Source organism: Streptomyces sp. TAA040 (assembly GCF_000424845.1).
The window spans coordinates 55492-113162 of record NZ_AUKR01000005.1 but is presented as its reverse complement, the minus strand read 5'-3'; the positions used below and the strand labels follow the sequence as shown (position 1 = coordinate 113162).

Genomic DNA, 57671 nt, shown 5'->3' with positions numbered 1-57671 from the left:
ACGTGGGCTTCAGCACGCTGGACATCGTCGGTGTCGTCGTCCAGCCGCCTCGCGAGGACCCCCGGGACACCGTGCTGCCCGACCCGCCCAAGGCGGAGCCCACCCCGACGGTCACGGTCACCGAGACCCCGGGCGCCGAGGGCACCGGGGTCGCCGCGCAGGGCGACGCCGAGGAACTGCCCGCGGCCCCCGAACCGACGGAACCCGAACCGACGGACTCCGACCCCGCGGACGAACAGGGCCGAACGGCCCGCGAGCAGGGGGACTGACCCATGCGAGTGAACCGCACACTGCTCTCCACCACACTGATCATCGTCGCGCTCGTCGTCCAGGTGACCATCCTGGCCCGGTTGCAGCTCCCCGGCGCCACCCCCGACCTGCTGCTGCTCACCGTTGTCGCGCTGGCCCTGGTGTACGGCCACACCGGCGGCGCCGTGATCGGCTTCGGGGCCGGCCTGCTCGCCGACCTCGCTCCGCCCGCCGACCATGCGGTCGGCAGATACGCCCTGGTGCTCTGCGTCATCGGCTACGCGGCAGGACTCACCAAGCCGGAGAGCGGACGCCTGCGCAGCGCCACCGTCCCGATGCTCGTCGTCGCCGCGGCGGCGCTCTCCTCCACCCTCCTGTACGCGGGGGTCGGCGCGCTCGTCGGGGACTCCGCCGGTCGGCACGTCGGACTCGGCGGACTCCTGCTGACGGCGACGCTGTACGACCTGCTCCTCGCCCCTTTCACCGTTCCGCTGCTGATGGCACTCGCCAGACGCGCGGAGAACGACCCACTCGCCGAGTCGGCCCCGGCCGGCAGCGCCGTCGGCCGACCGGGGAGCGCCTACGGCCTGCTCACCGGCAGCAGCGGACGACTGCTCGGCCGCGGCGGACGGGCCCGCGGCAGTGCGAAACTCGGCGGCTCCCGGCGCGGCGCCCTCCTGGGCCGCTCGGCCGGCGGCCGTGCCGGCCGGATCAAGAGAGTGAAACGACTGTGACCAAGGGGGCGTTGTGAGCAACATTCCGGAGACCGGACGCACGACGCGGGTCACGATCCGCCTCGTCGCCATCCAGATACTGGTCTTCTCGCTGCTGCTGACACTGGGCGGCCGGCTCTGGTACCTCCAGATCCGCAACGGCGACGAATTCCAGAAGGAAGCCGCGGGCAACCACGTCCAGCAGGTCGTCGAGCCCGCCACCCGCGGCAGCGTCCTGGACGCCCGCGGGGTGCCGATCGCCGACAACGAGACCCGGCTGGTGGTCTCCGCGAGCCGCACCGACCTCATGAAGATGAAGGACGAGGGCAAAGCGGTCCTCACCCGGCTCGCCGAGGTGCTCGACACGTCGTACGAGGACATCGCCGACAAGGTGCGCCTGTGCAACGCGGAGACGCCCCAGCCCTGCTGGAACGGTTCGCCCTACCAGCCGATCCCCCTCACCGACGAGGCCACCACCCAACAGGCCCTCCAGATCCGGGAACGCGCCGAGGACTTCCCCGGCATCACGGCCGAACCCACCGCGGTCCGCCGCTACCCGGCCCCCTACGAGGCCGGCACCTCCCAGGTGCTCGGCTACCTTTCCCCGGTCACCGACGACGAGGTCGCCAAGGCCCAGGACACCGACTCCCCGCTGCTGCGCTCCGACCAGATCGGACGCTCCGGCCTGGAACGCACCTACGACGCCATGCTCCGCGGAAGCTCCGGCGTCACCCGCTACGAGGTGGACAACCTCGGCCGCGTCATCGGTGAGGCCGACAGTGACGGGGCCACGGCCGGCTCGTCCGTCGTGACCAGTATCGACTCCCGTGTGCAGGCCATAACGGAACACCAGCTCCAGCAGGCCATGAAGGTCGCCCGGCAGGAGACCGACAGGATCACCGGCCGGAAGTACGAGGCCGACTCCGGCGCCGCCGTCGTCATGGAGAACAAGACCGGCCGCATCGTCGCCATGGCCTCCAACCCCGACTACGACCCCAACGCCTGGGTCGGCGGCATCTCCGGCGACACCTACGCCGAACTCACCGGCAAGGACTCCAACTACCCCCTGCTGAACCGCGCCATCCAGGGGCAGTCGCCCCCCGGCTCGATCTTCAAGGTGATCTCGACCGCGGGCGCCGTCAACGCCGGCTACCCCTTCGACAACAACTACAACTGCAGCAGCTCCTACAGCCTCGGCGGGCAGACCTTCAAGAACTTCGAGTCCACCGGCTACGGCCCCATCAGCCTCGGACGCGCCCTCGAGGTCTCCTGCAACACCGTCTTCTACGCCCTTGGCCACCGCGAATGGCAGAAGGACGGCGGCCTGAACCCCGAGAACCCCGACGAACACCTCTACAAGGCGGCCAAGAGCTTCGGACTCGGCAAGGAGACCGGGATCGACCTGCCCAACGAGGTCAGCGGGCGCATCCCGGACCGCGAGTGGAAGCAGGAGTACTGGGAGGCGAACAAGGACGCCTGGTGCAAGCAGGCCAAGTCCGACTCCACCGACTACGTCACCCGCCTCGCCAAGGAGAACTGCGTCGAGGGTATGAACCTCCGCGCCGGCGACAGCATCATCTACGCCATCGGACAGGGCGACACGCTCGTCACCCCGATCCAGATGGCCACCGCCTACAGCGCCATCGCCAACGGCGGCACCCTCTACGACCCCACCGTCGGAAAGGCCGTCATCAGCCCGGACGGACGGACCGTCGAGGAGATCGAGCCCGAGACACACGGCAAACTGCCCGCCTCCAAGGCCACGCTGGAGAAGATGGACGATGCACTGCGCGGCGTCGCCACCCGCGGCACCGCGTCCTGGCGGTTCACCACCTGGCCGCACGACGACATCCCGATGCGCGCCAAGACCGGTACCGCCCAGGTGCAGGGCAAGCAGACCACCTCCTGGCTCGCCACCTACACCGACGACTACACCATCGTCATGACCATCTCCCAGGCGGGCACCGGCTCCGGCGCCTCCGGACCCGCCGTCCGCAACATCTACAACGCTCTGTACGGCGTCCAGGACGACGGCTCCGTCGACAAGAAGAAGGCGCTGCTCCCCACCCCGCAGAAGGCACTCCCGAAGATCACCGACGACGGCAACATCCAGGCCCAGCGGAGCAAGAAGTCGCTGGTCGCCGAATGGCGGGACAAGGAATTCACGCAATGAGCACCCACTCCTTCGACTCCAGCCGCCTCGCTGCGGACCGGAGCGCGTGGGCCAAGCTCACCGCACGCGACTCCCTGGCCCGCAGACTCGACTGGACGCTGCTCCTCGCCGCCTTCGGGCTGTGCGCGATCGGCGCGCTCCTCGTGTGGTCGGCAACCCGCAACCGCACCGACCTGACCGGCGGCGATCCCAACCAGTTCCTGTTCAAGCACACCCTGAACGCCGCCATCGGCATCACACTCGCCGTCGCCGTGGTCTGGATCGGCCACCGCCGCATGCGGTCCCTGATGCCGGTCCTCTACGGTCTCGCCGTTGTCCTGGCCGCCCTCGTCTACACGCCCCTCGGCGCCACCATCAACGGCGAACGCGCCTGGCTCAACCTCGGCGGTCTCCAGCTCCAGCCCTCGGAGTTCACCAAGGTCGCCGTCATCCTCGCGATGGCGGTGGTGCTCTCCGCCAAGGTCGACGCCGGCGACCGGACCTATCCCGACAGCCGCACCGTGCTGCACGCCCTCGGCCTCGGCGCCCTGCCCATCCTGGTGGTGGCCGACCTCGGGCAGGTCATGGTGCTCTCCGTGGTCGTCGTCGGGGTCCTCCTCGCTTCCGGCGCCTCCAACCGGTGGATCATCGGCCTGGTCACCGCCGCAGTGGCGGGCGCCGTCTCGGTGTGGCTGCTCGAACTCCTCGACGAGTACCAGCTCAACCGCTTCGCCGCCTTCGCCAACCCGGCCCTCGACCCGGCTGGCGTCGGCTACAACACCAACCAGGCACGCATCGCCATCGGCTCCGGCGGCCTCACCGGCAAGGGTCTCTTCGAAGGCACCCAGACCACCGGCCAGTTCGTCCCCGAGCAGCAGACCGACTTCATCTTCACCGTGGCCGGCGAGGAACTCGGCTTCCTCGGCGGCGGTCTCATCATCGTGCTGCTCGGCATCGTGCTCTGGCGCGCCTGCAAGATCGCCCTCGGCGCCACCGACCTCTACAGCACCATCCTCGCCGCCGGCATCATCGCCTGGTTCGCCTTCCAGTCCTTCGAGAACATCGGGATGGCCCTCGGCATCATGCCCGTCGCCGGGCTCCCGCTGCCCTTCGTCTCCTACGGCGGCACCGCCATGTTCGCCGTCTGGATCGCGGTCGGGCTGCTCCAGTCCGTGCAGATACAGCGCCCGATGTCCGCGTCCGGCCGCCCCGCGAAGGCCGTGGGGCTCCAGGTCTGACGGTCCCCGAGCCCGCGGAGGTACCCCGGCCCACGGCCCCCGGGGCCCCGCATCCGGCCCGCCCGGGCCGACGGGCCCGGCATCCCCGTACGCTCTCGTGCCGGGGGCACGGCGCCCGGGAGTGAGGCGTGGCCCTTGCGACGCCCGGAAAGCCCCACTACGTTCCCTCCATCGTGGCCGTCACGCGGGCGATCGAACGCACGTACCGCCCCGCCCCGGAGCACACGACCGGCACGGGCGGGGCGCCGGATCTCCCCGACCTGACCGGGGTCCCGGACGTCGCCACCGTCACGGACGAGGGCGTGCACCTGCTGGACGACCTCTTCTACGACACCGCCGCACTCACCCCGGCCGCCGACCGGATCACCCTCCGGCGGCGCAGCGGCGGCCCGGACGCCGGCTGGCACCTCACACTGCCCGTCGTTCCCGGTGTGCGCGACGAGATCCACGCCCCCGACCAGCCGGAAATCCCCGCGACGCTCGCCGGACTCGTCCGCTCGCGAGTACGCGGCGACCGGCTCGACCCCGTCGTGCGACTGCGCTCCGAACGCCGCGTCCACCGGCTCCGCGACCGGGACGGAGACCCGCTGGCCGAGGTCGTCATCGACCGGATTGACGCCGAGCGCCTGCCCGAGGGCGGCACCACGCATTGGACCGAACTCGAGGTGGAGCTCGCGCCCGGCGGCGATCCCGCACTCCTCGACCGCGTCGGCGCACGCCTGGCCGAAGCAGGCATCCACCCCTCCGGACCACCGTCCAAACTCCACGAGGCCCTCGACGCCACCGGAGGCGGTCCCGCCACCGCCCGTCCCTCCGGGACGCCGGTAGGCGCACTCCCCGAGGAGACCGTAGAGGCCGGCGTCGCGGACACCGTGCTCGCCTACGTCCGCACCCAGGTACGTCACCTCGTGGTCCTCGGCCCGGCCGTCCGTCGCGAAGTCCCCGAGTCCGTCCACCGAATGCGCGTCGCCACCCGCCGACTGCGCAGCTGCCTCCGCATCTTCACCCAGGTCTTCGACCCGGACGCCACCGCCCCCCTATGCCAGGAACTCCGGCACCTCGCGGCGGAACTCGGAGTGGACCGCGACCGCGAGGTCCTGCTCGACCGCCTCCGCATCGGCATCGCCGCCCTGCCGAACGAGTTGCGCGCCGGACCGCTGGTCGGTCGGCTGCGCAGCTTCGACCGTGCTCACCGCGCCGGCGCCCGCCGACGGCTGCTCGCCGTGCTCGACAGCGAGCGCCACACCGTCCTGCTGAATGCTGCCGATTCCCTGCTCGCCGAGCCCCACTGCGGCCGAAGGCCGGACGGCCCGCCGAGCGAGTGCTGCCGAAGGCGGTCCACCGGGACTTCGACCGGCTCGCCACGCGCATCGGGGCCGTGCTCGACGCCGGTCCGGACGCGGCCATCGACGAAGCCGTGCACGGAGCCCGCAGAGCCGCCAAGAGGCTGCGCTACGCTCTGGAGGCCCCGGCCCGTCTTCGGCAAGCCGACCAAGCGCCGGGCCGGGCAGCTTGCCGGCCTCCAGGCGCTCCTCGGGGAGTACCAGGACAGCGTCCTCGCCCGGGACGCGCTGCGTGACCTCGCCGCCCTCGCGCACCAGGCGGGAGAGCCGTCCTTCAGCTACGGCGTGCTCCACGAGCGGGAGGCCGCCGAGCACGGCTGTACCGGCCGCCTCGGTCGCCTCGCCCCTCCCGGCTGAGACCCTTCCCTGCTGAGCCTCCTCGTCCGGCCGGGCTCAGCCGGGGAGGGCCGAAGGAGTTACGCTGAATGGCCACCCGTGCACGTCGCCCCCATCCGAGGACATCCCATGCCAGTCGAGTCGGTCTTCCCGCGCCTGGAGGCCCTCCTCCCGCACGTACAGAAGCCGATCCAGTACGTCGGCGGAGAGCTCAACTCCACCGTGAAGGAGTGGGACGCCTGCGACGTCCGCTGGGCGCTGATGTATCCGGACGCCTACGAGGTCGGGTTGCCCAACCAGGGCGTCATGATCCTCTACGAGGTGCTGAACGAGAAGGAAGGCGTCCTCGCCGAACGCACCTACAGCGTGTGGCCCGACCTGGAGGCGCTGATGCGGGAGCACCGGCTCCCGCAGTTCACCGTGGACGCGCACCGCCCGGTCGGTGCCTTCGACGTCCTCGGCGTCTCCTTCTCCACCGAGCTGGGGTACACCAACCTGCTCACGGCCCTGGAGCTCTCCGACATCCCGATGGAGGCCAAGGACCGCACCGTCGACCACCCGATCGTGATGGCCGGCGGGCACGCCGCCTTCAACCCCGAGCCGATTGCGGACTTCATCGACTGTGCGGTGATCGGCGACGGCGAGCAGGCCGTCCTGGAGGTCACCGAGCTGATCCGCGCCTGGAAGGCCGAGGGGCGCCCCGGCGGCCGCGAGGAACTGCTCTTCCGGCTCGCCCGCACGGGCGGGGTCTACGTGCCCGGTTTCTACGATGTCGAGTACCTGCCGGACGGCCGCATCGGCCGGGTGGTGCCGAACCGCTCGGGCGTGCCGTGGCGGGTCTCCAAGCACACCGTGATGGACCTCGACGAGTGGCCGTACCCGAAGCAGCCGCTGGTTCCGCTGGCCGAGACGGTGCACGAGCGGATGTCCGTGGAGATCTTCCGCGGCTGCACCCGCGGCTGCCGGTTCTGCCAGGCGGGCATGATCACCCGCCCGGTGCGCGAGCGCTCGATCACCGGCATCGGCGACATGGTGGAGAAGGGGCTGAAGAACACCGGCTTCGAGGAGGTCGGGCTGCTCTCGCTCTCTTCCGCCGACCACAGCGAGATCGCCGACGTGGCCAAGGGCCTCGCGGACCGCTACGAAGAGGACAAGATCGGCCTCTCCCTGCCGTCCACCCGGGTCGACGCCTTCAACGTCGACCTCGCCAACGAGCTGACCCGCAACGGGCGGCGCTCCGGCCTTACCTTCGCCCCCGAGGGCGGCAGCGAGCGGATTCGGAAGGTCATCAACAAGATGGTCTCCGAGGAGGACCTGATCCGCACGGTGGCCACCGCGTTCGGCAACGGCTGGCGCCAGGTCAAGCTGTACTTCATGTGCGGCCTTCCGACCGAGACCGACGAGGACGTGCTCCAGATCGCCGACATGGCGACCCGGGTGATCGCCAAGGGCCGGGAGGTCTCCGGCTCCAACGACATCCGCTGCACCGTCTCGATCGGCGGGTTCGTCCCCAAGCCGCACACCCCCTTCCAGTGGGCGCCGCAGCTCAGCTCGGCCGACACCGACGCGCGGCTGGCCAAGCTCCGCGACCGTATCCGCGCGGACAAGAAGTACGGCCGTTCGATCGGCTTCCGATACCACGACGGCAAGCCCGGCATCGTCGAGGGTCTGCTCTCCCGCGGCGACCGCCGGCTCGGAGACGTCATCCGCGCGGTCCACGCCGCGGGCGGGCGCTTCGACGGCTGGCGCGAGTACTTCAGCTACGACCTGTGGAGGGAGTGCGCCGCCCGGGAACTGCCCGCCCACGGCGTGGACGCCGACTGGTACACCACCCGGGAGCGCGGCTACGAGGAGGTCCTGCCCTGGGACCACCTCGACTCCGGCCTGGACAAGGACTGGCTCTGGGAGGACTGGCAGGACTCCCTGGACGAGACCGAGGTCGAGGACTGCCGCTGGACCCCCTGCTTCGACTGCGGGGTGTGTCCCCAACTCGATACATGGCCACAAACAGGACCGACGGGCAAGAAGCTGCTCCCGCTTGAGGTCAAGAAGTAGCCGTGACCAGCGGCGATGCCGTCCAGAGGATGGCTGAGACGCTCGCTGGCATGAGCGAGGCGGAGCGTACCGAGATCCTTCGTGGGCTCGGGGTGAAGAAGCGGGAGCAAGCTTCCCGCCCTGTGTACCGTTCCGGTTTCGGTGGAGTCTTCAGCTTGTGGTTGTGACCTGGGGTTTCGTGGCCGTGAAGTAGTAGTGGGTCTCGTGTTCGGCGGTGGGATGTGCCCTATTTCACCGTGGAGCCGGCGGTGGCAGTACCAGTCGACCCATTCCGCGGTGGCCGGCTCGACCGGGGAGAGCGTCCTCCGGGGTCGTCCCGGTTTGATCAGCTCGGTCTTGAACAGGCCGATCGTGGACTCCATGAGGGCGTTGTCGTAGGCGTCGCCGACGGAGCCGATCGAGGCTGCGATGCCGGCGGCGTCCAGGTGCTCGGCGAGTCGGAAACTCGTGTGTTGCGAACCTTCGACAGGGCGGCGGACCAGCCGACGATCCGGCGGGAGAAGGTGTCCACGAGGAAGGCGACGTAGACCACTCCCGACCAGGTGCTGACGTGAGTGAAGTCGGCTACCCAGCAGCGGTTGGGGGCCGGCGCGACGACGTTGCGGTCCAGCAGGTCCGGTGCCCGCTCGACGCTGCCGTCCGGGATCGTGGTGATGACCTCCTTCCCACGGACGGCACCGGCGACGCCCGACTCGCGCATCAGGCGTTCGACGGTGCACCGGGCCACGAGGTGACCCTGGCGGTGCAGCTCACGCCAGACCTTCCTGGCCGCGTAGACACGGTAGTCGACCTCGAAGATCTGCTGGATGAGCGGCTTCAGCTCCGTGTCGCGGACGGTGCGGGCCGCCGGGGCCTGGAGGCGTTCGTGGTGGGCGTAGTCGGTGGAAGGGGCGATCTCGCAGTCGTGCTCGATGAGCACGCGGCAGATCGGCTCGACACCGCCGAAGCGGGCCCGGTGCTCGTCGATGAACGCTACGAGCGTGTGTGTGGCCGGTCGAGTTCGGCCGCGAAGAAACTCGCCGCAGCCTTCAAGATGTCGTTCGCCCGCTTCAGCTCGGCGATCTCCTTCTTCATCGCCTTGGTCTGCGCGGACTCCTCCGTGGTCGTCCCCGGCCGTTGCCCGGAGTCGACCTCGTCCCGCTGCACCCAGTTCCGCAGGGTCTCGGCCGACCCGATCCCGAGCTTCTGGGCGACCGTCCTCAAGGCGGCCGACTCGTTCGGATAGTCACCACGGACCTCGGCGACCATACGGACCCCTCGCTTGCGCAGCTCAGAGGGATAGAAGGAAGGGCGTGCCATGACTCAATCCTTCCACGGAATCGAGTCTCTACCGAACCCGGAACGGTTCAGCTCGGCCCTCCCGGGCCGAGCTGCCCCGCCGGGCAGTCGGCGGGGCAGCCCGGCAGGGGTGACATGCTGGGCCGATGCCCCAGCTCGTCGCACCCGTGGTCCGTGTCCGCACCTCGTTCGTCGTCGCGATGGCGGAGTTCGCGGCAGAGGGCCGGGGCGGCCCGGGGGACGTGTCCATGATCGGGTCGGACATCCGCCGGTACGGCGGCCGGTGGCACCGCCTCCCGGTGTTCGAGGAGTACGTCACCCGTACCCGGGCCGACGCGGACGAGGCCTCGCCGCGCCCGGCCGGCCACGTGCCCTCCACCACGCTCTGGTACGTCGAGGGGGACAGCTTCCTGGGCCGGATCTGCGTCCGTCACCGGCTGAACCCCGCGCTGCTGGAGTGGGGCGGCCTGGTCGGTTACGACATGCGCCCCACCGCGCGTCGCCGGGGCCACGCCACCGCCATGCTGCGGGCGGTGCTGCCGGTCGCCGCCGGGCTCGGACTGGAATCCGTGCTGGTCACCTGCGACCACGACAACACCGCCTCCCGCAAGGTCATCGAGGCCGGCGGAGGTGTATTCGAGGACCGCCGGGGGAAGAAGCTGCGGTACTGGATCGACGCCACCGCGGCGGGCCGCGGCCGGACCGGCGAGTAGTCTGGGTCGCAGGCCGGTCTCGCGCCGTCCGTCGTGCCGCACACGCCGCTCTCCCGCCGTTCGGCGGACCGGATCCGAGCGGGACGCGGGGCGCGGTTGGGGACCCCACCGACGCGCCCGCCCGCGGCCGCGGGTGGTGCGACCGGCCGCCGACATCCCCCGGGGGCGGGCGCAGACGCGGTCTCCGCTCCCCGAGCCAAGGAGAAGATCCCTGGGCAAGCGACAGCCCGAAGGCCCGCCGCCCGCGCCCGCGGTGCAGCGCATCCGACTGCGCTACACCAAGCGCGGCCGCCTTCGGTTCACCAGCCACCGCGATTTCCAGCGCGCTTTCGAGCGGGCGCTGCGCCGGGCCGCGGTCCCGATGGCGTACTCCGCCGGATTCACCCCGCACCCCAAGGTGTCCTACGCGAACGCCGCTCCGACCGGGACGGCCAGTGAGGCCGAGTACCTGGAGATCGCCGTCGCACGCAGGCAGGATCCGGAGCGGTTGCGCGCGGCCCTCGACGCGTCGATGCCGGACGGGCTCGACATCGTCGACGCCGTCGAGGCGACGACCGGGCAGTTCGCCGACCGGCTGACCGCTTCTGCCTGGGAGCTGCGGCTGCCCGGGGTGGACGTGGTCGCGGCCCGGACGGCGGTGGGCGCCTTCCTGGACGCGGAGTCCGTCGAGGTGCAGCGGCAGACGAAGAAGGGGCTGCGGACCTTCGACGCCCGTTCGGCGGTCGCCTCGCTCGACGTCCTCCCGGACCAGGACCCCCGGGGGTCGGCCGGGTCTGATGGGCCCGATGCGGTTCCCTGTGCGATACTGCGCCTGGTAGTGCGGCACCTGACACCTGCCGTACGACCCGACGACGTCCTGTCCGGCCTCCGAGCTGCGGCCGACCTGGCGCCGCCGGTCATCCCAGGGGTGACCAGGCTGGCGCAGGGGCCGCTCGATGAGGAGACCGGCACGGTGACCGATCCGCTGGCGCTCGACCGCGACGCAACCCTCGTCGCGACGGCACCCGGGTCCACCGCGTAGGGCCGGCGTCGCAGCGCCGCCGACGTGCCAGGCACCAGGGAGCCACCCGGGTACCGCCGTACGGCAGGCGTGTCGACCAGGAGACTTTTGCCGTAGCCGGGCCGGATGCCACGGAACCGGCGAGTGAGACAACAGCTCCCGTGCGGCGTCCGCGCCCCCTGGACTGCGGGACCGCGCACATGACGCGGCCTGCGGGTCGCAGGCGGGGACGGGGCGCCGAACCGGGAGCGTGACGGGAGAACCACCCGCATGCCCGAGCAGACTGACTCCGCAGCCGCGGAGAGCAACGACAACAGCAGTCCCAGCGGCAACCTGCCGCCGCGCCGTCGGCGGCGGGTGGCGTCCCGCCCGGCGGGGCCCCCCGCCGCAGGCGCGGCGGAGGCTTCCGAGGCGGTCACCGTCCAGGAGAGCGGGCCCGCCGCACCGGTGGACGAGCGGCCCGGGGGCGCCGAGGCCGCCGACGAGCCGTCGGCGGCGCCGGAGCGTCCGGCGCGCAGCCGTCGTCGCGCGACCCGCAGGACCGCTGCCCCGGCGCCTGCCGAGGCCGAGCCCGCCGCGGCCGCGCCTGCCGAGGTCGCGCAGGAGAGCGCCGCCGGGGCCGAGCCCCCGCAGCCGGCCGCCGAAGAGCCCGGAACGGAGGAGCCGCAGGCCGCGCCGGCCCGGTCCCGCCGCCGTGCCACCCGAGGTACGGGCGCTCCGGCGGACTCGCCGGTGGCGCCGCCGGTGGCTGTTTTCCAGGCCCCGGTGTTCACCGAGCCGATGTTCCAGACCCCGCAGAGCGCTGCCGCGGCGGCTGCCCGCCCGGTCGAGGCGGACGACGCGGACGAGGACGGCGGCGCCGAGGATACCGGCTTCGCCGGCACCGGCGGTTCGGCCGGGGGCGAGGACGACGAGTACGGCCGCGAGGCGGCCCGGCCGCGCCGCCGCAGGCGCCGCAAGGCGCAGGACGCCGGCTTCGGCGAGGAGGCGGATCGGGACGCCGAGGACGCCGACCGGGACAGTGCCGACGAGGGCGGCTACGCCGACGACCGCTCCGTTGCGGACGAGGAGGACGGCGACGGAGAGGACGGCCGCCCGTCCCGTCGCCGTCGGCGGGGCGGACGGCGCCGCCGCAGGGGCGAGAGCGCTGAGGACGGCGAGCAGAACGGCAGCGTGCCGCAGGACGCGGACCGCCGCGGAGACGAGGGCGAGCAGATCGAGGACGCGGCCGACGAGCGTTCCGGGGAGTCCGAGGACGCTGCGGAGCAGTCCTCCGGCTCGGGCGAGCAGCGGCGCGAGGAGGAGGGTGACGCGGAGGAGCCGGGCCACTCCTCCGCCAGTTCCCGGCGCCGGCGGCGCCGCCGCAGGCGCGGTGCGGACGGAGACGCCCCCGTCACGCGGAACGGCGGCACCGAGGACCCCGAGCGCACCGTGGTCAAGGTGCGCGAGCCGCGGAAGAAGAAGGACGAGCAGCCCTCCGACGAGGTGCAGTCCATCAAGGGCTCGACCCGCCTGGAGGCGAAGAAGCAGCGCCGCCGGGAAGGCCGGGAGCAGGGCCGTCGCCGGGTGCCGATCATCACCGAGGCCGAGTTCCTGGCCCGCCGGGAGGCGGTCAAGCGGGAGATGATTGTCCGGCAGAGCGGCGAGCGCACCCAGATCGGGGTGCTGGAGGACGATGTCCTCGTCGAGCACTTCGTCAACAAGGAGCAGGCGACCAGCTACGTCGGCAACGTCTACCTGGGCAAGGTGCAGAACGTCCTCCCGTCGATGGAGGCCGCCTTCGTGGACATCGGCAAGGGGCGCAACGCGGTGCTCTACGCCGGCGAGGTCAACTTCGACGCGCTCGGCCACTCCGGTGGTCCGCGGCGGATCGAGACGGCGCTGAAGTCCGGCCAGTCGGTCCTGGTGCAGGTCACGAAGGACCCGATCGGCCACAAGGGCGCCCGGCTCACCAGCCAGGTGTCGCTGCCGGGCCGGTACCTGGTCTACGTGCCCGAGGGGTCGATGACGGGAATCAGCCGCAAGCTGCCCGACACCGAACGGGCGCGGCTGAAGCAGATCCTGAAGAAGATCGTTCCCGAGGACGCGGGCGTCATCGTGCGGACCGCCGCGGAGGGCGCCAGCGAGGACGAGCTGGCCCGGGACGTCCAGCGGCTCCAGGCCCAGTGGGAGGACATCACCCGCAAGGCGCAGAAGGGCAACGCTCCGACGCTGCTGTACGGGGAGCCGGACATGACCGTCCGGGTGGTCCGCGACATCTTCAACGAGGACTTCACCAAGGTCGTGGTCAGCGGTGACGAGGCGTGGAGCACCATCCACGGCTATGTCGAGCACGTGGCCCCCGACCTGGCCGACCGGCTGACGAAGTGGACGTCCGACGTGGACGTGTTCGCCACCTACCGGATCGATGAGCAGCTGATGAAGGCGCTGGACCGCAAGGTCTGGCTGCCGAGCGGCGGCTCGCTGGTGATCGACCGGACCGAGGCGATGGTCGTGGTCGACGTCAACACCGGGAAGTTCACCGGTCAGGGCGGAAACCTGGAGGAGACGGTCACCAGGAACAACCTGGAGGCGGCCGAGGAGATCGTGCGCCAACTGCGGTTGCGCGACCTGGGCGGCATCATCGTGATCGACTTCATCGACATGGTGCTGGAGTCCAACCGGGACCTGGTCCTCCGGCGGCTGCTGGAGTGCCTGGGACGGGACCGGACCAAGCACCAGGTCGCCGAGGTCACTTCGCTGGGTCTGGTCCAGATGACCCGCAAGCGGGTCGGCCAGGGGCTGTTGGAGTCGTTCTCCGAGCCCTGCGTGCACTGCAACGGGCGTGGCCTGACGGTGCACATGGAGCAGGCGCACGCCAACGGCAGCGCCGGCAAGCGCGGCAAGAAGAAGGGCCGGGGCGGTCAGGGCGACGGTCCGGTCGAGCAGCAGCCGGATCCGGTCGAGGAGACCTCCGAGGTGGAGACGGCGGCGGAGGTGCAGGCCGGGGCGGCTGCACCGAAGGCGCTTCCGGAGCCGTCGTTCGTCCCGGACGAGGAGCTGTACAGCACGGCTGCCGAGGCCGAGGACGCCGCTCGTCGCGGTGGGCGGCGCCGCCGGGGCGGTCGCAAGGCCGGCTCGGCGGCGGGCCCGCCGCGGTCCGGCCAGGAGCCGGTCTCCGAGCCAGTAGCGGAGGAGCCGGCGGAACCGGTGGTCCGGGAGGCGGCGCAGGAGTCGGTTCCGGCGGAGCCCCGGACCGCTGTTCCGGCGGAGTCCGGGCAGCAGGCCGCCGCGGAGGTGGAGGTGCCGCCGGAGGCGGTTCCGGCCGCACCCGCACGGCGTCGCCGGGTGAGCCGCAAGGCCTCGGCCCCCGCGGGCCCGCCGAAGGCACCGGAGCAGGACGAGGCGGCGGTGACGGTGGTGGCCGCCGACCCGGTCGGCACCTCCGTGCCGGACGCAGCGGACGCGTCTGCGGCAGTGCCCGCGGGGCAGGCCTCTCCGGCCGGAGAGGCCTCCGCGCCGCAGGCCCCGGCACTGGAAGCCCCCGCGTCGGCGTCCGCACTGGCGGACGCCGGGTCCGCGGCTCCGGCCAGGAAGCGTCGGACCACGCGCAAGGCCTCGGCGCCGGCCGGTCCGCCCAAGGTCGCCGAGCAGGACGAGGCGGCGGTCACGGTGGTGGCGGCCGGTGAGCAGCCGGCGCAGGAGCCGCCCGCCGCCCCGGCGGAGGCGGCTGCGGCGCAGGAGCCCGTTGACGAGGCCGCCCCGCCGGCCCGTACGCGTCGGCGGGCGACGCGCCGGGTGTCGGCACCGGTGTCCTCGCCGAACGACGCCGAGCCGGCGGACATCGTCCTGCCGGCGGCGTCGGCGGACGCCCCTGCGCAGCAGTCCGACGGACCGGCCGACACCGCCGCCGACGTGCCGGACGCTGTCGGGGACGCCCCGGCGGAGGAGTCCGCACCGGCCAGGAAGACGGCCCGGAAGTCGGCGCGGAAGGCGACCGGGGAGCCGGCCGTCAAGGCGCCGGCGAAGAAGACGGCACCGGCGAAGAAGGCGGCGAAGAAGGCGCCGGCGAAGAAGACGGCCAAGGAGCCGGCATCGAAGGCGGCGAAGACGGCGAAGGCTGCCAAGGGCGCTGCCTCGGTGGTGAAGAAGTCGGCGAGGACCTCGGCTGCCGAACAGCCGGGCTCGCCGGGCGTCTCCGCTGCAACCGACGAGTGAGTCGGCGGCCCGCCGGACGGTTGTCCGGCGGGCCGCCCCGGTTTGACCCCCAGGTCAAGGCCGTCGTAATCTTTACCGTCGGCGTGTCATCGGGCACGCCGCGCTCCTGAGCACCTCCCTCCGGGCTCTCGCCGGGAGAGGCCGCTCAATCCCCTCGGATCGCCGCGGCGGTGTGATCGCTTCATCGCACCGTTTCGCGCTGGACGGCTGGCATCAGGAGCTCCGGACACAAGTGAGGGAGTGTTGTCGCGTGTACGCGATCGTGCGCACCGGCGGACGCCAGCAGAAGGTTGCTGTCGGCGACGTCATCGAGGTTGACCGTATTTCCACCAGCAAGGTCGGCGACACCGTCGCACTCTCGACTGTGCTGGTCGTGGACGGCGAAGCCGTCACCAGCGACCCGTGGGTGCTGGCCGGAGTGAAGGTCCAGGCCGAGGTCGTGGACCATCACAAGGGTGTCAAGATCGACATCCAGAAGTACAAGAACAAGACCGGTTACAAGAAGCGCATCGGTCACCGTCAGCTGCACACCGCGCTGAAGATCACCGGCATCGACTCCGCGGCGAAGTAAGGGACTGAGACATGGCACACAAGAAGGGCGCGTCGTCCACTCGGAACGGTCGCGATTCCAACGCCCAGCGGCTCGGCGTGAAGCGCTTCGGCGGTCAGCTCGTCAACGCCGGTGAGATCATCATCCGGCAGCGCGGCACCCACTTCCACCCGGGCTCGGGCGTCGGCCGCGGCGGCGACGACACCCTGTTCGCGCTGGACGCCGGTGCGGTGCAGTTCGGCACCCACCGCGGCCGCAAGGTCGTGAACATCGTCCCCGCAGGCGAGTAGTCAGCTTCGGGACCGACGCGGCATCTTTCCGAGGGCGGACCGCTTTCCCCGGGTGGGGAAGCAGGTTCCGCCCTCGGCGCGTTGTACCAGAGACACACCCATGCACCAGCCGGGAGGCGCCCGTCATGACCACCTTCGTGGACCGCGTCGAGCTGCACATCGCCGCGGGTAGCGGAGGCCACGGCTGCGCCTCCGTGCACCGGGAGAAGTTCAAGCCGCTGGGAGGTCCCGACGGCGGGAACGGCGGCCGGGGCGGCGACGTCGTCCTCGTCGTCGACCGCGACGTCACCACGCTCCTCGACTACCACCACAGCCCGCACCGCAGGGCGACCAACGGCAAGCCCGGCGAGGGCGGCAACCGGGTGGGCGCGGCCGGGCAGGACCTCGTCCTGCCCGTTCCGGACGGAACGGTCGTGCTGGACCGGGAGGGCGAGGTGCTCGCCGACCTGGTCGGCCAGGGCACCACCTTCGTCGCCGGCCAGGGCGGCCGGGGCGGGCTGGGCAACGCCGCGCTGGCCTCGGCACGCCGCAAGGCGCCCGGTTTCGCCCTGCTGGGCGAGCCCGGGAGCTCCCGCGACGTCGTGCTGGAGCTGAAGACCGTCGCCGACGTGGCGCTTGTCGGCTACCCCTCGGCGGGCAAGTCCTCGCTCATCTCGGTGCTCTCCGCTGCGAAGCCGAAGATCGCCGACTACCCCTTCACCACTCTCGTCCCCAACCTCGGTGTGGTGACAGCGGGTTCGACGGTGTTCACCATCGCCGACGTTCCCGGGCTGATTCCCGGCGCGAGCGACGGCAAGGGCCTGGGCCTGGAGTTCCTTCGGCACGTGGAACGCTGCTCGGTGCTCGTCCACGTGCTGGACTGCGCCACCCTGGAGTCCGACCGCGACCCCGTGTCCGACCTGGAGACCATCGAGGCCGAGCTCGCCCAGTACGGCGGTCTGGAGGACCGGCCGCGACTGGTCGCGCTCAACAAGGTGGACATTCCGGACGGCGAGGAGCTGGCCGAGATGGTCCGCGGCGACCTGGAGAGCCGCGGCTACCAGGTCTTCGAGCTGTCCGCGCTCTCCCGCCGGGGCCTCAAGGAGTTCTCCTTCGCCCTGGCCGCGATCGTCGCCGAGGCACGGGCGGCCAAGCCCGCCGAGGAGGCCACCCGTATCGTCATCCGGCCGCGTGCGGTGGACGACACCGGGTTCACCGTCACCCGGGAGGAGGAGAGCCTCTTCCGGGTGCGCGGCGAGAAGCCCGAGCGCTGGGTGCAGCAGACCGACTTCAACAACGACGAGGCGGTGGGCTACCTCGCCGACCGCCTCAACCGCCTCGGAGTCGAGGACGCGCTGATGAAGGCCGGCGCCCGGGAGGGCGACGGGGTGGCGATCGGCGCCGAGGAGAACGCGGTGGTCTTCGACTGGGAGCCCACCATGGCCGCCGGCGCGGAGATGCTCGGCCGCCGCGGTGAGGACCACCGGATGGAGGCACCGCGCCCGGCGGCCCAGCGCCGTCGCGACCGCGAGGCCGAGCGGACGGACGACTACCAGGCGGAGTACGAGAAGTTCGACCCGTTCGAGTGACGGCCGCCGCGAGCCGTCCCTGAGCGCGGGGAGCGGCTCGGGGAGACCCGCCGCAGCGCGGAGGCCCCCGCCTCGTCCGAGCCCGGAATCGGCTCTGACGAGGCGGGGGCCTCGGCCGTGTCCCCTGCGTCAGCGGGGCCCGGACGTCACCGGGTCAGCGAGTCCTCGGCCCGTTCCGACTCCTCGCCCTCCTCCTCGCGGAGGTCCTGCTGTCGCGTCTGGTCCTCCTCCCGCTGCACCGGCATCTCCTCGAACCGCTCGGCCACCCGCGCGTTGCGCGCATCGGCCTTCTCGCCGAGCGCGGCCACGGCCCGGCTGAACCGGGTGAGGGACGGCGGGTCGCTCGGACCGAGCAGCCGGCCCTTCAGCTCCGCGCGGTCGCCGACCCGGGTGTCCAGGGCGGGATCGCGCACCGAGCGCAGCATGTCCGCTACCCCTTCGCCCGTGGGGGCGAGGATGGTGGCCGCGCTCACCGTCGGAAAGCCCGCCCGGAACTCCTGCTCCGGCAGCCCGCTGGTGTTGGCCACCGCGTACGGCTTCTGGCTGATGAGGTAGTCGGAGACCACGCTGGAGACATCGCTGATCAGCAGGTCGGACCGGTTGAAGCAGGAGTAGATGCCGGGCCTCGGGCCTGTGACGACCTGGTGTTCCCACTCGGGTAGCGAGGCCCAGAACGCCGCGTCCCACTCGGCCTGCGCGGCGGCCACCGCGGCGGCCCGCCCCTCCTCGGGGGCGGTCTGGAGCATCATGCGCTCGGCCTCGTCGGCGCTGGCCCGGAATGAGCTGCTCACCATGGCGTCCAGAGCCCGCGCTCGGTCGGCCAGTTCGGCTGCGGCGGCCGAATCGGGCCGGACCCGCCCGGGCTCGGCCGCCCGGCGACCGTTGGCCTCGGCGATCATCGCCTGGATGCGCCGGTCCGCGGTCCCGGCCCGGGGATCGACCGAACCGGTCATCGGGTGCGGCTTGTACAACAGCCGTACCCCGGGGTCGGCCAGCAGCTCGCGGACGAGGTTCTCACCGGCCAGGATCACCGAGGTGTTGCCGGGGTCGCTGGTCCAGCCCTCCCAGGTCGGCGCGTAGAGCACGGTGGTGAACTCGCCCTCGGGGGGACCGGAGTAGAACTCGATCGGTGCCAGCTGCGGCCGTCCGACCTCGACCACGTCGTGGTCGTCGACCCCGATGTCCGCCAGCTGGTACCGCTCGCGGGCCGCCGCGCCGGCGACCCACACCTCGTCGTAGGCCTTGGCGTACGGGTTGCAGCTCGAGAGCTTGTCGCTCTCCCCGTGGTTGATGAACGTGTGCTTGATGGTCGGGATCCGCAGCACCTGGGAGGTCTTGCCCGAGTTGGCCGGGTGCAGCATCACCTTGAGCGCGGAATGCTCCAGCGACATCAGGTTCGCCACCTTGGGGATGCACACGACCGGGACGTCCGTCGCGTCGATCTTCTGCATCATGAACCGCTCGCGCAGCACGATCAGCGGCTTGTCCTCCAGCTCCGCCAGCGTGGAGAGCCACATGTTCGCCTGGTAGGCCGAACTGGCGCCACCGGAGAAGTACATCGCCGCGGTCGGCCGGTACTCGGCCAGCCACTCGTTCAACCAGGCGAGCACCCGCTGCTCGTCGGCCAGCCGCTTGCCCGGAAGCAGCCAGGTCCCCACGTAGAGGGTGCCGCCGACGAACAGCGCCAGGCTGCCGAAGACGCCGAACGCCGCCCAGAGCATCTCGTGGGTGCCCGCGGTGACCAGCAGTCCGGTGGTGGCCGGGATCATGAAGTGCAGCAGCCGCCGGCTGGGCTGGCGGGCCAGCACCCGCGGCGGGGCGGGGGAGAGCCGCAGCGCCGAGGCGTCCACATTGCGGGTGAGGATCGGCAGGGTGCGGTTGCGGCGGACGAGCACCGCGGTGGCCTGGCAGGCGAAGTGGGCGCCGTAGCAGCCGAGCAGGGCCAGGACCAGGGGCGCCTCGGCGAGCGGGTCGATGCCGGGCGTCTGGATGAGCCCGATCACCAGCAGCATGTCGCGCAGCAGTTGGCGGGTGGGCACGTCGAACCGCACCCCGCTGAGCAGGGCGAGCAGCCCGGGCTGGCGGTGGTGCAGGTACAGGTCGAGGGCGAGGCCCGCCGCGGAGGCGGTGATGAACAGGGCGGCGTGGGGCAGCAGCGCCCCGGCGAGCTGGGCGATGAAGAACACCAGCATGCCGAGCAGGGCGAAGAGCTGCCCCAGGCGGCGGGTGGCTGGGCCGGCGAATGGCACGGGCTGTGCTCCTGGCAGGAGGCGACGGACGGAGGAGGAACGGCCCGGGGGACGGGCCGGGTGACCACTGAACGTACGACGAAGTCGTCGGATGGGACAAAAAACGACGGGCCCGAACGCAGGACTCGTCACTTCGGGTGAACGCCGGGCCGCCCGGTGTTCCGGCCGGCGCGCCCGCGTCACCCCGGGTACGGGGGAGGGCGGCGGCGGTCCCGCGGGCGGGTTGCCGGACGCGCGGGTCCGGGCGTTCGGGCGGGCATGACAGGTCGAGAATAGCGGAACGGTTGTCAACTCCCGTGCGCCACGGCGCCCCGTCCGCTGTCCGGCGGGTGGACCGGGCGGGCGGCGGGTGGCCGGCTCACGTAGATTGCGGCGGGTGGCGGTCGGCGACGCGGAGCGCGGGAGCAGCGGGTGACAGCGGAGGGCTGGGTGCAGGCTCAAGGGCACGGACCGCGGGAGCGGGTGCGGGAGGCCGGGCGGATCGTCGTCAAGGTCGGGTCGTCCTCGCTGACCACCGCGGTCGGCGGCCTGGACGCGGACCGGGTCGACGCGCTGGTGGACGCGCTCGCCAAACAGACGGACCGGGAGATCGTGCTGGTCTCCTCCGGCGCCATCGCCGCCGGCCTGGCACCGCTCGGCCTGGCCGAGCGGCCCCGCGACCTGGCGCGCCAGCAGGCGGCCGCCAGCGTCGGCCAGGGGCTGCTGGTCGCCCGGTACACTGCCTCGTTCGCCCGGTACGGCCGCCGGGTGGGGCAGGTACTGCTCACCGCGCATGACACCAGCCGCCGCAGCCACTACCGCAACGCCTTCCGGACCCTGGAGCAGTTGCTGGTGATGGGCACCGTGCCGGTCGTCAACGAGAACGACACGGTGGCCACCGACGAAATCCGCTTCGGCGACAACGACCGGCTGGCCGCCCTGGTCGCCCACCTGGTCCGGGCCGACCTGCTCGTCCTGCTCTCCGACGTGGACGGCCTGTACGACGGCGACCCGGGCCTGTCCGGCTCCCGGCGGATCGCCGAGGTGCGCGGGGCTGCCGACCTGGCCGGTGTACCGCTGGGCAGTTCGGGGCCGGCGAAGGTCGGCACCGGCGGCATGGTGACGAAGGTGGAAGCGGCCAGGATCGCGGCCGGCGCCGGTGTCCCGGTCGTGCTGACCTCGGCGACGCGGGCGGCCGAGGCGCTGGCCGGCGGCCCCGTCGGCACCTGGTTCCACCCCACCGGCCGCCGCTCCACCGACCGGTTGCTGTGGCTCGCGCACGCCTCCGCCCCGCGCGGCGCCCTGGTGCTGGACGCGGGCGCGGTGGCAGCGGTCGTCGGTCGCCGCTCCTCTCTGCTGCCCGCCGGGATCGTCGCGGTCGAGGGCGGGTTCTCGGCGGGCGACCCGGTGGAACTGCGCGACCCCTCGGGACGGCCCGTCGCCCGGGGCCTCGTCAACTTCGACGCCAAGGAGATCCCCCAGTTGCTCGGCCGTTCGACCCGCGATCTCGCGAGGGAACTGGGGCCCGAGTACGAACGGGAGATCGTGCACCGCGACGACCTGGTGCTGCTCGAACCGTGACCGGAGCGTTTTGCCACGTCGGACGGGTGGCGCCCGGGGCCGGTGGCGCCGTGCGCGCCGTCGCGGCCCCGGCGCCGCCACTCCCCCGCCGTGTTCGGACACCGTCCGGCGGGCCGGTCGCGCAGCTGGCTTTCCACGGAAAGCTTCCGAAAAACGCCCACGCGACCGGGCGTGGGCTGGTCAACTTTGTTCCAGCAGGAAGCCCGGAGCGACACGTCAGGAGGCCGCCGGTGAGACGACTGGCCAGCGTCGGCATGGGGTCTCCCCAGCGGAGCGAGGGCCCGGAGGCCTTCCCGCAGAGCCGCTCGCCCCAGCCGCACAACGGACGGGAGCCGCACGGCGCGTCCCGGCTGTGGCACGTCACCCTCAGCGTGTCCGGCACGGAGGCGCCGCTCTCCAAGGTCCGGCGGTCGCTGGAGCAGCTCGCCCACGACCACCCCTTCCTGCTCACCAGCCGCTACGCCAACGACCACGCCGAGATCCGGTACTGGGAGGAGGCCAGGGACCTGCACGACGCCGCGGCGGTCGCGCTGCGGCTCTGGGGCGAGCACCGGGCCTCGGCGCAGCTTCCGCCCTGGGAAATCGTCGGGCTGGAGGTCGTCGACCGGTCCACGTACCACCAGCGAGTGGCAGAGGGGTACGGGCCGCCACCCGCCGTCTCCATGGGCGTCCACCCGTTCTGACGGCCCCCTTCCCGCGCAGTCGCGGACCTCGTCCCACGGTCGTCTCGACCGGTGGACCCGGCGGCGCCGGACGGCCCGCCGCTGGCTAGGCTTCCGCCCATGAGCAGCGCATCGCAGACCTCCCCCGTCGTGGACACCGCCCGCCGCGCCCGGAGCGCCGCCGTGGACCTGGCGCCGCTGCCGCGCACCGTCCGGGATGCCGCGCTGCTGGCGGTCGCGGACGCCCTGGTGGCCAGGTCCGACGAGATCACGGCGGCCAACGCCGAGGACGTCTCGAAGGCCGAGGCGGCCGGCACCCCGGCCGCGATCGTCGACCGGCTCACGCTCACCCCGGAGCGCATCGCGGCCATCGCGGCCGACGTCCGCCAGGTGGTGGCGCTGCCCGACCCGGTGGGCGAGGTGGTCCGCGGCTCCACTCTGCCGAACGGCCTGGAGCTGCGGCAGGTGCGGGTGCCGCTCGGTGTGGTGGGGATCGTCTACGAGGCCCGGCCCAACGTCACCGTGGACGCCGCCGCGCTGTGCCTGAAGTCCGGCAACGCGGTCCTGCTGCGCGGCTCCTCGTCCGCCTACGCCTCCAACACGGCCCTGGCCGCCGTGCTGCGCGACGCGATCGCCGCGGCCGGGCTGCCGGCCGACGCCGTGCAACTCGTTCCCGGGGAGAGCCGGGAGAGCGTCACGGAGCTGATGACGGCCCGCGGTCTGGTGGACGTGCTCATCCCGCGCGGCGGCGCCGCGCTCATCAAGGCGGTCGTCGAGGGGGCGACAGTGCCGGTGATCGAGACCGGGGTCGGCAACTGCCACGTCTACGTGGACGCGCACGCCGACCTCGACATGGCGCTCGACGTCCTCGTCGACTCCAAGGCCCAGCGGCCCAGCGTCTGCAACGCCGCCGAGACCGTGCTGGTGCACGCCGAGGTCGCCGACGCCTTCCTGCCGCGGGCGCTGCGCGCGCTGGAGAAGGCGGGCGTCACCGTGCACGGTGACGCCCGCTGGCAGCAGGCGGCCACCGGCGGGGCCGGTGTGGTCCTCCCGGCGCAGGAGGAGGACTGGGCGACCGAGTACCTCTCCTACGACATCGCCGCCGCGGTCGTGCCCGACCTGGACGCCGCCGTGGACCACATCCGCCGCTGGACCTCCGGCCACACCGAGGCCATCGTCACGTCCGACACCGCGGCCGCCCGCCGCTTCGTCGCGCGGGTCGACTCCACCGCGGTGATGGTCAACGCCTCCACCCGTTTCACCGACGGCGGCCAGTTCGGATTCGGCGCGGAGATCGGCATCTCCACCCAGAAGCTCCATGCCCGCGGCCCGATGGGGCTGCCGGAGCTGACCTCTACGAAGTACGTGGTCACCGGGGACGGCCACGTCCGCGGCTGAGCCGCCGTACCCGGCGCCCTCCCGTTCCGCGGCGGGGAATCCGCCCTTCCCCGCCGGTTGGACACCGCTTCCCCCTCCCCGAACCCTTCCCTCCGGTTTACGCTGGTTCCGTGCCGGACGATGTGGGAGGCAAGCCGTTCCCGGACGGCGAGGAGCCCGAGAGTCGCGACCACGGGTCGGCGAACGACGAGTTCGCCTCCGTGGTCTTCGACGAGGACTTCGTGCGGGCGGCCGCCGTGCACGAGCCGAGCGCCGTCGACCGGCTGCTCGCAGCGGCGCAGGCCAGGGCCGAGGCGGAGGCGCAGGCCTGGGAGGACAGCCACGGCGCCCGCTTCCCCGGGGCGGACCAGGAGCAGGACTCCTCCGGGCTGTACTGGACCCGTCGGCACGAGGACGGCTACGAGTACTCCCAGGAGACCGACGAGGCCTACCGCTCCGAGTACGGCGACGACGAGTACGACCGGGCCGACTGGGAGCGGGGCGGCCCGCTGCCGCGCCGGGGCCTCGTGCGCTGGCAGCGCCCGGTGGCCTGGGTGCTGGCCGTGGTGATGGGCGTCGGCGTGGTGGCCATGGCGTTCGCGGCGGTCCAGCGGGGTGCCTCGGGCCAGCGTGACGACCCCTCGCCGCCGCCGGCCACCAGCGAGCAGGACACCACGGTGAACGGCTCCGACGGCCCGCTCCCCGCGGAGTCCCGGACGCCTGCCGTCGACCGGGCGATCGTGGGCTGAGCGAAGCGGCGAGGCGGCCGCCGGGCGACTGCGCGGCCGCGGCCCGGCGACCGTCGGACGCACCTTGTCGGCACCGCTTCGCACTTGCCGGGCCGGGGCGCGTTTACGGTCCCCCCGAGGTGCCTACTCTGTTCATATGACCGGGCGTGGCAACCCTCCCGAGCGGACACCGGCGGGAGGCAGTGACGACGACGAGTTCCGCACCACCGTCTTCGACGAGAGCTTCGTGCGCGGGGCCCACCTCCAGGAGTGCTCCGCCGAGGAGCGCCTGGAGGACTCCGACACGCCGGTGCGTAACCTGCCGCCCCCCTTCGAGGAGCCGTCGCCCTCCGCGCGGCGCCCGTCCGGGCAGGGCATGGTCTTGATGCTGCTGATCGTGCTCGCCTTCGGCGCCGCGATCTGGATGGGGACGACGGCCCCGCCGCAGCAGCCGGAGCCCCCGCGAGCCCAGGCCCCGCGGGCCACCGTGCTGCCGCTCACGCCGCGCGGGGAGGTGCCGGGCGGCCGGCCTGACGACCTCTTCCGCCGCAGCCCGGCTGCCGGGTTCGCGGTCGGTGCCGAGGGCATCACGCTGCCGCCCGCCCGCGGCACCAGCAGCTTCACCAGCCAGCAGATCATGACGGCGCTCACGCTCGCGAAGAACTACGTCACCGCGTCCTCGCTGGACCCCGAGGTGCTCACCGGCGGTGTCACCGCTCCCGTCCGCGGGATGCTGGTCCCCGGCCAGCGCCCGCTGTTCGACCGCAGTCTGGGAGCGGCGGAGCCGGACAGCGGCCACGCCGCGTCGGCGTGGCTGGTGCGTTTCGACGCGGAGCGGGTGGAGCTGGCCGGCCAGGCGCCGCGCGTCCGGGGAACCCTGACCGTCAGCGAGGTCCCGGGCGATGCGCTGGAGGTCACCGCCGACCACGTGCTCGTCTACGCGCTGCGGCCCGCCGGAGCGCCGGAGAGTGCTGACACCTCGCTGTTCACCGTCCACCGCGAGCTGCTGCTGCACTTCGCGCGCGCGGATCTGGTGGACCGCAGGGTGGCGGTCGGGAACAGCACCACCGAGGCCGGACCGCTCGCCTGCGGGACGGGGTCGCTCGACCGGCTACGGCCGCTCTTGGCAGGGGAGGACGCCGGCCGGGAGAGCGCGGCCGGTACCGATCCCTACAGCGCGGAGAGCGGTGGCGCCACCGCCCCGTGCGGGGTGCTGGCGGACTCCGCGCAACCCGGGCCGCCGTGACCCGTCCGGCGGGCGGACGCTCCGGGGAACCAGTGACGTCCGCCCGCCGGACGGGCCGCGGCAGCCCGCGCGGAGCCGGGTTCAGCCCGCGGGGCCGCCGGAGGTGCTTCCGGTACCGGTGCCGTTCCCGGAGCCGTCGTCCTGCTGCCGCCGGCTGGAGCCGTCGTCCTGCTGCCGCCGGCTGGAGCCGGCAGCGAAGTCGCGCAACTTGCCGCCGAACTCGCCGGCACCCCCCGCGAGGTCCCTGACCAGACCCATCAGGGGGTCCTTGCTCGACTTGACCGAATCGGCGTAGTGCCCGGCCGACTGGCGGAAGGAGTCGGACATCGAGGTGTCCTTGTCCTCCGAACGGCGAGGGTAGTGCCCCTCCATCAGCCGCTGGTAGTCGCGGCTCGCCTCCCACTTCTTCAGCTCGGCCGCCCGGACGGTGGTGAACGGATGGCTGCGCGGCAGCACGTTGAGGATCTTCAGCACCGAGTCGCGCAGGTCGCCGCCCGCCTCGTACTCGTCGGCCTGGGCGAGGAAGGCGTCGACGTTCATCTCGTGCAGGTGGTTGCCGCCCGCGATCTTCATCAGGCCGCGCATCGACGCCTGGAGGTCCTGGCCCACGAGGAGCCCGGCCCGGTCGGCGGACAGCTCCGACTTCCGGAACCACTCGCGGAGCGCCGTCACCAGCGCCATGATCGCCACGTTGCCCAACGGGATCCAGGCGACCTTGAGCGCGATACTCGTGAGGAAGAGCAGGATCGTGCGGTAGACGGCGTGGCCGGACAGCGCGTGCCCCACCTCGTGGCCCACTACGGCCTGCATCTCCTCCTCGTCCAGCAACTCCACCAGCCCTGTGGTGACCACGATGATCGGCTCGTCCATACCGATGCACATCGCGTTCGGCTTGGGGTCCTGCGTGACGTACATCGGCGGGACCTTCTCCAGGTCCAGGATGTAGCAGGCGTCCCGCAGCATGTCGTTCAGGTGGGCGAACTGCTGGTCGCCCACCCGTACCGAATCGGAGAGGAAGAGCAGGCGCAGGCTGCGCTCCGGAAGCAGCCCGCTGAGCGTCTTGAAAACGGTGTCGAACCCGCTCAGCTTCCGCAGCGCCACGAGAGCGCTGCGGTCCGCGGGATGTTCGTAGGCCCGGGAGGAGATTCCCGGGAAACGGCGCCGGTCACGGCCCGGCAGATGCTCGCTGCTGCCACTGCTGTCGCTCATATGGCCCCCTTACGGGTCTTCATCTCGGCCCGTCCCCCTTGGTTGCCCACGTCGGGTCTGCGTCCAGACTACGGGTGGCCGCGCCGAGTCGCACCGACCAGGTCCGCTTACCATGTGGACGACTCGTCGCCAGCCCAGCCAGTGGATAGGTTCGAAGAAGATGACTTTCGCCCATTCCGTGCACATCCTCCAGCAGCTCGCCGAGACGGGCGAGCACGGCGGAGCGCACGCCAGCCTGAACCCGTACTTCATCGGCGGCGCCACCCTGCTGGGATTGCTCGCACTGCTGTGGATCACCACCCGATTCAACCGGGACCGCTGAGCGGGGGATCGGCCGGTCGCGGGAGCGGTTAGGGTCAGCACGCATGGAAGAGCGCACAAGGGTCGGCGGGTCCGCCTCGGGCAAGCGGCGGCTCGGTGTCATGGGCGGAACGTTCGACCCGATCCACCACGGGCACCTGGTGGCCGCCAGTGAGGTGGCGGTCAGGTTCGCACTCGACGAGGTGGTCTTCGTACCGACGGGGCAGCCGTGGCAGAAGAGCCACCAGCGGGTGTCGTCGGCGGAGGACCGTTACCTCATGACGGTCATCGCCACCGCTTCCAACCCCCAGTTCTCGGTCAGCCGCATCGACATCGACCGAGGCGGCCGGACCTACACCAACGACACCCTGCGGGACCTGCGCGCGCAGCAGCCGGATGCAGACCTGTTCTTCATCACCGGTGCCGACGCGTTGAACCAGATCCTCACCTGGCGCAACGCCGAGGAGCTCTTCTCGCTCGCGCACTTCATCGGCGTCACCCGCCCCGGGCACCACCTCACCGACCCGGGCCTCCCGGACGGCGGGGTGTCCCTGGTCGAGGTGCCGGCGCTGGCGATCTCCTCGACCGACTGCCGCGCCCGGGTGGCGTCGGGAGATCCGGTCTGGTACCTGGTGCCGGACGGGGTGGTGCGCTACATCAACAAGCGCCAGTTGTACCGGGACGCTTAAGGCACGGGGTCAGAGCTCAGGCACTGGGTTGGAGGGGCGGCAGTCGTGAACGATCCACAGGACCCGTACGGGGAGCAGCGGTTCTACGGCTACGACGAGTACGGGCGGCCGGTCTACCACGACCCGTACGCCGGCTACGACCCGTACGCCGGCTACGACCCGTACGCCGGGCAGGCCCCGCTGCAGGGCCTCGCGGGCGGCGGCCAGGAGTACGGCCGCGGATACGGCTACGACGAGGCGTACGGCCGGCAGGGCGACCCGTACCAGCAGTACGGCCAGGGAGCCGCAGGCGCGCCGCCCCCCGCCGGGGATCCCTACGCGTACGGGACGCCCGGCGACTCGTACGCCGGTTCCGGCGTCCCGCAGGGCGGCTACGGCCCCACCGACGGCTACCCGCAGCAGGGGCAGTACCCGCCGCAGGACACGTACGGCGGCCACCTCCCGCAGGCCGGGACGGACCCGGCCGGCTACGGCGCGGCCTCGGCGCCGTACGCCGCCGACCGGTCCGCGCAGCAGACGGCGCAGCAGGCAGCCCCGCAGTGGGTGCCGCAGCAGGGCCAGTACGCCGCGTACGAGCGCGATCCGGCGCAGCCGCCCGGGGCGTCGGCCCCCTCCACCGAGGTGCCCGGGCAGACCCGGCGGCCGGCGCCGGAGGGCGCTGCTCCGCGCGGGGGCGAAGCCGCGGCGCGGAGCAGCGCGGCCGGTGAGGAGTACCGGACCGAGGAGTTCTCCTTCATCGAGGAGGAGGACGAGGAGTCCGAGGACGTCATCGACTGGCTGAAGTTCTCCGAGAGCCGCACCGAGCGGCGCGAGGAGGCCAAGCGGCGCGGCCGGAACCGTGTGGTCGCGCTCGTCGCGGTCCTGGTCCTCGCCCTCGCCGGAGGGGTGGGCTACCTCTGGTGGGCGGGCATGATCCCCGGCTTCGCCCCCGGGGACAGCTCGGCCACCGGTGCCGGAACCGCCGAGAAGCGGGACGTCATCGTCGTCCACCTCCGGGACATCGACTCCGGGGACATCACCACCGCGCTGCTGGTGAACAACGAGAAGGCGGGGGAGGGGACCACCGTGCTCCTGCCCAACTCGCTCGCGATCTCCACCGGGGACGGCGTCACCACCACCCTGGGAAAGGCCTTCTCGGCCGACGGGGCCGGCGCCACCCGCAACGCCCTGGACACCCTGCTCGGTTCGCAGATCACGGGTACCTGGCGGCTGGACACCCCGTACCTGGAGAACCTGGTCGAGTCGGTCGGCGGGATCACCCTCGACGCCGACGCGACCGTGCCGGCCGAGAAGAAGGACGCGGACCCGCTCGTGCGCGAGGGCGCGGACCGCGATCTGGACGGACCCGCGGCCGTCGCGTATGCGGTGCACCGGGAGGGCGAGGAGGAGCAGACCGCGCAGCTCGCCCGATTCGGGCAGGTCGTGGGAGCGGTGCTCAAGAAGCTCTCCAGCGACACGGCGGCGGCCACCAGCACAGTGGAGTCGCTCGGCCAGATCCCCGACCCCTCGCTCTCCGACGCGCAGTTGGGCGCGGCGCTCGCGCTGCTCGCCGAGCACGCCAAGAACGGCGACCACACCACCGAGCTGCTCCCGGTGGAGGCGAACGGCACCCTCAGCGGCAAGACCTCCGAGGGGCTGGTCAAGCAGGTCCTCGGCAGCACCGTGACCAACTCCGACCCGGACGCCGCGGTGCGGGTGAGTGTGCGGAACGCCACCGGCGACGCCGACGTGTCCGGCACGGTGCGTGCCGCACTGGTGAACGGCGGCTACACGGTGGTGCAGGCGGCAGCCGCGGACAGCACCGCGGAGACCAGCACGGTGACCTACGGCGACGAGGCGGACGCGGAGCAGGCGGTGGAGGTCGCCAAGACGCTCGGCCTGCCGGAGGAGAGCGTGGAGAAGGGCGAGGGCGCGGCGAACGCCGACGTCACCGTGGTGCTGGGCGCGGACCACGAGGGCTGACGGGCCCGCCGCCCGCGCATGAGATCCTGGCCGGGTACCCGACCGACTACCGAAAGCCTCACCTGTGACCGTCACCGACCGCTCCACCGAGCTGATCACCGCCGCCGCCCAGGCGGCCGCCGACAAGCTCGCGCACGACATCGTCGCCTACGACGTGAGCGACGTCCTCGCCATCACCGACGCCTTCCTGCTGGCCTCGGCGCCCAACGATCGCCAGGTCAAGGCCGTCGTCGACGGGATCGAGGAACACCTGCAGAAGGAGCTCGGCGCCAAGCCGGTCCGCCGTGAGGGCGAACGCGACGGCCGCTGGGTGCTGTTGGACTACATCGACATCGTGGTGCACGTCCAGCACACCGAGGAGCGCCTCTTCTACGCCCTGGAGCGGCTGTGGAAGGACTGCCCCGAGCTGGAGCTGCCCGAGGACGCGAAGGCGACCCGCGGCCGTACCGCGGAAGCCGCCGACGAGGCCGGTGAGGGGGAGCAGCCATGAGCCGCGGCCGCCGGGTCGTGCTGTGGCGGCACGGCCAGACCGCCTGGAACCTGGAGCGCCGCTTCCAGGGGTCGACGGACATCCCGCTCACCGCGGAGGGCCTCAACCAGGCGCGTCGGGCCGCCCGGCTGCTCGCCGGGCTCAGGCCCGACGCCGTCGTCGCCTCGGACCTGCAGCGCACCCGCGCCACGGCCGCTGAGCTCGCGGCGGTCACCGGACTGGAAGTGGAGCACTACGAGGCGCTCCGCGAGACCTACGCCGGTGCCTGGCAGGGGCTGACCCACGAGGAGATCCTGGCCGCGCACGGCGAGCAGTACGCCGCCTGGAAGCGCGGCGAGGCCGTGCGCAGGGGCGGTGGCGAGCTGGAGACAGAGGTCGCCGACCGCGCGGCGCCGGTCGTCGAGGGGGCGGCGGACAAGCTTCCCGACGGCGGCACCCTGGTGGTGGTCAGCCACGGCGGCACGATCCGTACGACGATCGGGCGGCTGCTGGGTCTCGACTCCGGCGCCTGGGAGGCGCTGGGCGGGTTGTCCAACTGCTGCTGGTCGGTGCTGGGGGAGGGCGCCAGGGGCTGGCGGCTGCTGGAGCACAACGCCGGCACGCTCCCGGAGCCGGTGCTCGGCGACGACACCTGAGCCGGGTCCGCCGTCCGGCGCCCCGGGCCGTGCGGGTCACGCCCCCCGGAGCGGGCGGTCGCGGGCCGGTGGATTTCACATCCGGCCAGGTCGCCGGGTAGAGTTCCACTCGTTCGCGATGCGCGGGGTACCGGCCCGGGGTTTCGGGAGCACGGGGCTATAGCTCAGTTGGTAGAGCGCTTGCATGGCATGCAAGAGGTCAGGAGTTCGATTCTCCTTAGCTCCACACCGCGCCACCGCGCACCGTGATCCCGCCCCCTCGTGGGGCGGGATTTTTTGCGTCGCCGATCGGTCTCCTGCCTGCGGCGGGATCGTGGCAGAATCGGGTCACCGGAATGCCGGGAGCCGAAGAAGGGGGAAGGGGCCGAAGGGGAGGGACGTCGCGGTGCCTGCGCGTACCCACGGGGGAGGACCGAACGCCGGCGCTGCCGGCGGCCCCCGGGTCCCGGCCGCACTTCCAGGCCCCGCCTGTCGGTCCGCGTATGCCGCCCGGGTGCCGGGGGCAACGGAAGGATGAGCAACGTGTGCACGGCCTGCGGCCATAGCTGGAGCTGATACGGACTGATGGGTGCACACAGCAGGAAGTGCGACTGGTGCGGGAGCGGAACCCCGATCGTTCGTGACATGGAGCCGGTGAACGCCGACTATCAGTACTGGTGTGTCGACTGCGCACGGGCGCTGATCATAAAAGGCGATCCGATCGAGACCTACCGGGAGTTGGAGGGGGAGCCGATCTACGGCCGGTTGCTGGAGGAGCACTGCACGTTGAAGCGCTTCTACTCCTTCGTGACGGCCTGACGTCTCGGATGCGGCCGCGCCGGGGCGGGGCGCCGAAGTGGCGCCGTGTCAGGGGCGGCGCCTCGGATGTGCAACCGCGGTCGTGGTTTGTGTACAGTGAGGCTCGCTGCCGCGGGGAAGCCCCTGCGGAGGGCCACCTCGGGGCTATAGCTCAGTTGGTAGAGCGCTTGCATGGCATGCAAGAGGTCAGGAGTTCGATTCTCCTTAGCTCCACTTTCCTCGTCGTGACAGCAGAAGGCGGATCATCCACGGATGGTCCGCCTTCTGCTGTCCCCGGCCGCCCCGGCCCGTTTTCGTCGCCCGGAGCGCTGCTCTCCCCGGTCCCGTCCGGCCCGCGCCGCCGTTGCGGTAACCTGAGCGGCATGCGTGCTGTACGCCTTCTGCTCGGCGAGCCGCGCTGATCGGACCCGGCCCCGCCACGGGGGCCGGAAGCGGCGCGGCGTCCCCTCCTGTGCGAGGGGTTTTTTCGTTTCCGAGGGCAGAGACGACCGATGGAGCTTTGAGGACATGAGCGAGACCACGACCGCCGCGGCGAATGCTGCTCCGCATCGCTACACGGCAGCGATGGCTGCCGACATCGAGACACGCTGGCAGGACTTCTGGGAGCAGCGGGGCACCTATCGCGCTCCCAACCCGGTCGGAGAACTGGCGGACGACTCCGGACGTGCCGACCGGCCGAAGAAATTCATCATGGACATGTTCCCGTACCCCTCCGGTGCGGGTCTGCACGTCGGCCACCCCCTGGGCTACATCGCCACCGACGTCTCGGCGCGCTTCCTGCGGATGACCGGCCACAACGTCCTGCACACCCTGGGCTTCGACGCCTTCGGCCTGCCCGCCGAGCAGTACGCGGTGCAGACCGGCACCCACCCCAGGACGTCCACCGAGGCGAACATCGTCACCATGCGGTCGCAGCTCCGCCGACTGGGTCTGGGGCACGACGACCGGCGGGCGTTCGCCACCATCGACCCGGACTACTACAAGTGGACGCAGTGGATCTTCCTGCAAGTCTTCAACTCCTGGTACGACGAGGAGGCCGACCGGGCGCGCCCGGTGGCCGAGCTGGTCCAGCAGTTCGAGACGGGTGGGCGGCCGACGCCGGAGGGGCGCGCCCCCTGGGCCGAACTGACCGCCGCCGGCCGCGCCGACCTGTTGGGCGAATACCGCCTCGCCTACGCCTCCGACGCGCCGGTCAACTGGTGCCCGGGCCTGGGCACCGTGCTGGCCAACGAGGAGGTCACCGCCGAGGGCCGTTCCGAGCGCGGCAATTTCCCCGTCTTCAAGGCGAAACTGCGGCAGTGGAACATGCGCATCACCGCCTACGCGGAGCGGCTGCTGGGCGACCTGGACGGACTGGACTGGCCGGAGGCGATCAAGCTCCAGCAGCGCAACTGGATCGGCCGCTCGGAGGGCGCCCGGGTGGACTTCCCGGTCGCCACCGCCCGAGAGGACGGCCGGGACGAGCGGATCACCGTCTTCACCACGCGCCAGGACACGCTGTTCGGTGCCACCTACATGGTGCTGGCCCCGGAGCACCCGCTGCTGGGCACCCTGGTGCCCGAGGCCTGGCCGTCCGGGACTCCCGAGGCCTGGACCGGAGGGCACCCCACCCCGCAGGCCGCGGTGGCGGCCTACCGGACCCAGGCCGCGGGCAGGTCCGAACTGGAGCGGCAGGCCGAGGCCAAGGACAAGACGGGTGTCTTCACCGGAGCCCACGCCACCAATCCCGCCAGTGGCGAGCAGGTGCCGGTCTTCGTCGCCGACTACGTGCTGATGGGCTACGGCACCGGCGCCATCATGGCCGTCCCCGCCCACGACAGCCGGGACTTCGCCTTCGCGCGCGCCTTCGGGCTGCCGATGCGCTGCGTCGTCACCCCCTCGGACGAGCGGGGGACCGACCCGGCGCTGTGGGAGTCCTCCTTCGACTCCCACGACGCGCGGATCACCGGTTCCACCAGTGAGGCCGTCTCGCTGGACGGTCTGCCGGTCACCGAGGCCAAGGCGCGGATGACCCGCTTCCTGGAGGACCGCGGGATCGGCGCCGGCACCGTCAACTTCCGCCTGCGGGACTGGCTGTTCAGCCGGCAGCGGTACTGGGGCGAGCCCTTCCCGATCGTCTACGACGAGGAGGGCATCGCGCACCCGCTGCCCGAGTCGATGCTGCCGCTGGAACTCCCCGAGGTGGAGGACTACTCGCCGCGCACCTTCGACCCGGACGACGCCGACACCGTGCCCGAGACGCCGCTGTCGCGGAACGCCGACTGGGTGCACGTCACCCTTGACCTGGGCGACGGGCCGAAGAAGTACCGCCGGGAGACCAACACCATGCCCAACTGGGCGGGGTCATGCTGGTACGAACTGCGCTACCTGGACCCGCACAACACCGAGCAGCTCGTCGACCCGGAGATCGAGCGCTACTGGATGAGCCCGCGCGAGGGAGTGCCGCACGGCGGTGTCGACCTGTACGTCGGAGGTGCCGAGCACGCCGTGCTGCACCTGCTGTACGCCAGGTTCTGGTCCAAGGTGCTGCACGACCTGGGGCACGTCTCCTCGGCGGAGCCGTTCCACCGGCTCTACAACCAGGGCATGATCCAGGCCTACGTCTACCGCGACGCCCGCGGCTTCCCGGTACCGGCGGCCGAGGTCGAGGAGCGCGACGGCGGCTGGTTCTTCCAGGGCGAGAAGGTCAGGCGCGAGCTGGGCAAGATGGGCAAGTCGCTGAAGAACGCGGTCACTCCGGACGAGATCTGCGGCCAGTACGGCGCGGACACCCTGCGGCTCTACGAAATGGCGATGGGCCCGCTGGACGTCTCCCGCCCGTGGGACACCCGCGCGGTCGTCGGCCAGTACCGGCTGCTCCAGCGCCTGTGGCGGAACGTCGTGGACGAGTCGACGGGCGCGGTCACCGTCGTGGACCGCGCACCGGAGGAGGCTACCCTCCGCGCCCTGCACAAGACGATCGACGGCGTCCGACAGGACATGGCGGGACTGCGGTTCAACACCGCCATCGCCAAGATCACCGAGCTGAACAACCACGTCACCAAGCTGGCCGCCGTGCCCAGGCAGGTGGCGGAGCAGCTCGTGCTGCTGGTCGCCCCGCTGGCCCCGCACATCGCCGAGGAGCTGTGGCACACCCTGGGTCACCCGGACTCCGTGGTGTACGAGGACTTCCCCCTGGCCGACCCCCGGTACGTCGTCGACGAGCAGGTGGTCTGCGTGGTGCAGATCAAGGGCAAGGTCAAGGCCCGGCTGGAGGTCGCGCCGTCGATCTCGGATGCCGAGCTGGAGAAGCTGGCCCTGGCCGACCCGGCGGTGACCGCCGCGCTCGGCGGAACCGAGCCGCGCAAGGTGATCGTCCGGGCACCGAAGCTCGTCAACATCGTGCCCGCCTGAGCCCCCGGGCGGGGAACCCCTACGGGGCGTCCGGGGGCGATCCGGTACTCCGGGCGCCCCCGGACGGCCCGGCTTCCCTCTACCCTGGGAGGCACAGTCTGGACGGACGGAGGCCCGGGGGATGGAGATCGCGGTACTGCTGGTGAGCGTGTTCGTCGTGCTGCTCACCCTCGGCGTGGTCGCGACGGTCAAGGCGGCACGCGCCGTCGGCCGGAAGGTGGAGCAGGCCGGAGTGGAGGCCCGTCGGGGCATCGACGACACGGTGCTCAAGGTGAAGGCGGCCCAGCCGGGTCCGGTCGGCCAACTCGCCCGCACCAGGCTGGAACTGCGCTCCTCCCTGGACAGCGCCCGGCGTGAGCTGGAGTCCGCCGCGGTGCGGGACTCCTCCCTGGCCGAGGCCCTCGGTCTGCTCGACCGGTTGCACGACCACGCCAGGGAGCTCGACCGCGAACTGGGCGCACTGATGACACACGAGCCCGACAGGGCCCGGATCGCCACCCGGCTCCCGGAGGCCAGGGCGCAGATGGCCGCCATCAAGCAGTCCGCCGACTCGCTGCGGCACGCGGCCCAGGACCGCGCCCGACGGTACGACGCGGACGGTCTGGACTCGCTCCGGGAGCAGATCGCGATCGAGTCGGGCGCGCTCCGGCACTGGACCCCGCCGGACACGGACTCCGGCGCGGAGCTGGGCGAGGGCGCACCGCCGCCGAAGTCGCTGGGGCAGCCGCGCACCGAGGGGACGCCCGGCAGCACGCCCTGAGGGGCGCGGCGGGGCGCGGACCCGGCTTCCGGGAGGCAGGGCCCCGGCGGCCGGGAGGCAGGGCCCCGATACCGCGGGGAGCCAGGCCCCGATACCGTGGGGCGTGCGGACGAAGTAATCTCCCCAGCATGCCCCGTCATGTCGCCATCGTCACCGACTCCACGGCGTATCTGCCACCGGCGACGGTCCGGGAGCACCGCATGACGGCGGTCCCGCTGACGGTCGTGGTCGCCGGGCGGGCCCACGAGGAGGGCGCCGGCATCTCCGCCGGGTCACTCGCCGAAGCACTGCGCAGGCACCATCCGGTGACCACCTCGCGGCCCAGCCCCGAAACCTTCCTCGCGGCCTACCGGGACGCCGCGGCCTCGGGGGCGGAGGCCGTCGTCTCCCTTCATCTGTCCGCGGAGTTCTCCGGCACCTGCGACGCCGCCCGCATCGCCGCCCGCGAAGCCCCCCTGCCCGTGCACGTGGTGGACACCGGGATGGTCGCCATGGCGCTGGGCTTCTGCGCGCTCGCGGCGGCCGAGGCCGCCGCGGCAGGGGGCTCGGCCGCCGAGGCGGTGGCGGTGGCCGAGAAGCGGGCGGCCGGCACTTCCGCGTTCTTCTACGTGGACACGTTGGACTACCTGCGCCGAGGCGGGCGGATAGGCGCGGCCCAGGCGCTGCTCGGCTCGGCACTCGCCGTCAAGCCGCTGCTGGAACTGGCCGACGGCCGCATCGGCATGCTGGAGAAGGTCCGCACCGCGGGCCGTGCCATCGCCCGGCTCGAGGAACTCGCGGTGGTCCGCGCCGGAGAGGCGTCCGTCGATGTCGCCGTGCACCACCTGGCCGCCCCGGAACGGGCCGAGCAGCTGGCCGACCGGCTGCGCGGCCGGATCGGCGGACTGGTGGACCTGCACGCCGGGGAGGTCGGCGCGGTGATCGGCGCACACACCGGTCCGGGCCTGCTGGCGGTCGTCGTCTCGCCGCGCTGACGGGCGGCTCGACTGCCGGCGGCGGCAGCCGGTGGTGGGGGGCCGCGGTCCGCGGTCTGTGGTGACGCGGTGGCCGGGGTGGTGTGGTGGCCGGTGGGGGCGATGCGGCGCGGGCTGTTCACCGCAACGAGTGGCGAGGTTGTCCACGGACGTCTGGTCGTCCACAGAAGTCCGCCATGATCACCATGGAGCGGGCGGGCTTTCTACCGTCGGCCCATGACTCCTCGCACGCGTACCGATTCCCGGGGCCCGTCCCGTCGTTCGGAGCACCGTCGCACGCCGGTGCACCGGTCGGGTGCCGTCCGGCGCCCGGCGCCGTCGGACTCCCTGTCGCCTGCTCCGGTGCCGCGGGCCGCGGTTCCGGCGGTTTCGGGGCCACTGGCGGAGCGGGCCGAGGCGCTCTTCCCCGACCGGGCCACGCCCCCGGACCGGGCCCCGGAGCCTCCCGCCGGCTCGCCGCCGGGAGGCCGGGCGGCGGGCGCGGCCGGGGGAGCGGGCTCCACCGCCGGCGGAGCGGGGGCGGTCGCGCGCCCCCTCGTCCCGCCCGGAAGCCGGCAGCTGACGCTCGACTGGCCGGGAGCACCCGCGCCGCCCGCTTCCGCCCCCGAGGGCCCGCCGCGCGGTGCGGGCCGCTCCACCGCCCCGGGTCTCCGCCGGCGGCCCGTCCCCCGATGCGGGGACACGACACGGCCACCGGGGCGCCCCGGCCCGGCAGGGCGGCCGCGGCCGATGACCCGAGCCGAGGCCCTCGCCGTGGCCCGGGACGCGGTGCGGCGCAGCCGCGCCGAAGCGCGGAGACGCGCTCCGGCCGCCTCGCACGGGCCGCTGCCCCCGGCGGTCCCGGGTGTTCCGGGCCTCGCGCCGTCCCCACCCGTCCTCGTGCCGCCTCCGCCCGCCCCCGCGTCGCTGTCGGCCGTCCTCCTGCCGCCCTCGGCCGCCGCGCCGGAGCCCTCTCCGCGGCGCCCCGAGCCGTCCACCGCGCGGACGGCCCCAGGTGCGGCCGGGGCCGGCGGCACCTCCGCTCCGGCCCCCGAACCACCGTCTCCGGCCCTGCCGTCCGCCCAGCTCGCACCGCTGGTCCCGCCCTCTCCCGACCCCGGCCCGCGCCCGGGAGAGGGCGGGACGGACACGCCGGCGTCAGCCGGGGAGGGAGCCCCCGGAGACGGAGTCCCCGCAGCACCGCCCGCGCCCGATCGGCCGGCGTCCGGAGGGGTGGTGAGCCGCGGGCGGGAGCGGTTCCTCGGGCTCTGGCGGGACCGGGTGCCCCTGTGGCTCCAGACCCGTTGCGGGGTCGCCCCGGGGTCGCTGGCCGCCGTGGCGGTCGTGCTGCTCCTCGCCGTGGGACTGGCGGTGCACCACTTCTGGAGCACCCGGCCGCAGCCCGTTCCGGTCCCGTCCGCGGTCGCCCACCGGCAGCCGCCCTCCGGCGACCTGCCCGGGTCCCGCACACCGGGTCCGCCGCAGACCGGCGGCTCCACCGAGTCGGCCACCGCCCTGGTGGTGGATGTGACGGGTGAGGTCCGCGAGCCGGGGCTGCACCGGATCCCGGCCGGCTCCCGGGTCGGGGACGCCCTGGAGGCGGCCGGCGGTCCGCTCCCGGACGCCGAGACGGCAGGGCTGAACCGGGCCCGGCTCGTCGCCGACGGAGAGCAGATCAGGGTGGGCGCGGAGGCGACCGGGCCCACCGCGCCGGCTGCGGCCGGCTCGGCCGCCGTCGGGGGAGCAGCGCCCCCGGCCCCCGCCGGGCGGGTGGCGCTGAACTCGGCCACTGCCGAGGAGTTCCAGTCCCTGCCGGGCATCGGTCCGGTGCTCGCTCAGCAGATCATCGACCACCGCACCCGCCACGGAGGTTTCACCTCGGTCGAGCAGTTGCGCGAGGTCCGCGGCATCGGGGAGCGGCGCTTCGCCGATCTGGAGCAACGGGTGGGGCCGTGAACTGCGCCCGAGCCGAGGTGCACACCTCTTCCGGCCACCGGCTGGGAGCCTCGCATCCCCGGCAGGAGGCACCGCCTGATCTGCGGCTGGTACCTCCGGCGGTCTGCGCCTGGGGTGCCGCGGCCCTGGCTCCCTCGGCCACCGGCCGTCAGGTGGCGGTGGCGGTGCTGCTCTGCCTCCTGCTCGCCTCGCTGCTGCTTCTGGCCGGGCGCGCGGGCCGCGGCCCCGGCCGGACCTTGCGGAGTACGGCCGTCCTGGCCCTGCTCTGTGCGACGGCGGCCGCCGTCGCGGCGGCGCTGCACACCGCTTCGGTCAACAGCGGGCCGCTGCCCGGACTCGCCGAGGAGCATGGCAGCGCCGCCGTGGCAGTCGAGGTGGCCGACGACCCGGAGCGCCTGGCCGCACGGCCCGGCGCTCCACCCCTGCTGATGTTCCGCGCGACGGCCGAGTCCGTCCGGCGCCCCGGCGGTGGCGCTGCCGAGGTGAGCAGCCCGGTCCTGGTGCTGGTGGCCGCCGAGGAGCCGGGGGACTGGTTGCGGCTGCTGCCGTCCACCCGGTTGATGCTGCCCGACGCCGAGGTTCAGCCGCCCCTGGGCGGCCGGGGCAGTGGGTTGTCCGCGGTCCTGCGGGTGCGCGGTGGGGAGCCGCCACAGCTCGTCGCCGGCGCCGGGCCGGCCCAGCGGCTGGCTGGCCGGCTCCGGGCGGACCTGCGGACGGCCACCGACGGTCTGCCCCCGGACGCCAGGGCGCTGCTCCCGGCCCTGGTGGTGGGCGACACCTCCCGCCTCACGCCGCAACTGGAGGAGGCAGTGCGAGCGACGGACATGTCGCATCTGATCGTCGTCAGCGGGGCCCACCTGGGCATCGTGCTGGCCGTCCTGATCGGGGGCCCCGGTACCGCGGCCCGTGCCGAGCGCGGCGGCGTCGCGGCCCGGCTCGGCGTCCCGCTGCGCACGACCGCGGTCCTCGGCGGCGCGCTGGTGCTCGCCTTCGTCGTCCTGTGCCGCCCCGGGCCGAGCGTGCTGCGGGCCGCGGTCTGCGGCGGCATCGCCCTGCTCGCCCTCGCCACCGGGCGCCACCGCTCCCTGCTGCCAGCGCTCAGCGCGGCGACCCTGCTGCTCGTCCTCCACGACCCCACCCTGGCCAGGTCGTACGGTTTCCTGCTCTCGGTGCTGGCGACCGGCGCCCTGCTCACCCTCGCACCCGCCTGGAGCCGGGGGCTCCGGCGCCGCGGGATGCCGAGCCGCCCGGCGGAGGCACTGGCCGCCGCCGGGGCCGCCCAGGTCGTCTGCGCGCCGGTGGTGGCCGTGTTCGCGATGCAGGTCAGCCTGGTCGCCGTGCCGTGCAACCTGCTGGCGCAACTGGCCTTCGCCCCTGCCACCGTGCTGGGATGGGCCGCTCTGGTCACTGCACCCCTCCTGATGCCCCTGGCCGTGCTGCTGAGCCGCCTCGCGGGCTGGCCCGCCGGGTGGATCGCGGCCATCGCCCGTACGGGCGCGGACCTCCCCGGAGCCCGGATCGACTGGCCGGGCGGCTGGACGGGCGCGGCACTCCTCGCGCTGAGTACCCTGGCCGTCCTGGGCCTCCTGCGCCATGCCCTCCGGCACGTGTGGACCGCCCTGGGCTGCGCGCTCCTGCTCGTCGTGATCCTGCTGCGCCCGGCGCCGGTGGAGCGGGTCATCACCGGCTGGCCGCCGCCGGCCTGGCGAGTGGTGGCCTGCGACGTCGGACAGGGGGACGGCCTCGTTGTCGCCGCGGGCGAGGGCACCGCCCTGGTTGTCGACACCGGCCCGGACCCCGGCGCGATGGACCGCTGCCTGCGCGGGTTGGCCGTCCACCGGGTGCCGCTCGTCGTGCTGAGCCACTTCCACGCCGATCATGTCGCCGGTCTGCCTGGAGTGCTGGACGGGCGGTCCGTCGGTGCCGTGCAGACCACGACCGTGCGCGAGCCGGCCGAGCAGGCCGCGTTCGTCGACCGGGTGGCCGACGGGGCTGGTGTGCCCGTGCTCCGCGCCGTGCCGGGGGAGCGGCGCCGACTGGGTCCCGCGCTCGACTGGCAGGTGCTGTGGCCGCCGGAGGACACCGCCGGCCAGTCCTCCAACGACTCCAGCGTGACCCTGCTGCTGCGGGTGGCAGGCATCTCGGTCCTCCTCCCGGGCGACCTCGAACCGGGAGCGCAGCGTGCTCTGCTGGTTCGGCACCCGGAGCTGGGGCCGGTGGACGTCCTCAAGGTCGCCCATCACGGTTCGGGATACCAGCACCCGGAACTGCTGGAGAGGCTGAGTCCGGACGTGGCCCTGATCTCCGTCGGCGCCGGGAACTCCTACGGCCACCCCTCGCCCCGGACAGTGGCCGCCCTGCGCGCGACCGGGGCGACCGTCCTGCGCACCGACACCGAAGGGGAGGTGGCCGTCACCGGGGATGCCCGCGGCCTACGGGTCGTCCGGGCCGGCCGGAGCGCCCGGAGGGGCCGTCGCCGGCGGCTCCGGGGGGATGCCCCGGCCGGGAGCACGGGCGGTATCTTCCTTGTATGTCCGCACCGGGGGAACCGCAGCACAATCCGTACGCCCGACCCGTCCCGCACCCGCAGCCGTACGGCGGGGCCGCCGCCCCGTACGGTCGGCCGACCGCCGGGTACGGCGCGGCGGGGCCGCCGTACGCCGGGCAGGGTGTGCCGCAGGCCGGCCCGTACCCGGGGCCCGCCGGTCCCGGGGGGCCGCCGCGCGGGCGGCTGCCGGGGTGGGCATGGGGTCTCAGCGGCGCCATCCTCGCCTCCGCGGTCTGGGCCGCGGCCGTGATCGTGTCGGGCGGGTTCGGCGACCGGGAGCCGGAGGCCGATCTCGCCGGCTACCACTTCCACAGCGACCTGTGCGCGGCCCTGGACACGTCCGCGCTCTCCGAGCACTACGCACCCGACCCGGAGCGCGACCCGGACGGCCACCACGCGGAGGACCACGCGCTCGACTCCAGTCACTGCAGCCTCCGGTTCAAGGCTCCCGACGCCGAGGACTACGAGGTCACCTATGTGAGCTTCCAGGCCCAGTGGCACAAGAGGTCCGACCCGGAGGGCGAGTTCGCGGCCCGGATGCGCGGCTACGAGGGACGGTCCGACGACACGTCCGCGTACGCGGTCGAGGCGGTCGAGGGTCTCGGGGACGAGGCCTTCCTGATCACCGACCGGGACAGGGACGACGACGCGGTCCGGTGGGCGATGCTCTCGGTCCGGGACGGCTGGCTGGAGAGCAGCATGGACTGGAGCGATCTCTCCTCGGCGGGCAGTGAGGACCGGCTCTCGGCGGAGGAGCTGAAGGAGGCGCTGACCTCGGACACCAGGACCACCCTGGAGGCGCTCCGCGAGCCGGCGGAGGACTCCGGCCCGCCCAGGCGCGGTGAGGGCGACATCTGAGCCCCCCTGCGCGCCTGCCGTACCCCGCCCGGCCTGTGTCCTGCCCCGCCTGACTTGCCCTGCACTCGCGCAGCCCCGCGCGTGACCGGACCCGGGGCTCGTCCCGCGGGCCCGCGCGAGGCGCCTTGGCGCTTCCGGCTCAGCGCGAGCGGGCGGCGCGGGCGATGGTGACCACGGCCTTCTCCAGCGCGTAGGCGGGGTCGTAGCCGCCGCCCTTCACGGCCGCGTCGGCCTCGGCCACGGCTCGCAGGGCCACCGCGACCCCGTCCGCGGACCAGCCCCGCATCTGCTGGCGTACCCGGTCGATCTTCCACGGCGGCATGCCCAGCTCCCGGGCCAGGTCGCCGGGGCGCAGTCCCCCCGGGGCCGAGGCGAGCTTGCCGATGGCCCGCACTCCCTGGGCCAGCGCGCTCGTCACCAGCACCGGGGCCACCCCGGTGGCCAGGGCCCACCGGAGCGTCTCCAGTGCCGCCGCCGCCCGCCCCTCGACCGCCCGGTCGGCGACGGCGAAGCTCGACGCCTCGGCTCGCCCGGTGTAGTAGCGGCCGACCACCGTGTCGTCGATGGTGCCCTCCACGTCGGCGGTGAGCTGGGCGCACGCCGAGGCCAGCTCCCGCAGGTCGCTGCCGATGGAGTCCACCAGTGCCTGGCACGCCTCCGGGGTGGCGGAGCGGCCGAGCGCGCGGAACTCCCCGACGACGAAGGCCAACCGGTCGGCCGGTTTGGTCATCTTCGGGCAGGTGACCTCCCTGGCCCCGGCCTTTCGCGCGGCGTCGAGCAGGCCCTTGCCCTTGGCACCTCCGGCGTGGACCAGGATCAGGGTGATCTCCTCGGCGGGGGACGCGAGGTAGGCCTTGACGTCCTTGACGCTGTCGGCGCCGAGGTCCTGCGCCTGCCGGACGACGACCACCTTGCGCTCGGCGAACAGCGACGGGCTGGTCAGCTCGTCGAGGGTGCCGGGCTGGAGCTCACCCGGCGCGAGGTCCCTGACGTCGGTGTCGGGGTCGGTGGCGCGGGCCGCAACGATGACCGTACGCACCGCGCGGTCGATGAGGAGGTCCTCCTGGCCGACCGCGAGGGTGAGCGGGGCCAGCGGGTCGTCGGAGCGGGGCTTCTTGGCTTTCGGAGGCATCGCGGACAGCATTTCACGCCCCGCCGACAGCATTCCCGCACCTACCGCCCCCGCTGCGGCCTGCTGCACACCGGGTCCGGCACAATAGCCGGGTGAGTGAGGTACGGCATGTGCTGGTGCTGCCCGACAGGGACAGCGCCGAGGAGGTCGCTGAGGACCTGGCCGGGGAGTTCGGCACGGCCCTGGAGACGCGGCTCGTCCGGGACGCCCTGGCAGGCGAGGACGACGCCGAGGACGCCCAGTGGCTCGTCGTGGTCGAGGACCCGGAGGGTCGTTGCGACCCGGCCGGGCTCGACAGCCTGGCAGATGGGTACGAGGGCTGGCTGGAGCGGGACCCCGCCTGACCTCCCCTCTCCACGGAGCCGCCCGGGGTCCCGGCCTCCGGGCCCGCGATCTCCCGGGCCGACGCTCTCCGCGCCGCCCGGTGGCGACTGCGCGGGAGCCGTACCCGGCTGGTCCGACCGGACGGCCGCCCGCGCAGCCAGCGGGGTCACTTCTCCCGGGCGCCCGCGTACATGTCGTCGAGCAGGTGGCCGAACCCACGCTCCACGACGGGCCGCTTGAGTTTGAGGCTGGGTGTCAGCTCGCCGTGCTCGACGTCGAGGTCACGGGGCAGCACCCGGTACTGCTTGATGGTCTGCCAGCGCTGCACCTGCCGGTTCAGCCGATCGACGTAGCCGCCGACCAGCTCGTGCACCTCGTCGGAGGACACCACGTCGGTGTAGCTGCGGCCGGAGAGCCCGTGCTCGGCCGCCCAGCCCGTGATCGCCGGCTCGTCCAGCGCGATCAGCGCCGTGCAGAAGTTGCGGTCCGCGCCGTGCACCAGGATGGTCGAGACGAAGGGGCAGATCGCCTTGAACTGGCCCTCGATCTCTGCGGGGGCGACGTACTTGCCACCGGAGGTCTTGAAGATGTCTTTCTTGCGGTCGGTGATGCGCAGGTAGCCGTCGTCGGAGAGCTCGCCGATGTCGCCGGTGTGGAACCAGCCGTCCGACTCGAGCACCTCGGCGGTCTTCTCCGGCAGTCCGTGATAGCCCTGCATGATCCCCGGTCCGCGGAGCAGGATTTCGCCGTCGTCGGCGATCCGGACCTCGCAGCCGGGCATCGGCTTCCCGGCCGTGCCGGTCCGGTAGGCCTCGCCGGGGTTGACGAAGCTGGCCGCGCTCGACTCGGTCAGACCGTAGCCCTCCAGGATGTGCACGCCGGCACCGGCGAAGAAGAAGCCGATGTCCGGGGCGAGCGCCGCGGAACCGGAGACGCAGGCCCGCATCCGGCCGCCGAAGGCCTCGCGGAGCTTGGCGTACACCAGCTTGTCGGCGACCGCGTGCTTCGCCTTCAGGCCCGCCGGGGCGCTCGCGGTGCCCGTCCGGCGGAAGTTCTCCTGGGTGACCTTGGCGTACTCCCTGGCCACCCCGGCGGCCCACTGGAAGATCCGGTACTTCGCGCCGCCGCCAGCCCGTGCCTTGGCGGCCACGCCGTTGTACACCTTCTCGAAGATCCGCGGAACGGCGGCCATGTAGGTCGGCTGCACGACCGACAGATTCTCGATGATCTTGTCGATCCGGCCGTCCACCGCGGTCACGTGCCCGACCTCGATCTGGCCGGCGGTGAGGACCTTGCCGAACACGTGCGCCAGCGGGAGCCAGAGGTACTGCACGTCGTCCGGGCGGGCGAGCCCGCTCTGGGCGATGGCCTTGCCCATGTAGGACCAGCAGTCGTGCGCCAGCCGCACGCCCTTCGGCTTGCCGGTGGTCCCCGAGGTGTAGATCAGGGTGGCCAACTGGTCCGACCGGAGCGAGGCCACGGTGTCCCTGACGGCGTCCGGGTGCTTCTCCAGGTAGGCGTTGCCGCGTTCCATCAGCCCGTCGAGCGTGAGCACCCAGCCGTCCGGGTCTGACGGGTCCTCGCGGCCCTCACCGTCCGCGTCGATCAGCACCACGTGGGCGAGGTGCGGCAGCTCGGCGCGGCTCGCCCGCACCTTCGCCAGCTGGCCGGTGTCCTCCGCGATCAGCACCCGGCTGTCGGAGTCGGCGAGGATGTACGCCGTCTCCTCGGGGTTGGTGCTGGGGTAGACGGTGGTCGTGGCCGCTCCGGCGCAGAGGATGCCCAGGTCGGCGAGGATCCAGTCCACCCGGGTGTTCGAGGCGACCGCGACGCGCTGCTCCGCCGTCACTCCCAGGTCCTGCAGCCCGGCGGCGATCGCGAAGACCCGCTCGGCCGCCTGCGCCCAGGTGTAGGCCCGCCACTCGTCCGGCCCCCGGCCGTCGGCCGGGGGCACCGGGTAGCGGTACGCCTCACCCTCCGGCGTGGCTGCGAGGCGCTCCAGGAAAAGCGTCGCCACCGAGGGGGGCCGGTTATCGATCAGGGACTGTGTGTCGCTCACGACATCCTCCGGGGCCCGCGTCGTTGCTGGGGGGTGACTGATGAGTAACTCTTCAAGCGGTGATCAGAGTAAAGGCCGCAGCTCCACTATGTAAGAGGCTGCGAGCCTGCCATTCTCACCCGCCTCCGGCCCCGGCGCACGTACTCAGCGCAGCGGGAGGCCGCCCAGGATCGGCGGAATCGGAGTGTCCGCGCCATGCGGTGCGGGGAGCGGGACCGCCGAGTCGACGCCGCCGCAGACCTGTTGGGCGGAATCGTCCGCCCAGGAGTCGTAGCGCGGCTGGTCCTCGCCCAGGTCGAGGTGGACCCGGTCCTCCCCCACCCCCAGCGAGTCGACCGCCCCGCACACCGGGCCGGGGCCCGTGGAGCCGGTCGTCTCCGCGGCCTGCGCGGCCTGCGCACCGGCGCCCAGCAGCAGCACCGAGCCGGCCAGCGCCCTCGCCGTCCTTCCGTACGCCACGGCAGCGTTCCTCTCGTTCGTGTGCCCGTTCCTCGCGGCCTGTCGGCCACCGGCCCCAACGAGCTCCCGCGGCGGCGGGAAACGCCCCCGGAGCCGGAATCGCCCGCACCGGGGACGGGCATCTGCCCGGGGCCGGCACGGGCCGCCGCCGCGGGGCGGGCGGCCCGGAGGGGGGACGTCCGCCCCGTCCGGGGTGCGTCCCAGGAGGGGCGGTGCCGTCCGCACGCGTCCCGCAGGACGCGAGCGCGGCGCTACTTCTTCGCCTTCGCATCGCCGCTGTCGTCGCTGGAGAGCGCCGCGATGAAGGCTTCCTGCGGGACCTCGACCCGGCCCACGACCTTCATCCGCTTCTTGCCCTCCTTCTGCTTCTCCAGCAGCTTCCGCTTCCGGGAGATGTCACCGCCGTAGCACTTGGCGAGGACGTCCTTGCGCAGCGCCCGTACCGTCTCCCGGGCGATCACCCGGGAGCCGATCGCGGCCTGGATCGGCACCTCGAAGAACTGCCGCGGAATGAGGTCGCGCAGCTTGCCCGCCATCCGCACGCCGTAGGCGTACGCCTTGTCCTTGTGCACGATGGCGGAGAACGCGTCCACCTTGTCGCCGTGCAGCAGGATGTCCACCTTGACGAGCGCGGACGTCTGCTCGCCGGTGGGTTCGTAGTCCAGGGAGGCGTAACCGCGGGTCTTGGACTTCAGTGCGTCGAAGAAGTCGAAGACGATCTCGGCGAGCGGCAGGGTGTAGCGCAGCTCCACTCGGTCCTCGGACAGGTAGTCCATGCCCTGGAGGTTGCCGCGCCGGGTCTGGCACAGCTCCATGATGGCGCCGACGAACTCGCTCGGCGCCAGCAGCGTCGCCTTCACGATCGGCTCGTGCACCTCCGCGATCTTCCCCGTGGGGAACTCGCTCGGGTTGGTGACGGTGTGCTCGCTGCCGTCCTCCATGTTCACCCGGTAGACCACGTTGGGTGCGGTGGCGATCAGGTCCAGCCCGAACTCTCGCTCCAGGCGCTCCCTGATCACCTCCAGGTGCAGCAGACCCAGGAAGCCGACCCGGAAGCCGAAGCCGAGGGCCGCGGAGGTCTCCGGTTCGTAGACCAGCGCGGCGTCGTTGAGCTGGAGCTTGTCCAGCGCGTCCCGCAGTTCCGGGTAGTCCGACCCGTCGAGCGGGTAGATGCCGGAGAACACCATCGGCTTGGGTTCCTTGTAACCGGGCAGTGCCTCGGTCGCACCCCTGGTGAGCTGGGTGATGGTGTCGCCGACCTTCGACTGCCGGACGTCCTTCACGCCGGTGATCAGGTAGCCGACCTCGCCGACCCCCAGGCCCTCCGCGGCCTTCATCTCCGGTGAGTTGCTGCCGATCTCCAGTAGCTCGTGGGTGGCGCCGGTGGACATCATCCGGATCCGCTCGCGCTTGCCGAGCCGTCCGTCGACGACCTTCACGTAGGTGACCACGCCGCGGTAGGAGTCGTAGACCGAGTCGAAGATCATCGCGCGGGCGGGGGAGTCGGCCACCCCGACCGGTGCCGGGACGAGCTTGACCACCTCGTCCAGCAGCTCTCCCACGCCCTCGCCGGTCTTCGCCGAGACCCGCAGCACCTCCTGGGGCTCGCAGCCGATCAGGTGGGCGAGCTCGGCGGCGAACTTGTCCGGCTGGGCCGCCGGCAGGTCGATCTTGTTGAGCACCGGGATGATGGTGAGTTCGTTCTCCATCGCCAGGTAGAGGTTCGCCAGGGTCTGCGCCTCGATGCCCTGGGCTGCGTCCACCAGCAGGACGCAGCCCTCGCATGCGGCGAGCGAACGGGAGACCTCGTAGGTGAAGTCCACGTGGCCCGGGGTGTCGATCATGTTCAGGATGTGCGGACCGCCGGAGTTGTCGCCCTCGGTGGGCGACCACGGCATCCGCACGGCCTGGGACTTGATCGTGATACCGCGCTCACGCTCGATGTCCATGCGGTCGAGGTACTGGGCGCGCATCTGTCGCTGCTCGACGACTCCGGTGAGCTGGAGCATCCGGTCGGCGAGTGTGGACTTGCCGTGGTCGATGTGCGCGATGATGCAGAAATTGCGAATCAGCGCCGGGTCGGTACGACTCGGCTCCGGCACGTTCGAGGGGGTCGCGGGCACGCGGGGTCCTGTCGGGGTCATGGCTGCGGATCGATGGGTCACCCCCATCGTCCCATGAGCGCGCCACCTGCTCCCCGTACGGGCGCCACCCCGCCGCGGAGCGGGGCGGCGCCCGCCGGGGACCGGCGGCCCCCGTCAGGGTGGCGGGCGGGGTGGCGGATGCCGGGGACGGCGGTAGGTCGGCGCCGGTCAGCGGATTGGGAGGGGGCCGGGGCCTGCTGGTACCGTGGGCGACTGTGCCTGCTGACCCCCGCCCGGGTGCTCGCCGAGCCGACCACCGGGCCGATCAGCGGTACTGCACACATTTCCGAAACCTGAGAAGGCTCCTTCGTGGCGAACATCAAGTCCCAGCTCAAGCGGATCAAGACCAACGAGAAGTCCCGCCAGCGCAACAAGGCGGTCAAGTCCGAGCTCAAGACCGCGGTCCGCCGCGTACGCGAGGCCGTTGCCGCCGGTGACGCCGAGAAGGCCACCACCGCCGCGCGCGTGGCCGGCCGCAAGTTCGACAAGGCCGTCAGCAAGGGCGTGCTGCACCGCAACAACGCCGCCAACAAGAAGTCGGCGATGAGCCGTTCGGTGGCCTCGCTCCAGAAGTGATCCCGGGGGCGGCATACGCCCCCGAACCTGCCGGTCGCCGGCGGCTCCCTCTCATCAGCCGCTCCGATCGGACGAGCACCCCACGCGCCGCACGCGGCCTGCGTTCGCCACGCGGGTGCGGCGCATCGAGCAGCACCGTACCGAGGGCCCTGCCCCCTTCCCCGGGGCGGGGCCCTCGGTCGTACCGCGGCGGCCCGGAGCCCCGGGCCGCCGCGGCTTTCCGGGCTCAGTCGACCAGTTCGCGCACCACGCCGTCGGCGAGCAGCCGCCCGCGCAGCGTGAGCACCGCCCGGCCCTCCCGGTGGGCCTCGGCCCGGAGCAGTCCGGACTCGACGGCCCGGCGGGCGGCCTCGGTCCCCGCCTGTGTGAGCAGGTCCAGCGGGCAGCCGGACGCCAGCCGGAGCTCCAGCAGGATTCGCTCCACCCGCCGGTCCTCCTCGGAGAGCACCTCACGTCCCGCCCCGGGGGAGCGCCCCTCGGACAGGGCCTGCGCGTAGGCCGCCGGGTGCTTGACGTTCCACCAGCGGACACCGCCGACGTGGCTGTGCGCTCCGGGCCCGGCCCCCCACCAGTCGGCGCCTGTCCAGTACAGCTCGTTGTGGCGGCAGCGGGCCGCCGAGGCCCCCTCGGCGGCCCAGTTCGACACCTCGTACCAGTGCAGCCCGGCCGCCGAGAGCATCTCCTCGGCGATCAGGTAGCGGTCCGCGTGCACGTCGTCGTCGGTCATCGGCACCTCGCCGCGGCGGATGCGCCGGGCCAGCCCGGTGCCCTCCTCGACGATGAGCGCGTACGCCGACACGTGGTCGGGGCCCGCCGCCACGGCCGCGGCCAGCGAGGCCCGCCAGTCGTCGTCGCTCTCCCCGGGGGTTCCGTAGATCAGGTCCAGGTTGACGTGGTCGAATCCGGCTGCCCGGGCCTCGACCACGCAGGCCTCGGGACGGCCCGGGGTGTGCTGCCGGTCGAGGACCCGCAGCACGTGCTGCCGGGCGCTCTGCATGCCGAACGAGACGCGGTTGAACCCGGCCGCGCGCAGCTCCGAGAGGTAGGCGGGGTCGACGGACTCCGGGTTGGCCTCGGTGGTGACCTCCACGCCCTCGGCCAGCCCGAACTCCTCGCGGACGGCGGCCAGCATCCGGGCCAGGTCGGCCGCGGGCAGCAGGGTGGGGGTGCCGCCGCCGACGAAGACGGTCTCCACCGGGCGGGGTTCGTCTCCGAGCACCTTGCGGGCCAGTCGGACCTCTTCGACCAGGTTGGCCGCGTAGGTCTCCCGGGAGGCGGCCGTCCCGTTCGCGCTGCGCAGCTCCTCGGTGGTGTAGGTGTTGAAGTCGCAGTAGCCGCAGCGGGTGGCGCAGTAGGGCACGTGGAGGTAGAAGCCCAGCGGGCGGCTCGCGCCCCCGGTCAGGGCGTGGGCGGGCAGGGACCCGTCCTCGGGCATCGGGTCGCCGTCGGGCAGTGCAGAGGGCATGCCCCCCATTGTCCGGCATCGGCACCGCGCCGGACGCCGTCCGGCGTCGGGGGACGCGGGGCCGCAGGCGCACGGGCGCCGTCAGCCGGTGGGCCCGCCCACGGTGACGTGGTCGATGAGCCGCTCCACCGGCCCGAGCAGGTCCGGCTGGAGGTCGCGGTAGGAGCGGACCGAGCCGAGGATGCGCTGCCAGGCCGCTCCGGTGTTCTCCGGCCAGCCCAGCGAGCGGCACACGCCGGTCTTCCAGTCCTGGCCGTGCGGCACTCGGGGCCAGGCGTCGATGCCGACCGAGGCGGGCTTCACCGCCTCCCAGACGTCGATGTACGGATGGCCGACGATCAGCACGTCCTCGTCCCGCACCGCGGACGCGATCCTGGACTCCTTGGAGCCGGGCACCAGGTGGTCGACGAGGACGCCGAGCCGGGCGTCCGGGGTCGGGCCGAAGTCCTCGACGATCCGCGGCAGGTCGTCGATGCCGGCCAGGTACTCCACCACCACGCCCTCGATGCGCAGGTCGTCGCCCCAGACGCGTTCCACCAGTTCCGCGTCGTGCCGGCCCTCGACGAAGATCCGGCCCGCCCTGGCCACCCGTGCCCGTGCCCCCGGCACCGCGAGGGAACCGGAGGCCGTCCGCCTCGGAGCGGCCCGCGCCGCCGTCCCCGTGCCGGGGCGGACCAGCGTGACGGGACGGCCCTCCAGCAGGAAGCCGCGCGGTGCCATCGGGAAGACCCGGTGCTTGCCGAAGCGGTCCTCCAGAGTGACGGTGAGGCCCTCCGCCGTCTTCTCGCAGCGGATCACCGCACCGCAGAAGCCGGTGCCGGGCTCCTCAACCACCAGCCCCGGGTCGGCCGGCACCTCGGGCACCGGCGCGGGCCGCTTCCACGGCGGAGTGAGGTCGGGTCCGTAGCTCCTGCTGCGCATGGCACCATTCTGCCCCCGCGGACGCGGGTGTGCGGTCATCCGCCCCCGAATCGGCGCGCCAGCTCGTCGCGTTGGGCCGCGACGAAGGCCGCGTCGACCACGGCCCCGTGCCCCGGGACGTAGTCCGCGGCCGGCCCGCCGAGGGCCAGCAGCCGGTCGAGCGCGGCGGGCCAGCAGGCCGGAACGGCGTCCGGTCCGGCCTGCGGTGCGCCGGACTCCTCCACGAGGTCGCCGCAGAAGACCACCGCGGGCGGCCCGGGGACCAGCACGGCCAGGTCGTGACCGGTGTGCCCCGGGCCGACGTCGGTCAGCAGTACGTCCCGCCCGCCCAGCCGGAGCGGCAGTTTGCCGGAGACCTCGTGCTCCGGCGCGACCACCGCGCCGGAGGCCTCGGCCGCGGCGACGGGGTCGGCACCGTGCCGGACCGCGTCGGCGCGCAGCGCCTCGCCGCCCCCGGCGAGCAGCGCGGCCGTGCCCGGCGCGCCGTACACCCGCGCGCCGGGGAGGGCGGCGGTGCCGAGCACATGGTCGAAGTGCGGATGTGTCAGGGCGACGTGGATGACCGGACGGCCGCCCAGCCGGTGCACCTCGTCCCGGATCAGCGCGCCGTCCCGCAGCCCGGAGCCGGTGTCGACGACCAGCACGGCCTCCGAGCCCGCGACCACGCCGACCGTCGCGTCCCAGCCCGGCAGACGGCAGCGGAGCACACCGGGGGCGAGCTCCTCCCAGCGGGGTGTCATACGTCTCCCTCCGCGCGGGCGCCGGTCTGCTCCGGAAGTCCCGCCTTCGCCACCGTACGGCTTCCGCGCTCCCGTCCGGGCGCGGGATGCGGAGGGGGACGGGTCCCCGGCGGGGCGCGTCGCACGGTACGGTCGGGGCCGCCGCCCTTGCTCAGGCCGCGGTACCCGGCCGTACACTTGCTCAGGGGAAGCTGGCACTCGCAGCCTCGGAGTGCCAAACGAGACCCACGGGTCACGACAGGCCCATCAGCGGACGGGAGGTGCGCCGAATGCTCAGTGAACGCAGGCTTGAGGTGCTGCGTGCCATCGTCCAGGACTATGTGGGTACCGAGGAGCCGGTCGGTTCCAAGGCACTCACCGAGCGGCACCAGCTCCAGGTTTCCCCGGCGACGGTGCGCAACGACATGGCCGCGCTGGAGGAGGAGGGCTTCATCGCCCAGCCGCACACCAGCGCCGGCCGGATCCCCACGGACAAGGGCTACCGCCTCTTCGTGGACCGGCTCGCCGGTGTCAAGCCGCTGTCCTCCCCGGAGCGCCGCGCCATCCAGAACTTCATGGACGGCGCCGTCGACCTGGACGACGTGGTGGGCCGCACGGTGCGGCTGCTGGCGCAGCTCACCCGGCAGGTCGCCGTGGTGCAGTACCCCTCGCTGACCCGCTCCACCGTCCGGCACGTGGAGCTGCTGGCGCTCGCCCCGGCGCGGCTGATGCTGGTCCTGATCACCGACACCGGGCGGGTGGAGCAGCGGCTGATCGACTGCCCCGAGCCGATCGGCGAACCCTCGGTGGCGGATCTGCGGGCCCGGCTGAACAGCCGGGTCGTCGGGCAGCGGTTCACCGAGGTCGCGCGCCTGGTGCAGGACCTGCCGGATTCCTTCGACACGGAGGACCGCAGTACGGTCTCGGCCGTGCTCTCCACCCTGCTGGACACCCTGGTCGAGGAGACCGAGGAGCGTCTGATGATCGGTGGCACCGCCAACCTGACGCGTTTCGGCCCGGACTTCCCGCTGACCATCCGCCCGGTGCTGGAAGCGCTGGAGGAGCAGGTGGTCCTGCTGAAGCTGCTGGGCGAGGCGACGGACTCGGGAATGTCGGTCCGTATCGGTCACGAGAACGCCCATGAAGGACTGAATTCCACTTCGGTGGTGTCCGTCGGCTACGGTTCCGGCGGCGAGGCAGTGGCCAAACTCGGCGTGGTCGGACCGACCCGCATGGATTACCCCGGAACGATGGGAGCGGTACGCGCAGTGGCACGTTACGTCGGACAGATTCTCGCGGAGTCATAAATGGCGACGGACTACTACGCGATCCTGGGTGTGCAGCGGGATGCCTCGCAGGAAGAGATCAAGAAGGCCTTCCGCAGGCTCGCCCGGGAGCTGCACCCGGACGTGAACCCGGATCCGAAGACCCAGGAGCGGTTCAAGGAGATCAACACCGCCTACGAGGTCCTCTCCGATCCGCAGAAGAAGCAGATGTACGACCTGGGCGGCGACCCGGGCGGCGCTGGCGGCGGTGGTTTCGGCGGTGGCGGCGGCTTCGGCAACTTCTCCGACATCATGGACGCCTTCTTCGGCAACGCGGCGCAGCGCGGACCGCGCTCCCGCACCCGCCGGGGCCAGGACGCCATGATCCGGCTGGACATCGACCTCGAAGAGGCGGCCTTCGGCACCACGAAGGAGATCCAGGTCGACACCGCCACCGTCTGCACCACGTGCAGCGGCGAGGGGGCGGCGCCGGGCACCTCGGCGCAGACCTGCGACATGTGCCGCGGGCGTGGCGAGGTCTCGCAGGTGACCCGTTCCTTCCTCGGGCAGGTCATGACCTCCAGGCCGTGTCCGCAGTGCCAGGGCTTCGGCACCGTGGTCCCGACGCCGTGCCCGGAGTGCGCGGGCGACGGCCGGGTGCGCTCCCGGCGCAGCCTGACGGTGAAGATCCCGGCCGGTGTCGACAACGGCACCCGGATCGCGCTCGCGGGCGAGGGCGAGGTCGGTCCGGGCGGCGGTCCCGCCGGCGACCTCTACGTCGAGATCCACGAGAACGCCCACCCCGTCTTCCAGCGGCGAGGCGACGACCTCCACTGCACCGTCACCATCCCGATGACGGCGGCAGCGCTGGGCACCCAGTGCCCGCTGGAGACGCTGGACGGGATGGAGGAGGTCGACATCCGGCCCGGCACCCAGTCCGGGCAGTCGGTCCCGCTGCACGGACGCGGCGTCACCCACCTGCGCGGCGGCGGGCGGGGCGACCTGATCGTCCACGTCGAGGTGCAGACCCCCTCGAAGCTGGAGCCCGAGGAGGAGGAGCTGCTGCGCCGGCTTGCCCAGCTGCGCGGTGAGGAGCGGCCGGTCGGCCAGTTCCAGCCCGGTCAGCAGGGGCTCTTCTCCCGGTTGAAGGACGCCTTCAACGGACGCTGACCCGGCATGCGGTGGCGTCCCGTCGGCCCCCGGGCCCGGTGGGAGGCCACCGCGCCCCGGCGCCGTACGAGGCGCCGGTGCCGCCCGCGGTGGGGATCGCGGTGCGTGAAAGGATGGCCCCATGTCCTCCGTGCTGACGACACTCTCCGCTCTGTCCGCGCACCCCATCGTGCAGGCCCCGATGGCCGGCGGGGCGTCCTGCCCGGAGCTTGCCGCGGCTGTCTGCCGGGCCGGTGGCCTCGGTTTCCTGGCTGCGGGCTACAAGACGCCGGAGGCGGTGTACGAGGAGACCAGGGCGCTGCGAAGGCTGACGGACCGCCCGTTCGGGGTGAACCTGTTCATGCCGCAGTCCTCCCAGGGCCCGGGCAGCGACACCACCGTCGCCGTCGAGGTGTACCGGGAGCAGCTCGCCGGCGAGTCGTCCTGGTACGACACCGAGCTGGGAGACCCGGACCAGGGGAACGACGACGCCTACGAGGGCAAGGTCGCCATCCTCCTCGACGACCCGGTCCCGATGGTTTCCTTCACCTTCGGCTGCCCCTCCCGCCGGGTGCTGGAGCGGTTCGCGGAGGTCGGCACGGTCACCGCCGTCACGGTCACCTCGGTCGCGGAGGCGCAGGCCGCCCAGTGGTCCGGGGCGGACATCCTCTGCGTGCAGGGCGTGGAGGCGGGCGGACACCAGGGCACCCACCGCGATGACCCGCAGTCGGACGGCCGTGCCGCCGGAGTGGGACTGCTGACGCTGATCGCCCAGGTGCGGGCGACGGTGGACCTGCCGATCATCGCCGCGGGCGGGCTGATGCTCGGTGAGCAGATCGCCGCGGTGCTCGCCGCCGGCGCCGGCGCCGGCCAACTCGGCACGGCCTTCCTGGTCTGCCCGGAGTCGGGTGCGAATCCGCTGCACAAGCAGGCGCTGACCAACCCGCTGTTCACCCGCACCGAGATCACCCGCGCGTTCTCCGGTCGGCCCGCCCGGGGGCTCGTCAACCGGTTCATGCGTGAGCACGGTCCCTACGCGCCGGCGGCCTATCCGCAGGTGCACCATCTCACCTCCGGGCTGCGCAAGGCCGCGGCCAGGGCCGGCGACCCGCAGGGCATGGCGCTGTGGGCGGGCCAGGGCCACCGGCTCGCCCGGGAACTGCCGGCCGGTCCGCTCGTCGAGCTGCTGGCCGCCGAACTGGCGACCGCCCGCGAGGCGCTCGCTGCCAAGGGAGCCCCATGACCGCACCGGTGTTCCTGGTGGAGCCGGACCGGCTGGCCACCGGGACCGTACCGCTCGACGGCCCGGAGGGGCGGCACGCGGTGTCGGTACGTCGGCTGCGGGTCGGTGAGGAGCTGGTGCTCACCGACGGCGGGGGCCGGGGTGCGTACGGGACGGTCGCCTCGGTGAGTGGCAAGGACCGGTTGGAGGTCGCCGTCACCGAGCTGCGCACCGAGCCGGAGCACCGACCGCGGATCACCGTGGTGCAGGCCCTGCCCAAGGGCGACCGGGGCGAACTCGCGGTCGAGATGCTGACGGAGACCGGCGTCGACCGGATCGTGCCCTGGGCCGCCGCCCGGTGCGTCACGCAGTGGAAGGGCGACCGCGGCGCGAAGGCCCTCGCGAAGTGGCGGGCGACCGCGCGGGAGGCGGGCAAGCAGTCGCGCCGGCTGCGCTTCCCCGTCGTCGAGGAGCCCACCGCCACCCGGGGGCTGCTCCCGCTCCTTGCGGCGGCCGACTTCGTCGCGGTGCTCCACGAGGAGGGGGACCGCGCCCTGGCGACCGCCGGACTGCCCGCCGCCGGGGAGCTGGTGCTCGTCGTCGGCCCGGAGGGCGGGGTGTCACCGGAGGAGCTGGCGCAGTTCTCCGCGGCGGGTGGCCGTCCCTACCGGTTGGGCCGCAGCGTGCTGCGCACCTCGACCGCGGGCACGGCGGCCGCGGCCCTGCTGCTGGGCCGCTCCGGCCGCTGGAGCTGACGTCCGGAGTGGTCCCGGTCGCCGCGTGCGGTGCTGCGGATCTTGCGGCGCTGCGGCCCGTGCGCCGTGCCGGTGACCGGCCCGTGCCACCCGCCGGGGCCCGGGCCGGTAACCTCGGCGGCATGGCTGGAGAACCGCAGGCGGACTGCCTGTTCTGCAAGATCGTGGCCGGAGAGGTGCCGGCGACCGTCGTCCTGGAGACGGAGCACGCGCTCGCCTTCCGGGACATCAACCCGCAGGCGCCCGTGCACGTACTGGCGATCCCCAAGTCGCACCACCGGGACGCCGCGGAACTGGCCGCCGAGGAGCCCGCGACGATGGCCGAGGTGGTCCGCGTCGCCGGGGAGGTGGCCGGTCTGGAGCGGGCGGGCGCGTACCGGCTGGTGTTCAACACCGGGGCCGCCGCGGGGCAGACGGTCTTCCACGCCCATGCCCACGTGCTCGCCGGGCGCGGGCTCGACTGGCCGCCCGGGTAACCGGTGTCCGTGCGCGAACTGATCGTGCTGGGCACGGCGAGCCAGGTCCCGACCCGCCACCGCAACCACCACGGGTGCTTCCTGCGCTGGGACGGCGAGGGCCTGCTGTTCGACCCCGGCGAGGGCACCCAGCGGCAGATGCTGCTCGCCGGTGTCTCCGCCCACGACCTGACCCGGCTGTGCGTCACCCACTTCCACGGCGACCACTCGCTGGGGCTGGCGGGCGTGATCCAGCGGATCAACCTGGACCGGGTGCCGCACCCGGTCACGGCCCACTTCCCGGCCTCCGGGCGACGGTTCTTCGACCGCCTGCGGTACGCCACCGCCTACCGGGAGACGGTGCCGCTGCGGGTCGAACCCGTCGAGCGGAACGGCGAACTCGCGCGGCTGGGCGTCCTGTCGCTGTCCGCCCGCAGGCTCTCCCACCCCGTGGAGTCCTACGGCTACCGGCTGGAGGAGCCGCCGGGCCTGCGGATGCTGCCCGAGCGGCTCGCCGCGCACGGCGTCAGCGGTCCGGACGTCGGACTGCTGCGGCGCACCGGTGAGTTGCGCGGAGTGAAGTTGGCGGACGTCAGCGAACCCCGACCGGGGCAGCGTTTCGCGTTCGTGATGGACACCCGGCTCTGCGAGGGGGTGTACGCCCTGGCCCAGGACTGCGACCTGCTGGTCACGGAGTCCACCTTCCTGGACGAGGACGCCGCTCTCGCCGAGGAGCACGGCCACCTCACCGCCGGGCAGGCCGGTCGTGTGGCCGCCGGAGCGGGGGTGCGACACCTGGTCCTCACTCACTTCTCGCAGCGCTACCGGGAGCCGCACCGGTTCGCCGAGCAGGCCAGGACGGCCGGCTTCGACGGGGAGCTCACCGTGGCCCACGACCTGCTCCGCGTACCGCTCCCGCCCCGCCGCTGACCGGCTTCCGAAGGCCCGGGGCCCCAGGCTCCGGGCCGGGC

General features: G+C 72.8%; 45 protein-coding genes, 2 tRNA genes and 2 pseudogenes (1 of these 49 running past the window's edge). 39 read left to right on the top strand and 10 right to left on the bottom strand.

The window, feature by feature from the left end:
• From mreC to H300_RS0104420, 6 genes and pseudogenes are all read left to right on the top strand, one after another.
• A protein-coding gene (mreC, locus tag H300_RS0104445; protein WP_028426475.1) for a rod shape-determining protein MreC crosses the window boundary here: on the top strand, positions 1-269 show its 3' end. Its footprint begins 772 nt before the window's first position; only the last 269 of its 1041 coding nucleotides appear in the window; the start codon falls outside the window, past its left edge; its stop codon occupies positions 267-269.
• Between the two features lie 3 nt (positions 270-272).
• Entirely contained in the window at positions 273-983 is a 711-nt protein-coding gene (gene mreD / locus H300_RS0104440; RefSeq protein ID WP_028426474.1) for a rod shape-determining protein MreD, read from the top strand.
• Positions 984-996: 13 nt separating this feature from the next.
• On the top strand, positions 997-3135 hold the full coding sequence (gene mrdA, locus H300_RS24910) for a penicillin-binding protein 2 (RefSeq protein ID WP_051269455.1): 2139 nt from the start codon (positions 997-999) through the stop codon (positions 3133-3135).
• Entirely contained in the window at positions 3132-4352 is a 1221-nt protein-coding gene (locus H300_RS24905) for an FtsW/RodA/SpoVE family cell cycle protein (RefSeq protein WP_051269453.1), read from the top strand. The genes mrdA and H300_RS24905 overlap by 4 nt, the downstream gene beginning before the upstream one ends.
• A 128-nt stretch (positions 4353-4480) precedes the next feature.
• A pseudogene (locus H300_RS24900) lies at positions 4481-5931 on the top strand (CYTH and CHAD domain-containing protein).
• Between the two features lie 229 nt (positions 5932-6160).
• Positions 6161-8086 carry a TIGR03960 family B12-binding radical SAM protein gene (locus H300_RS0104420; RefSeq protein ID WP_028426473.1) on the top strand — a complete coding sequence of 642 codons (1926 nt, stop codon included), beginning with the start codon at positions 6161-6163 and terminating at the stop codon, positions 8084-8086.
• Between the two features lie 150 nt (positions 8087-8236).
• Here H300_RS0104420 and H300_RS24895 read toward each other — a convergent pair.
• Positions 8237-9385, bottom strand: a pseudogene (locus H300_RS24895) (IS3 family transposase).
• A 125-nt stretch (positions 9386-9510) separates the two neighbouring features.
• On the opposite strand from H300_RS24895, the gene H300_RS0104405 reads away from it, so the two are divergent.
• The 6 genes from H300_RS0104405 to obgE all read left to right on the top strand — a co-directional run bounded on the left by H300_RS0104405 (position 9511) and on the right by obgE (position 17682).
• A complete protein-coding gene (locus H300_RS0104405; protein WP_028426471.1) occupies positions 9511-10077 on the top strand; it encodes a GNAT family N-acetyltransferase in 567 nt (188 codons plus the stop codon).
• A 253-nt stretch (positions 10078-10330) separates the two neighbouring features.
• On the top strand, positions 10331-11098 hold the full coding sequence (locus H300_RS0104400; RefSeq protein ID WP_028426470.1) for a TIGR03936 family radical SAM-associated protein: 768 nt from the start codon (positions 10331-10333) through the stop codon (positions 11096-11098).
• A gap of 249 nt (positions 11099-11347) precedes the next feature.
• Positions 11348-15274 carry an Rne/Rng family ribonuclease gene (locus H300_RS24890; RefSeq protein WP_051269449.1) on the top strand — a complete coding sequence of 1309 codons (3927 nt, stop codon included), beginning with the start codon at positions 11348-11350 and terminating at the stop codon, positions 15272-15274.
• 250 nt (positions 15275-15524) lie between these two features.
• Positions 15525-15845 carry a 50S ribosomal protein L21 gene (gene rplU / locus H300_RS0104390; protein ID WP_028426469.1) on the top strand — a complete coding sequence of 107 codons (321 nt, stop codon included), beginning with the start codon at positions 15525-15527 and terminating at the stop codon, positions 15843-15845.
• An 11-nt stretch (positions 15846-15856) separates the two neighbouring features.
• Positions 15857-16114, top strand: a complete 258-nt coding sequence (gene rpmA, locus H300_RS0104385; RefSeq protein ID WP_028426468.1) for a 50S ribosomal protein L27 — start codon at positions 15857-15859, stop codon at positions 16112-16114.
• A gap of 125 nt (positions 16115-16239) precedes the next feature.
• On the top strand, positions 16240-17682 hold the full coding sequence (gene obgE / locus H300_RS0104380) for a GTPase ObgE (protein WP_028426467.1): 1443 nt from the start codon (positions 16240-16242) through the stop codon (positions 17680-17682).
• Between the two features lie 146 nt (positions 17683-17828).
• On the opposite strand, the gene H300_RS24880 is transcribed toward obgE, so the two are convergent.
• Positions 17829-19931, bottom strand: coding sequence for a membrane protein (locus H300_RS24880; protein WP_037979087.1), 2103 nt, complete (start codon positions 19929-19931; stop codon positions 17829-17831).
• Positions 19932-20393: 462 nt separating this feature from the next.
• On the opposite strand from H300_RS24880, the gene proB reads away from it, so the two are divergent.
• The 5 genes from proB to H300_RS0104350 all read left to right on the top strand — a co-directional run bounded on the left by proB (position 20394) and on the right by H300_RS0104350 (position 25504).
• Positions 20394-21491, top strand: coding sequence for a glutamate 5-kinase (gene proB / locus H300_RS0104370; protein WP_028426466.1), 1098 nt, complete (start codon positions 20394-20396; stop codon positions 21489-21491).
• Positions 21492-21721: 230 nt separating this feature from the next.
• Positions 21722-22174: a hypothetical protein gene (locus H300_RS0104365; protein WP_028426465.1), complete on the top strand. Its 453-nt coding sequence runs from the start codon at positions 21722-21724 to the stop codon at positions 22172-22174.
• A 99-nt stretch (positions 22175-22273) separates the two neighbouring features.
• Positions 22274-23551, top strand: coding sequence for a glutamate-5-semialdehyde dehydrogenase (locus tag H300_RS0104360; protein WP_028426464.1), 1278 nt, complete (start codon positions 22274-22276; stop codon positions 23549-23551).
• Between the two features lie 110 nt (positions 23552-23661).
• The gene (locus tag H300_RS0104355; protein WP_028426463.1) at positions 23662-24279 is read left to right on the top strand and encodes an SCO2584 family spore wall biosynthesis protein; all 618 of its coding nucleotides are present in this window, start codon (positions 23662-23664) and stop codon (positions 24277-24279) included.
• 136 nt (positions 24280-24415) lie between these two features.
• The gene (locus H300_RS0104350; protein WP_028426462.1) at positions 24416-25504 is read left to right on the top strand and encodes an SCO2583 family membrane protein; all 1089 of its coding nucleotides are present in this window, start codon (positions 24416-24418) and stop codon (positions 25502-25504) included.
• Positions 25505-25585: 81 nt separating this feature from the next.
• Here H300_RS0104350 and H300_RS0104345 read toward each other — a convergent pair whose 3' ends face one another.
• Entirely contained in the window at positions 25586-26713 is a 1128-nt protein-coding gene (locus H300_RS0104345; protein WP_028426461.1) for a M48 family metallopeptidase, read from the bottom strand.
• Between the two features lie 160 nt (positions 26714-26873).
• Here H300_RS0104345 and H300_RS31750 point away from each other — a divergent pair, with 160 nt between their 5' ends.
• From H300_RS31750 to H300_RS31380, 14 genes are all read left to right on the top strand, one after another.
• Complete coding sequence (locus H300_RS31750) at positions 26874-27035, top strand: hypothetical protein (RefSeq protein WP_028426460.1); 162 nt, start codon at positions 26874-26876, stop codon at positions 27033-27035.
• A gap of 43 nt (positions 27036-27078) precedes the next feature.
• Positions 27079-27702: a nicotinate-nucleotide adenylyltransferase gene (nadD, locus tag H300_RS0104335; protein ID WP_028426459.1), complete on the top strand. Its 624-nt coding sequence runs from the start codon at positions 27079-27081 to the stop codon at positions 27700-27702.
• Between the two features lie 45 nt (positions 27703-27747).
• Complete coding sequence (locus tag H300_RS0104330; RefSeq protein WP_028426458.1) at positions 27748-29664, top strand: LCP family protein; 1917 nt, start codon at positions 27748-27750, stop codon at positions 29662-29664.
• Positions 29665-29728: 64 nt separating this feature from the next.
• Positions 29729-30154 carry a ribosome silencing factor gene (gene rsfS, locus H300_RS0104325; protein ID WP_028426457.1) on the top strand — a complete coding sequence of 142 codons (426 nt, stop codon included), beginning with the start codon at positions 29729-29731 and terminating at the stop codon, positions 30152-30154.
• Positions 30151-30789 carry a histidine phosphatase family protein gene (locus tag H300_RS0104320; RefSeq protein ID WP_028426456.1) on the top strand — a complete coding sequence of 213 codons (639 nt, stop codon included), beginning with the start codon at positions 30151-30153 and terminating at the stop codon, positions 30787-30789. The genes rsfS and H300_RS0104320 overlap by 4 nt, the downstream gene beginning before the upstream one ends.
• A 153-nt stretch (positions 30790-30942) precedes the next feature.
• Positions 30943-31015 (top strand) — tRNA-Ala (locus H300_RS0104315).
• A 338-nt stretch (positions 31016-31353) separates the two neighbouring features.
• Positions 31354-31587, top strand: a complete 234-nt coding sequence (locus tag H300_RS0104310) for a hypothetical protein (protein WP_028426455.1) — start codon at positions 31354-31356, stop codon at positions 31585-31587.
• Positions 31588-31727: 140 nt separating this feature from the next.
• Positions 31728-31800, top strand: a tRNA-Ala gene (locus H300_RS0104305).
• A 294-nt stretch (positions 31801-32094) separates the two neighbouring features.
• Positions 32095-34980: a leucine--tRNA ligase gene (gene leuS, locus H300_RS0104300; RefSeq protein ID WP_028426454.1), complete on the top strand. Its 2886-nt coding sequence runs from the start codon at positions 32095-32097 to the stop codon at positions 34978-34980.
• A 121-nt stretch (positions 34981-35101) separates the two neighbouring features.
• Entirely contained in the window at positions 35102-35740 is a 639-nt protein-coding gene (locus tag H300_RS24875) for a hypothetical protein (RefSeq protein ID WP_199779128.1), read from the top strand.
• 128 nt (positions 35741-35868) lie between these two features.
• On the top strand, positions 35869-36714 hold the full coding sequence (locus H300_RS0104290) for a DegV family protein (RefSeq protein ID WP_028426453.1): 846 nt from the start codon (positions 35869-35871) through the stop codon (positions 36712-36714).
• Positions 36715-37929: 1215 nt separating this feature from the next.
• Positions 37930-38649 (top strand): ComEA family DNA-binding protein, encoded by a 720-nt coding sequence (locus H300_RS31385; RefSeq protein ID WP_158678316.1) that lies wholly within the window; start codon positions 37930-37932, stop codon positions 38647-38649.
• A complete protein-coding gene (locus H300_RS24870) occupies positions 38646-41447 on the top strand; it encodes a ComEC/Rec2 family competence protein (protein ID WP_486583548.1) in 2802 nt (933 codons plus the stop codon). Before H300_RS31385 ends, H300_RS24870 begins: the two co-directional genes overlap by 4 nt.
• Positions 41444-42055 (top strand): hypothetical protein, encoded by a 612-nt coding sequence (locus H300_RS31380; RefSeq protein ID WP_158678315.1) that lies wholly within the window; start codon positions 41444-41446, stop codon positions 42053-42055. The genes H300_RS24870 and H300_RS31380 overlap by 4 nt, the downstream gene beginning before the upstream one ends.
• A gap of 139 nt (positions 42056-42194) precedes the next feature.
• On the opposite strand, the gene holA is transcribed toward H300_RS31380, so the two are convergent.
• Positions 42195-43187: a DNA polymerase III subunit delta gene (holA, locus tag H300_RS0104270; RefSeq protein ID WP_486583547.1), complete on the bottom strand. Its 993-nt coding sequence runs from the start codon at positions 43185-43187 to the stop codon at positions 42195-42197.
• Between the two features lie 92 nt (positions 43188-43279).
• Here holA and H300_RS0104265 point away from each other — a divergent pair, with 92 nt between their 5' ends.
• Positions 43280-43531, top strand: coding sequence for a hypothetical protein (locus tag H300_RS0104265; protein WP_028426450.1), 252 nt, complete (start codon positions 43280-43282; stop codon positions 43529-43531).
• A gap of 146 nt (positions 43532-43677) precedes the next feature.
• On the opposite strand, the gene H300_RS0104260 is transcribed toward H300_RS0104265, so the two are convergent.
• The 3 genes from H300_RS0104260 to lepA all read right to left on the bottom strand — a co-directional run bounded on the left by H300_RS0104260 (position 43678) and on the right by lepA (position 48152).
• Positions 43678-45570, bottom strand: coding sequence for an AMP-dependent synthetase/ligase (locus H300_RS0104260; RefSeq protein ID WP_028426449.1), 1893 nt, complete (start codon positions 45568-45570; stop codon positions 43678-43680).
• 144 nt (positions 45571-45714) lie between these two features.
• The gene (locus H300_RS0104255) at positions 45715-46029 is read right to left on the bottom strand and encodes a hypothetical protein (protein WP_028426448.1); all 315 of its coding nucleotides are present in this window, start codon (positions 46027-46029) and stop codon (positions 45715-45717) included.
• A 251-nt stretch (positions 46030-46280) separates the two neighbouring features.
• Positions 46281-48152 (bottom strand): translation elongation factor 4, encoded by a 1872-nt coding sequence (gene lepA, locus H300_RS0104250; protein WP_028426447.1) that lies wholly within the window; start codon positions 48150-48152, stop codon positions 46281-46283.
• Between the two features lie 330 nt (positions 48153-48482).
• On the opposite strand from lepA, the gene rpsT reads away from it, so the two are divergent.
• Positions 48483-48749: a 30S ribosomal protein S20 gene (gene rpsT, locus H300_RS0104245; protein ID WP_028426446.1), complete on the top strand. Its 267-nt coding sequence runs from the start codon at positions 48483-48485 to the stop codon at positions 48747-48749.
• Between the two features lie 226 nt (positions 48750-48975).
• Here rpsT and hemW read toward each other — a convergent pair whose 3' ends face one another.
• The 3 genes from hemW to H300_RS0104230 form a co-directional block, all read right to left on the bottom strand.
• Complete coding sequence (gene hemW, locus H300_RS0104240) at positions 48976-50214, bottom strand: radical SAM family heme chaperone HemW (protein WP_028426445.1); 1239 nt, start codon at positions 50212-50214, stop codon at positions 48976-48978.
• An 81-nt stretch (positions 50215-50295) separates the two neighbouring features.
• A complete protein-coding gene (locus tag H300_RS0104235) occupies positions 50296-51135 on the bottom strand; it encodes a DUF3097 domain-containing protein (RefSeq protein WP_028426444.1) in 840 nt (279 codons plus the stop codon).
• Between the two features lie 35 nt (positions 51136-51170).
• Positions 51171-51875 carry an MBL fold metallo-hydrolase gene (locus H300_RS0104230; RefSeq protein ID WP_028426443.1) on the bottom strand — a complete coding sequence of 235 codons (705 nt, stop codon included), beginning with the start codon at positions 51873-51875 and terminating at the stop codon, positions 51171-51173.
• A 269-nt stretch (positions 51876-52144) separates the two neighbouring features.
• Here H300_RS0104230 and hrcA point away from each other — a divergent pair, with 269 nt between their 5' ends.
• From hrcA to H300_RS0104200, 6 genes are all read left to right on the top strand, one after another.
• The gene (gene hrcA, locus H300_RS0104225; RefSeq protein WP_028426442.1) at positions 52145-53161 is read left to right on the top strand and encodes a heat-inducible transcriptional repressor HrcA; all 1017 of its coding nucleotides are present in this window, start codon (positions 52145-52147) and stop codon (positions 53159-53161) included.
• On the top strand, positions 53162-54289 hold the full coding sequence (gene dnaJ / locus H300_RS0104220) for a molecular chaperone DnaJ (RefSeq protein ID WP_028426441.1): 1128 nt from the start codon (positions 53162-53164) through the stop codon (positions 54287-54289).
• A 121-nt stretch (positions 54290-54410) separates the two neighbouring features.
• Positions 54411-55511 carry a nitronate monooxygenase gene (locus tag H300_RS0104215; RefSeq protein WP_037979085.1) on the top strand — a complete coding sequence of 367 codons (1101 nt, stop codon included), beginning with the start codon at positions 54411-54413 and terminating at the stop codon, positions 55509-55511.
• On the top strand, positions 55508-56245 hold the full coding sequence (locus H300_RS0104210; protein WP_028426439.1) for a 16S rRNA (uracil(1498)-N(3))-methyltransferase: 738 nt from the start codon (positions 55508-55510) through the stop codon (positions 56243-56245). The genes H300_RS0104215 and H300_RS0104210 overlap by 4 nt, the downstream gene beginning before the upstream one ends.
• A gap of 122 nt (positions 56246-56367) precedes the next feature.
• Positions 56368-56721 carry a histidine triad nucleotide-binding protein gene (locus H300_RS0104205; protein WP_028426438.1) on the top strand — a complete coding sequence of 118 codons (354 nt, stop codon included), beginning with the start codon at positions 56368-56370 and terminating at the stop codon, positions 56719-56721.
• A 3-nt stretch (positions 56722-56724) separates the two neighbouring features.
• Positions 56725-57630 (top strand): ribonuclease Z, encoded by a 906-nt coding sequence (locus H300_RS0104200; RefSeq protein ID WP_028426437.1) that lies wholly within the window; start codon positions 56725-56727, stop codon positions 57628-57630.
• Positions 57631-57671: the final 41 nt, after the last annotated feature.

What these genes read in the sequence shown, in the direction of transcription:
- mreD (WP_028426474.1), top strand. Translation starts at nt 273, where the DNA reads ATGCGAGTGAACCGCACACTGCTCTCCACCACACTGATCATCGTCGCG.
- H300_RS24905 (WP_051269453.1), top strand. Translation starts at nt 3,132, where the DNA reads ATGAGCACCCACTCCTTCGACTCCAGCCGCCTCGCTGCGGACCGGAGC.
- H300_RS0104420 (WP_028426473.1), top strand. Translation starts at nt 6,161, where the DNA reads ATGCCAGTCGAGTCGGTCTTCCCGCGCCTGGAGGCCCTCCTCCCGCAC.
- H300_RS0104405 (WP_028426471.1), top strand. Translation starts at nt 9,511, where the DNA reads ATGCCCCAGCTCGTCGCACCCGTGGTCCGTGTCCGCACCTCGTTCGTC.
- H300_RS24890 (WP_051269449.1), top strand. Translation starts at nt 11,348, where the DNA reads ATGCCCGAGCAGACTGACTCCGCAGCCGCGGAGAGCAACGACAACAGC.
- rpmA (WP_028426468.1), top strand. Translation starts at nt 15,857, where the DNA reads ATGGCACACAAGAAGGGCGCGTCGTCCACTCGGAACGGTCGCGATTCC.
- obgE (WP_028426467.1), top strand. Translation starts at nt 16,240, where the DNA reads ATGACCACCTTCGTGGACCGCGTCGAGCTGCACATCGCCGCGGGTAGC.
- H300_RS0104360 (WP_028426464.1), top strand. Translation starts at nt 22,274, where the DNA reads ATGAGCAGCGCATCGCAGACCTCCCCCGTCGTGGACACCGCCCGCCGC.
- H300_RS0104350 (WP_028426462.1), top strand. Translation starts at nt 24,416, where the DNA reads ATGACCGGGCGTGGCAACCCTCCCGAGCGGACACCGGCGGGAGGCAGT.
- H300_RS0104345 (WP_028426461.1), bottom strand. Translation starts at nt 26,713, where the DNA reads ATGAGCGACAGCAGTGGCAGCAGCGAGCATCTGCCGGGCCGTGACCGG.
- H300_RS31750 (WP_028426460.1), top strand. Translation starts at nt 26,874, where the DNA reads ATGACTTTCGCCCATTCCGTGCACATCCTCCAGCAGCTCGCCGAGACG.
- nadD (WP_028426459.1), top strand. Translation starts at nt 27,079, where the DNA reads ATGGAAGAGCGCACAAGGGTCGGCGGGTCCGCCTCGGGCAAGCGGCGG.
- H300_RS0104320 (WP_028426456.1), top strand. Translation starts at nt 30,151, where the DNA reads ATGAGCCGCGGCCGCCGGGTCGTGCTGTGGCGGCACGGCCAGACCGCC.
- H300_RS0104310 (WP_028426455.1), top strand. Translation starts at nt 31,354, where the DNA reads ATGGGTGCACACAGCAGGAAGTGCGACTGGTGCGGGAGCGGAACCCCG.
- leuS (WP_028426454.1), top strand. Translation starts at nt 32,095, where the DNA reads ATGAGCGAGACCACGACCGCCGCGGCGAATGCTGCTCCGCATCGCTAC.
- H300_RS24875 (WP_199779128.1), top strand. Translation starts at nt 35,102, where the DNA reads ATGGAGATCGCGGTACTGCTGGTGAGCGTGTTCGTCGTGCTGCTCACC.
- H300_RS0104290 (WP_028426453.1), top strand. Translation starts at nt 35,869, where the DNA reads ATGCCCCGTCATGTCGCCATCGTCACCGACTCCACGGCGTATCTGCCA.
- holA (WP_486583547.1), bottom strand. Translation starts at nt 43,187, where the DNA reads ATGCCTCCGAAAGCCAAGAAGCCCCGCTCCGACGACCCGCTGGCCCCG.
- hemW (WP_028426445.1), bottom strand. Translation starts at nt 50,214, where the DNA reads ATGCCCTCTGCACTGCCCGACGGCGACCCGATGCCCGAGGACGGGTCC.
- H300_RS0104235 (WP_028426444.1), bottom strand. Translation starts at nt 51,135, where the DNA reads ATGCGCAGCAGGAGCTACGGACCCGACCTCACTCCGCCGTGGAAGCGG.
- H300_RS0104230 (WP_028426443.1), bottom strand. Translation starts at nt 51,875, where the DNA reads ATGACACCCCGCTGGGAGGAGCTCGCCCCCGGTGTGCTCCGCTGCCGT.
- hrcA (WP_028426442.1), top strand. Translation starts at nt 52,145, where the DNA reads ATGCTCAGTGAACGCAGGCTTGAGGTGCTGCGTGCCATCGTCCAGGAC.
- dnaJ (WP_028426441.1), top strand. Translation starts at nt 53,162, where the DNA reads ATGGCGACGGACTACTACGCGATCCTGGGTGTGCAGCGGGATGCCTCG.
- H300_RS0104215 (WP_037979085.1), top strand. Translation starts at nt 54,411, where the DNA reads ATGTCCTCCGTGCTGACGACACTCTCCGCTCTGTCCGCGCACCCCATC.
- H300_RS0104210 (WP_028426439.1), top strand. Translation starts at nt 55,508, where the DNA reads ATGACCGCACCGGTGTTCCTGGTGGAGCCGGACCGGCTGGCCACCGGG.
- H300_RS0104205 (WP_028426438.1), top strand. Translation starts at nt 56,368, where the DNA reads ATGGCTGGAGAACCGCAGGCGGACTGCCTGTTCTGCAAGATCGTGGCC.